Raw genomic sequence first — 57,671 nt, 5'->3', positions numbered from 1 at the left:
TTGATATCTGCGAAAACGATCTTATCGGGGTATTTTTCCTTTACAGTCTTTACCACTCTGGCACCCTCCGCGATCATAAGCGGTGTTCCCAGCTCGATGATATCCACATACTGTCCTACCTGATCCAGAACCTTCAGAGCCTCCTCTGTACTGAATAAATCTAATGCTACCTGTAATAATTTCATAATCCTTCTCCTTTCCGTGATTCCTTATTTCACAAGCTTATCGTGGTATACCAGCATGGACATAATCTCATCCACAAATCCATCTGGCTTTCCAAGGAATTCAAATGCCTCGGGATTCTTTTTATAGCTTTCGTAAACCGGCAGACCAAACTGGATTCCCAGATGAGGGTTCTCCTTCACCGTTGCGAACTTCGCCTTTGGAACATCCACATATCTGTCGTTTGCTTTCAGTTTTACTTCGCCGTTCTCCACCATCACATAAAAGCTCATTCCATGAAACTGTTTCACCGGACCGTAATGAACCGGACAAGGTACATAAGCCAAATTGGAGAATACCAGCGGGCCATCCCCGATATTCACGGAGCAGTGTCCATAGTTCGGAGGAATTAAAATGGTTTCACCTTCATGAACCGTCGCGAAGATCAGATCATCGACACGGACATCCGCAGGGTCCTCTGCGTCAAAGTTATCCGATTTCTGAAGAATATAAAGTGCGGTTCCTTTGATAACCTCATATACCTCTGCATAGGTGTTTGTTTTCTCCGGATTCCATCCGTGATAATGGCCGGAGGTTTTCTTGCATTCGCCATTTACCTGTCCCGGCATAATGATCGTAATATCATACCGATAATCGTTTTTCTTTAATAATTCTTCGTCCTCTGGATAAGCAATACCACGGTATACATCGTAAAACAGCTCATCCAGGGGCAGATCATGTTCATCTGCCAGAAGGCCCTGCATCTTTTCCACTGTTTTTCTTCCAAATCCATCATATTTCAGTAAAGCACTTAATGCCATTACATGATTTTTCTCGTCAATATAAAGCGGAAGTCCGCTGTTTTTCAGTTCTAACATAATCCTTCTCCTTTTGCCGTATCCAGAAATTTTCAAGAAGCTGGAGCCCGTGCCCAACGCACGGGCTCCCTGTTTTCATAATTTACTTCTTGTAGAATTCAGAAACGTTATCCTTTGTTACAAGAGTGAACGGAATCCAGGTTTCTCTTTCAACCTTCTTACCCTGAGCCAGTGCGATTGCCTTATTAACAGCCTCAGCACCCTGAGTTGTACCATCCTGGCGAACAGTTCCGTCTAACTCACCATCAGCTACCATAGCCAGAGCCGCTTCTGTTGCATCAACACCGATTACAACAATATCTTCACGTCCTGCCTCAATGCATGCCAGTCTTGCTGCAACTGCCATATCATCGTTATCACAAAGGATTGCATTAAGATCATCACCGTATAAGCTAATCCAGTCCTGAGCAAACTTGGAAGCTTTGTCTCCCTGCCACTCTGCGGACTGCTCATCTAACATTTCCCATCCAGATTCCTTATCCATAATATTGTGAATACCTTCGGTTCTCTGGATTGCTGCAGTGTTACCAATAAGTCCCTGAATATGAGCATACTTACCGGTGCTTCCCAGCTTGTCGAGCACGAACTGAGCAAGGATCTCACCTGCTTCTACGTCGTTGGAAGCGGAAATTCCTTCACAATCATCTGCATTGCTGGTCAGAGAGTTTACAAGTACTACAGGGATTCCTGCTTCATGAAGGATATCCACAACCGGTGCGCTGCCGTCCAGCTCTGCGGGCTGCATGATCACGGCATCAACGCCGAGGTTTACAAGATCGTTTGCCTGGGAAACCTGAGTAGAAGGATCAGTCTGTCCGTCAAGAAGATAGTACTCTTCTACGATGCCATCTGCCTTTGCCTGCTCCAGAACTGCTTCTCCGCCGCCGTTGATAACCAGCTCAAAGGCGTTGCTCTGGTTCTTCTGAAGCCAGCCGATCTTTACGGGCTTGTCGCTTCCGCCTTCGTCTGCCTTGCTTGTGTCGTCAGCCTTCTCCGTGTCTGTCGCCGTAGCTGCCTTGCTTGTCTCAGGAGCCTTTGTCTCCTCCTTCTTACTTCCGCATGCTGCCATACCGAGAGTCATTGCCACCGCCATAAAAATTGCTACTGCTTTTTTCATTCTTTGTCCTCCTATACATTTTGTTGTTTTTATTTTCTTAAACCGCTGTGCGGATTAAGTCCACGTTTGCTTTATACCAAAGTGTTTAATTTCTCTTCTTATTGATGAACATATCGAGCATAACTGCACCGATTACCAGAAGGCCCTTGGTCACGGTCTGCCAGTAGGAACTAATCCGCAGAAGGTTCATTCCGTTATAGATAACACCAATGATGGCAATACCAATCATGGTTCCGGGAATAGTTGCCACACCACCGGCAAATGAAGTTCCGCCGATTACACAGGCTGCAATCGCGTCTGTTTCATAACCGACACCAATATTCGGCTGTGCTGCATTGATTCGGCTGGTCAGGATCACGCCGCCGATTGCGGTACAGATACCCATCCATACAAAGGAAAGAGTTCTTGTCCAGAATACCTTAACGCCGGAAGCAATCGCTGCATTCATGTTTCCGCCAACTGCATAAATATGACGGCCGAACTTGGTCCAGTGGAGCAGGATATAAGCAACTACAGCCACCACCAAAAGAATCAGAATCGAGTAAGGAAGAAATCCTCCCAACTTACCCAAACCAATCTGGCGAAATGCCTTGTTGGCCAGCGTCTTTGTCTCACCGTCGCAGATGATGTAGCCGATTCCTCTGATTACCAGCTGGGTGGACAGTGTTACAACAAAAGGAAACATGTTGAACTTTGCGATCAGTGCACCGTTGATGAAACCGAAGGCCGCACAGATTACTACCGAAAGAATAATCGCAAGCCAGATGCTGTCGGAAAATTCAAAGGATTTTCCGATGATAACACTGGTCAGTGCCAGCATGGAGCCGATGGAAAGGTCAATGCCGCCGGCTGTGATTACGAATACCATACCAAGTGCAAGAACACCGTTAACCGATACCTGCTGTAAGATACTGACCACATTTCCCCACGTTCGGAAGGTTGGGGATGCCACACACATAAACGCGATCATAATCAGCAGAACAATAAAGATTCCATATTTCTTCATGAACACACTTCGGTTCATTCCAAAAATCATTTTCTGTTTTTTTGCTGCTTTCTCCATATCCGGAAGCCCTCCTTATTTCTCTCCAAATTCCTTTGCCAGAACAACCTCTTGGGTTGCCGCACCATTCAGGATCTCTTCCCGGCTGATTTCACCGTTAATCTTTCCTTCGTGATAAACTAAAAGCCTGTCACTCATTCCCATAACCTCCGGAAGCTCCGAGGAGATCATAATGATAGCCATTCCCTGTGCAGCAAACTTGCACATCAGCGTATGAATCTCCGATTTTGCACCGACATCAACACCTCTGGTTGGCTCATCCAGGATCAGAACTTTCGGATTGGCCATAATCCACTTGGACAGAACCACCTTCTGCTGATTGCCTCCAGAAAGGGAATATGCCTCATCCTCAATGCTTGCTGCTTTTACTGTCAACTGTTTGGAGACTTCCTCCACCTCCTGTTTTTCCCTTCTCTGATTCAACAGGAAGCCCTTCTGCTTTTTCGGCAAATTCGGAAGAGAAATGTTTTCTCTGATGGATCGATTCAGACAAAGACCATAATTCTTCCGATCCTCATTGACCATGGCGATTCCAAGTTTTACCGCTTCATATGGATCCTTAATATGGATTTCCTTTCCCTCCAGCCACATTCTTCCACTTTCCAGAGGATCCAGTCCAAAAATCGCTCTCATTGTTTCGCTTCGTCCTGATCCTACCAGACCTGAAAGTCCAAGAATTTCTCCCGCATGAACCTCAAAACTGATATCCGAAAAACCTTTTCCTGTAAGACCTTCTACTTTAAAAAGTACATCGCCGATCTTACAATCCACTTTCGGGAAAATACTGTCAACCTTTCTTCCCACCATCATGGAGATCAGTTCTTCTCTTGTTACGCCTTCCATGCTTCGACTTCCCACATATGTTCCGTCCCGGAATACAGAAACCGCATCGCAGATCTCGAAAATTTCTTCCATTCGATGAGATATATAGATGATTGCAACGCCCTTTTTCTTCAGATCTCGGATGGTTCGGAACAAATGCTCGGTTTCCTCACTGTCCAGGGAAGAAGTTGGCTCATCCATGATGATAACTCTTGCGTTACAGGACACAGCTCGGATAATTTCTACCATCTGAGCCTGTGCCAGAGTCAGATCCTCCATCAGGGTTGTAGGCGCCTCGCGAAAATCAAATTCTTTCAGGATTTCTTCCGTTTTCTGATTGGTCAGCTTCTTATTCAGAAACGGGCCTCTTGTATCCTCTCTGTTTAAGAAAATACTTTCTGCGATTGACAGATGAGGCTCCGGATTCAATTCCTGATGGATCATGGAAATTCCTTTGTTAATCGCATCCGCCGGTCCTCTTGCGGAATACGGCTTTCCATCAAAGGTGATGGAACCTTCATCCGGCTTATAAAGACCGATAATACATTTCATCAGTGTCGACTTTCCGGCTCCATTTTCGCCCAGCAGCGCATGAACCTCTCCAGCCTTCAGATGAAGTTCGACATTCTTCAGTGCCTGCGTACCGCCGAATGCCTTGGAAATACCCTTACATTCCAGAATGTAATGTTCTCCCGCCATTTTTTCACCTCTCCCACTTTCTCTTATTGCCTTGCTGCACCCTTCCTACTCCACATTTCTGTGTCTTGCTTCCAGATCGTCATAAGTAAGGCCAAGATCCTCCACCAGAAGCATAATGATCACATCACACAACATATATAAATGCTGTTCGTACTGATTTCCCATCATCTGAACAGTAGGAATCACATCGGTTCTTCCGGCCAGATATGCTGTTGCCCGCACGAACACAGAAATATCGGCATACTCTTTAATATGCTTTCCGTCCGGATTTCCGTTAAAGGTAAGGATTCTTCCTCCAGCTGCTTTCACTTTCTGAAGATAATAGGTAAACGATCCGACTTCTCCGAAGCCCTCAGAGGTAATGTATAAATCTCCCGGCCGGATCCCGACCGTTGTATCATCAAACACCCAGTGAACATTTTTTCCGAGATGTGCCAGTCTCATGGCAAATCCTCGAAGGGAAATTCCTTCCCGCCCGGCTGCAAAAACGAAAATGTTTTTTGCCTTTTCGATTGCTTCCATGGCCGCCCGAAGTTCGTTCATATCCAACAGTTCAAACACTCTTCTGTGTTCTTCTGCAATCGCCTCTGTCAGCTCCTTATACCGTTTTTCCAGTTCCATCCTTCTCCTCCTGTTTTCTAATTCCGTGCCCCCACACTTTTCTGATACTCCGCGACCACCTGGCGCACTGCCGCCTTCGCCAGCGCCTTCGCTTCTCTGGGCAGTGTGCCATCCCGTACCATGCGGTACTGCTCCGGCATATACTGGTGGAGCATAGAATCGGACGGTGTCTTAGTATCCAGATTTCGGAACAGATGCTCCATTGCCTGTTCGACCCGTTCATCTCCAATATAATATCTGCACCGATCGGAATAGCTGTACTTTCTCGCCAGATGCTTTTCTTCCTCGGTTCCGTTATAATGTTTTTTCCAGTTTCCGGGCTGCTCCAGCATAACCTGCTCCAGGATCATCGAAAAATGAGAACACCGATACTCCGGATACAGCTCCTTTTCCATTGCCTCAAGCTGGAATAATCCCTCCCTAAGCGCAAAGGTCAAGGCCGGTCCAACCTTCAGAATAGCAATTCCATCTTCCGTCATTTCCCGAAGAGATGTTTCTTTCTGATAATCAGTCGAATGACCTTCAAAGATGAATCCAGGATGGTTCTGAAGAGCTTTTGTCAGCTTTTCGGCTTTTCCCCGATCATACTCACAGACGCTACTGTCTCCAAACTCCACACCAGGCTGAACCACCACTGCAATAATATGTTCAAACGCATCTGTAAAACCGGCCTTATCAAATACCCGCTTATAAACCTCTACGGTTTCCTCAAAAGCTTCCGGTTTCGTTACCTGCACCGATTCCTCTGCTTCCTGGCTTCCGCCCGGAATCGGCACCTCACTTCCGATAATGAACACTGGCAGCTCTGCTTTCGGATCCTGCCGCTTCCGTTCCTCAAAACCATCCATAGCTGCCCTGTATAACCGGACACCCCGTTTTGCAATAGTCTCCGTAGAGAGCGGCTTGGACGAATCATCGTCTCCCAGTCTCATGCTTGTATCCAGATGAATTTTCTGAAAACCGGCCTGAACAAATTCCCGAACAAGCTGTTCTGCCTTTTCCATAGCCGTTTCCTCTGGTTCGCTGCTCCATACAAGCGGTCCCAGATGGTCACCCCCCAGAAGCAGCTTTCCCTTCGGAAGGTTACTCCGCTCCGCGATCCGCTCGGCATATTTTACAAAGTCAGCTGCATTCATTCCGGTATAGCCGCCGAACTGATTAACCTGATTGGCCGTTGCCTCCACCAGTACATATCCATCCTTTCCGGCTTCCTCCATACACGCTTCCAATACCAATTCATTGGAAGTACAGTAGGAAGCAATCCCTCTTTGTCTTTTCAGGACCTCTTTGATCGGATTCATAGCTCCACCTCTTCCTCTCTGCTTCAGACGCCTTCCTTCACTGCCTGCATTGCCAGTGCACATGCACCGTACATTCCTGCCTCCGATCCGAGACTTGTCCGGATCACTGGACAGTAAGACCGTTCCGAAAGAACCATCTCTCTGCATTTCTGGTTTAACGGTTCGATCAGAAGATCTCCCGCATTGGAAACACCTCCTCCGATCAACACGACCTCCGGATTAAACAACATCATCAGCGTTGATATTCCCGCCGCCAGATAAGAAATAAACCGATTCAGGATTTCCCTGCAGGTTGCATCTCCTTCCTTCACGCCTCTCGTTACCATACTGTTGTCATAAACTCCCTCATTCTCTTTTACATACTGATGAAGGATCGTCTTCCTCCGGTTCTTCATCATCTCCAGGGCATCTCTCATCATTGCTGTTCCGGAACAGTAGGCCTCCAGATGTCCCCTTCTTCCGCAGAGGCAGATATCTCCACCCTCGGTCTGGACCATCATATGTCCGAACTCTCCGGCCATGTTTGCCGCCCCGCCAAAGATCTTTCCGTTGATAATAATTCCGCCTCCGACTCCGGTTCCAAGCGTCAGAAGCAGCAGATTTTCTTTTCCGCTTTCTCCGAAGGCATATTCGCCGAGCGCATTGATATTCGCGTCATTTTCTATGAAATACGGTGCCCGGTAATATTCTCCCAGCTTTTTGGCCGGATTAAATCCATCCCAGCGGAGTTTTGCCAGATAGACGGTTTCACCGGCCTTACGGTCTACCGTTCCCGGCAGTCCCATGGCCAGTGCTTGAATTTTCGGCTCTCGGATCCCATTTTTTTCAAACATCCGGTCAAGGGTTTCGATCATATCATCGCTGACTGCTTCATATCCGCGTTCCGCCTTTGTCGGAATTTGTGTTTTCGCAACCACCTGTTTTTCTTCGTCCATGATCATCAGTTTCACATTGGTCCCTCCAACGTCAATTCCGATGAAATATCCCTCCATCAGCGGATTCTCCTTTCTCTCCGTTTCTTCTACTGTTTATATCTTGAGAGCAGGAACTCCGTCCTGTCTCCCTTGTCCTTCATTGTTTCCTTATCCTTCAGTAAATACAGCAGCGCATCGACTACCAGAAGTTCCATCACATGGGAAGCTCCTCCCAAATCCTGGAATGGATGATCTCGTGATTCTGTACAAAGGACATAGCCTGCTTCTCGTGCGGCATCTGATTGTCTGGTATCTGTAATCAGGATTGTCTCCATTCCAATCTCCCGTGCCAGTCTCAACGCCTGTATCACATGAATCGTTTCCCCAGAATGGCTGATTGCCACCATGACATCACGTTTTCCGGAAAGACCGACACTTCGGATTGCGTATTCCGGCACATCAGACACAAAACTCTTGATTCCCAGTCTTGTAAGTCGATGTGCAAAATCTGCGGCAATCTCTCCAGTATTCCCCCATGCAATCAGATATACGGTTTCTGCTTCCGCAAGAAGATTCACACATCGTTTCACAATGTCCTGATCCATCTTTTCCGCAGCTTCCCGAATGTCCCTGGAAACCTTATCAAAAAATTCTTTCAGGCTCCCCTGCTCGCTCTGTACATCCTTCTTCTGTTTTCCCAAAAGTTCCGAAGCCAAGCTGATCTTCATCTGGTAAAATCCGCTGTAGCCCACATGACGGCACATCCGAATTACGGTTGCATCGCTGGTCTCACTTCGTTTTGCCAGCTCCGCAATATTCAATTCAACAACCTCCTCCGGATGCTTCAGGATATAATCAGCAACCTTCTTCTCTGCCTGAAACATTTCACTGTAACAGCTTCTGATTGTATCCAGTGTCAAGTTTTCCTCCTTCCAAGAAGCTAAACTTCACGAAGTTTTTCTTCATTCATGAAGTCTCACTTCTTCAGCTTCACGTATTATTTTGTTTTTTTATTACTTTTTTGTGAGTTTTTATGTTTTTTGTCTTTTTTTGATGGTTTCATTGTACACTTTGCCACGGAGTTTGTCAAGCATTTATGAAGCAAAACTTTATTTTCAGCTTCATATGCGGAGTTTTTCTTTTTACAACCCCCGAGCGTGAAGTAATACTTTTATCACATTCCATTTATCCGCTGCAGCAGGATCTCCGCGGAGTGTTTTGGTTTCATAGGACTCGCTTTCCTACGAAGCAAAAAGACCGTCTGCAGGGAATCTGCCTCATTCCCTGCAAACGGTCTCCACCTCTTTGTTATTTATAATTTCTTTCCGTCTTCTTCCGGTCCTTCTCTTTTACAGCTTTGAATCCGACATCAACATCTCTGTTTTGTCTCCCTTTCCAGACTTTCCGCCTTCCCGTCCGACAAAATACAGAAGCGCATCTACTACGGCCAGCTCCAGCAGATGGGAGTCACCGCCAAAGTCATGGAATGGCTGTTCCTTTACGGAGGTACAAAGCAGATGATCTGCCAGCTTTTCAGCTTCCGACTGCGGCGTATTGGTGATCAGGATCGTCGGAATGCCAAGCTCTTTTGCCAGCTTCATAGCCTGGATCACATGGATTGAGCTTCCCGAATGGCTGATCGCCACAAGCACATCAGCACTGTCTCCAAGTCCCAGACTCCGCATTGCATACTCCGGCATATCCGACATAAAGCTTTTAATCCCGCTTCTCGCAAGACGGTGGGCAAAATCTGCTGCGATCTCTCCCGTATTGCCCCACGCCGACATATACACCGTATTGGCCTTCGTAATCAGCCTTGCACAAGTCAGCAAGCTTTCCGTATCGATGCTCCGCGATACATCTGCAATATTCTTGGACAGCATATTAAAAAAGCTCACCGAATCCTGCGGCCCACGTTCTCCATTTACCTCATCTCTGGCCGAAACCTTTCCCAGATCCGAAGCCAGGCTGATCTTCATCTGGTAAAATCCGCTGTAGCCGATATGACGACACATTCGGATGATCGTAGCATCGCTGGTCCCGCTGGCTTTCGCCAGCTCCGCAATGCTCATATTCACTGCCTGTCCCTGGTTCTCCAGCACATAATCAGCGACCTTTTTCTCTGCCTGAAACATTTCATTATAAAACTGCCTGATTTTATCAATTGCCATAGAGCCTCCCACTGCACATCACACTTAATACTTAAAATTATAATAGTCTTTGTCCTGTTATGCAATCTGATTCTTTCTCACTCATCATTTTTTCTGTTTTTCCCAGTCCGATTATCCCATATTTGTCTAAAAAGTCAAAAACTGCTGAGCTGTCAAGATCTCTCTCAACAACTCAGCAGCCTTTTTCATGTTTTATCTATTTTACTTCACTTCATCCAGGCTTTCTTCCAGCGCCTTAATCATCTCATCCACATGCTCTTTCTTGATCACCAGCGGAGGGACAAACCGGATCACATTGTTTTCAGCGGTGATCAGGATCACGCCCCTGCTGATCACTGCCTTGGCAATGGCGGCCGGATTTTCCGTAAACTCCAGGCCCTGGATCAGGCCCTTTCCGCGGTGTTCCTTCACCATGGGATAGTTTGCCTTTACTTCTTCCAGACGTTCCCAGAGATAAGTGCCCATCTCATTGACATTTTCCAGAATATGTTCCTCCTCAAAAAGATCAAACACCTTGCTGGCTGCCGCACATACCAGCGGATTTCCGCCGTAGGTGCTGCCATGATCGCCGGGAACCAGAACTGCGGCCTTCTCATTTGTCACAAAGGCTCCGATGGGAAGTCCGTTTCCGAGCGCCTTTGCCACAGTCATCACATCGGGCTTTACGCCTGCATATTCACTGGCGAACATCTTGCCGCTGCGGCCCATTCCGCACTGGATTTCATCGAAGATCAGGAGCATGTCATGCTCGTCGCAAAGGGCCCGTACACCCTTTAAGAACTCCGGATTGGCCGGATAAATCCCGCCCTCGCCCTGGATCGGCTCCAGAATAATAGCGCAGGTCTTCTCATTGATCAGTGCCTTCACACTGTCCAGATCGTTGTAATCAGCAAACTTGATTCCGCCGATCAATGGACGGAAATCCTCCTGATAATGGGGATTTCCCGTCACGGAAAGGGCGCCCATGCTCCGTCCGTGGAACGAATGGTTCATGGCAATGATCTCATGATCCGTTTTCCCGTCTTTTTTAATGGCATATTTTCTGGCAGTCTTGATGGCGCCCTCAATGGCCTCGGTACCGCTGTTGGTAAAGAATACCCGGTTCAGTCCGGTTGCCTTCACCAGCTTTTCTGCTGCCTCAATAGCAGGAACGTTATAATACAGGTTGGATGTGTGGACCAGCTTGTCCACCTGTGCCTTCACGGCATTGTCAAACTTCTCGTTATGATAGCCCAGGCCGAATACGGCGATTCCTGCCGCAAAATCCAGATATTTCCTTCCCTCCACATCATAGAGGTAAACACCCTCGCCATGATCAAACACGATCGGTGTCCGGTTGTAGGTATGTAAAAGCACCTGTTCGCCGCGGTCCATATATTCCTTAGACTTCATGATAATAACGCTCCTCTCCGCTCTTTAAAATCGCTGTTCCGATACCCTTGTTGGTAAAGATTTCCAGAAGCAGGCAGTGTGGAATCCGTCCGTCCAGGATATGGACTCTGGAAACTCCCTCCTGCAGCGCATCAATGCAGTTCTTCAGCTTGGGAAGCATACCGCCGCCGGCATTGCCTTCGGCAATAAACTTCTCCGCGTCCTCCAATGTCAGCTCCGAAATCAGGCTGGACTTGTCATTGAAGTCCCGGTAAACGCCCTCCACATCCGTTAAGAACGCCAGCTTCTCAGCCTTGACCGCCTTGGCAATGGCACAGGCCGCATCATCGGCATTGATATTATAGCTGTCAAAATTATCATCATATCCGATGGGACACACAATGGGAAGGAAATCCTTCTCCAGAAGATCAAATAAAAGCTCCGGATTCACCTTTTTAATGTTTCCCACATAGCCGATATCCTGCCCGTCGGAAAGCTTCTTCTCCACGTTCAGCAGGCCGCCATCCTTGCCGCTGATTCCGACCGCCTTCACACCAAGCTCCTGAACCAGCTGCACCAGACTCTTATTCACACGGTTTAAAACCATCTCCGCCAGCTCCATGGTCGGCTCATCTGTTACGCGGAGTCCGTTGACAAATCTCGGCTCCATGCCGATCTTTTTGACCCAGGAGCTGATCTCCTTGCCGCCGCCGTGAACGATGATGGGCTTAAAGCCGACCAGCTTTAACAGCACCACATCCTTGATGACATTCATCTTCAGTTTTTCATCCACCATAGCGCTTCCGCCGTACTTGACAACGATGATCTTGCGGTTAAACCGCTGGATATAAGGAAGTGCCTCGATAAGCACCTCCGCCTTGTGCATGATCAGTGAATCCATTTCCATTTCTTTTTATCCTTTCCGGTCGTTCCCGGCGTTTTCTTTTCGCTTTCCTGTAAAGCCGGCGGCTCCGTGCTTTACAGGACAAACTTTGCAAGATATCCCCACACAAAGATGAAGAGTACGATCAGCGGCAGGATATACTTACAGTACACCCGCAGCCAGCCGGGGAACTTGATTCCTATTCCTTCGTTTGCTTCTGCCTGGAACTTTTTCCAGCCCCAGCCGTATCTGGTCACGCAGAACAGCAGATACACCAGGCTGCCCAGAGGCAGAAGATTGTTGCTTACGATAAAATCCTCCAGATCCAGCACGTTGCTGCCGGCTCCCAGGGGCATAAAGCCGCTCCAGAGGTTGAAGCCCAGCACGCAGGGCACGGACAGCACGATGATGGCGATCATATTTACAAGAACTGCCTTCTTTCTCGTGCATCCCGTCAGATCCACCGCAAATGAAATAATATTTTCAAATACCGCAATGACCGTGGAGGCTGCGGCAAAAAACATGAAAACAAAGAAGAGTGTGCCCCAGAGCTGTCCCAGAGGCATGGCGTTAAATACATTAGGCAGGGTCACAAAGATCAGGCTGGGGCCTTCTCCCGGATCCACACCGTAGGCAAAGCAGGCCGGGAAGATAATCAGTCCGGCAACCAGTGCCACAAAGGTATCCAGTGCCATGATGCTCACTGCCTCACCGGTCAGTCTGCGCTCTTTTCCAATATAGCTTCCAAAGATCGCAAGGGCTCCGATTCCCAGGCTCAGCGTAAAGAATGACTGGCCCATGGCCGCATACAGCACATTCCAGATCCCGTTTTCCTGTACCTTGGAAAAATCAGGAAGCAGATAAAATTTCAGACCCTCGCCGGCTCCCTTTAAGGCAACCGAATTGACTGCCAGAATCAGCATCATAAACAGCAGGCAGATCATCATGACCTTTGTGATCCGCTCCACGCCCTTCTGAAGTCCCATGGCGCAGACACCGAAGCACAGTACCACCACGATCACCATAAACAGGGTCATCACGCCGGGATTCTGGGTCATGGCACCGAAAGCCGTTCCAATCTCTTCTGCATTAAGACCGTTGAACTTTCCTGCTGCCATTTTTACCATATAATACAGCATCCAGCCGGCGATGGTGGTGTAGAACATCATCAGCAGATAGTTTCCTGCGATTCCGAACCACTTATATACATGCCATTTGGAGCCCTTCGGCTCCAGTGTGTCAAAGGACCTCGCCAGACTTTTCTGGCTTGCCCGGCCGACCGCCAGCTCTGCCACCATGATGGGCATTCCCAGGATCAGCAGGAAGAAAATATAGAACAGAACAAAGGCCGCTCCGCCATATTTTCCGGTGATGTAGGGAAATCTCCATACATTTCCCAGGCCGATGGCACAGCCTGCGGAGATCAGGATAAATCCCAGTCTTGAAGAAAATTTTTCTCGGTTCATACTTACAAACCCCTTTCAAAATACTGTCCAACAGTATAACACAAAGGGCTTCGTTTTGTCTATCAGGAACGGTAATCCGCGTTGATCTTTACATAATCATAGGTCAGATCGCAGCCCCATGCCGTGGCTCCGGCACTGCCCATCTTCATATCGGCAATGGCTGTAACCGCTTCCTCGGAAAGGATCTTTGTGGCCTCCTCCTCACTGTATCCGGTAGAAACGCCGTTCTCCACGATCTTCAGCTTTCCGGCAGCGCTCTCGAACCAGATATCTACCTTCTCCGGGTCAAACTTCACACCGGAGTAGCCCAGTGCACAGAGGATCCGTCCCCAGTTTGCATCATGACCGTAAATAGCTGCCTTCGTCAGACTGGAGGTTACCACCGACTTGGCAAGGATCTTTGCATTTTCCTTTGTATCGGCGCCCAGTACCTTAACCTCAAAGAGGCAGGTCGCACCCTCACCGTCTCCGGCGATCTTCTTGGAAAGCTCCGTCATAACCTCATGGAGTACCGCACAGAACTCCCTGTAATCCTCGTCTGCTTCGGTGATCTCTTTATTTCCGGCCAGACCGTTTGCCATTAAGAGCACACTGTCATTGGTAGAAGTATCTCCGTCCACGGAAATCATGTTGAAGGTATCCTCCACATCGTCGCTCAGTGCCTTCTGGAGCATGTCATGGGAAATGGCTGCGTCTGTCATGACGAAGCAGAGCATGGTTGCCATATTGGGGTGAATCATGCCAGAGCCCTTGCACATGCCGGCCACAGTCACCGTTTTTCCGCCCAGCACCGTCTCAAAAGCCACTTCCTTTGGCTTCGTATCCGTGGTCATAATGGCCTCTGCCGCCAGATGGGCATCCTCTCTGCTGCTTCCGAGGAGCGGAGCCAGCTTTCCGATTCCGCTCCCTATGATATCCATGGGAAGCTGCGCACCGATAACTCCGGTGGAAGCCACCAGAACCGCATCGCCGGGCACACCGAGAACCTTTCCGGCCTCTGCCGCCATCTCCTTACAGCAGTTGTATCCCTCGATTCCCGTGCAGGCGTTTGCCACACCGCTGTTGACCACAACGGCCTGTGCAAACTCACTTTCATATACCACCTCATGATCCCATTTTACGGGAGCTGCCTTCACCACATTCGTGGTAAACACACCGGCCGCCCTGCAGGGAACCTCGCTGTATACCATGGCCATGTCCTTCTTACCGCCTTTTTTGATCCCGGCATAAAGACCGGCCGCTTTAAATCCCTTCGGCGCTGTCACGCCGCCGTCAATTTTCTTCATACTGTATGATCCTCCTTTTGATTCTGCGTTACGGGAACATGGGAACCTGTGTCAGTCCCATATTCTCTTTTAATCCAAACAGCAGGTTCATGTTCTGTACTGCCTGTCCTGCTGCCCCCTTTACCAGGTTATCCAGTGCACCGATGGCAATGATCCGCCCTGTCCGCTCATCGATCTTGAAGCCGATATCCACAAAGTTGCTGCCCTCAACCCATCTGGTCTCCGGATAAACACCCTCCGGCAGCACTCTCACAAAGAACTCATTCTCATAATACTTATCATAAACTGCCTTAACCTCTTCCCAGGTCACATGCGTTTTCAGATTTGCATAGGTGGTTGCCAGAATTCCGCGGTTCATGGGAACCAGGTGCGGAGTAAAGTTCAAAAGCACCGGCTGTCCGCAGGCATAGCCAAGCTGCTCTTCGATCTCCGGCGTATGTCTGTGGCTTGCCACGCCGTAAGCCTTCATGCTTTCATTGACCTCACAGAACAGGTTCGGAACCTTAGCTCCTCTTCCTGCGCCGGAGGTTCCGGACTTTGCATCAATTATAATAGAAGAAACATCCACCAGTCCCTCTTTTACCAGCGGGTAAAGAGTCAGGATCGAGCAGGTGGTGTAGCAGCCGGGATTGGCCACCAGTCTTGCTTTCTTCACGTCCTCCCGGTTGATCTCACAGAGCCCGTAAACTGCTTCCGGAATGTACTGGGGGCTCTTATGCTCCAGGCCGTACCACTTTTCATATACCTTTACATCTTTAATACGAAAGTCAGCGCTCAGATCCACGATTTTTGTCTTGGATAAGATCCCGTCATTGACCAGGGACGCACATAAGCCCTGAGGCGTTGCGGTGAAAATCACATCCGCCTGCTCTGCCAGCTCTTCCATATTATCATCGAGACATTTCTCATCTACCATCTGAAACATGTTTCTGTATATGGAAGCATAATCCTCACCCACATAGCTTCTGGAGCCGTACCACACGATCTCTGCTTCCGGGTGCCCCAGAAGAAGTCTTGCCAGCTCTGCACCCGCATATCCAGTGGAGCCGATAATTCCAGCTTTAATCATTTCCTCTTCCTCCGTTAATTTTATTCATTATCATACATCATGTAATTTCGCTTTTCTCATGGAATTAGAATATTCCCACTGCCCTTAATTGTCAAGTTTTCTTTTTTTCTTTCCATTTCTGTTTGTGAAGCAGTATATATCCTCCAAACAGTTTATAATTATACATATGCATTGCATAATATGCAACCTTTTTTTCATTTTTTTCAAAAAAGTGGTTGCATTTTCCAAGGAACTGTTGTATATTTATTCTCGCAACAAGCAAAGCAGTGAATAAACATAAGTTTTTATGAGGAGGATAAACATCATGGCAAAGGAAAAAGTTATTCTTGCATACTCAGGCGGTCTTGATACTTCTGTTCTGATCCCCTGGTTAAAGGAAAATTATGATTACGAAGTGATCTGTGTCTGCATCGATGTCGGACAGGGAAACGAATTAGACGGTCTGGAAGAAAGAGCTCTTTCCACCGGTGCTTCCAAGCTTTATATTGAGCATGTAGTTGACGAATTCTGTGATGACTACATCCTCCCCTGCATCAAGGCTGATGCCGTTTACGAGCACAGCTACCTGTTAGGTACCGCAATGGCACGTCCGCTGATCGCAAAGATCCTGGTTGACATCGCCAAGAAGGAGGGCGCAGTTGCCATCTGCCACGGCGCTACCGGAAAGGGCAACGATCAGGTTCGTTTCGAGCTTGGCATCAAGGCCCTGGCTCCCGACTTAAAGATCATCGCTCCCTGGCGGATCTGGGATATGCAGTCCCGTGAAGATGAATTAAAGTACTGTGAAGAGCATGGAATCAACCTTCCTTTCAAGGCTGATAACAGCTACAGCCGCGACCGCAACATCTGGCACATCAGCCACGAAGGTCTGGAGCTGGAGGATCCTGCCTGCGCTCCCAATTATGATCACATGCTGGTTCTCGGAACCACACCGGAAAAGGCTCCCGATAAAGCAGAGGAAATCTCCATCTCCTTCAAGGAAGGCAAACCTGTCGCATTAAACGGCAAGGAAATGAAGCTTTCCGAGATCATCACCGAGCTGAACAAGCTGGGCGGCAAGCACGGAATCGGCATCGCCGATATCGTAGAAAACCGTATGGTCGGCATGAAGTCCCGTGGTGTTTATGAGACTCCCGGAGGAACCATCCTGCTGGCAGCTCATGAGCAGCTGGAGGAGCTGATCCTCGACAAAGAGACCATGGCAATGAAAAAAGATGTCGGCAACAAGTTCGCTGATATCGTTTACTCCGCAAAGTGGTTCTCCCCTCTGCGCGAAGCATGCCAGGCTTTCGTGGAATCCACCCAGAAGTACGTGACCGGCGAGTGCAAGATGAAGCTCTACAAGGGCAACATCATCAAGCAGGGAACCACCTCTCCCTACTCCATCTACAATGAGAGCATCGCTTCCTTCACTACCGGTGACCTGTATGATCACCATGATGCAGAAGGCTTCATCAACCTGTACGGCCTTTCCACAAAGGTTCGCGCAATGAAAATGGCCGAGGTTGCTAAGAACGAAAAATAAAACAGATCTGGAAACAGAGATGTAAAATAATGAAGTGAGTAGAATCCCCGCCTGCCTGATCGGCAGACGGGGATTCTTGTTTAATGTTATAAGCCCAAAATCATTCCATTTGACATGATTCTGGGCCTTTTCTAATATATTCTTTTCAACATGTTCGGTGCGATTGTTATCTTCTTCTTTCATGTTTGAATATAGAAAAACAGGTGACATACAAATCTTGTACATCACCTGTTCACTATTGATTTATTCGATTGTTCTTATACAAACATCTGCTGTAACAGACCCTTTTTCAGTTCTTCCCACGCAGATAAAGTTGCTTTCTGCTTCTCAATGACTTCATCCAATGATGAAAGACAATCAGCAATCTTCTGCTGTTCTGCAAGACAAGGAAAATCATAAACCAGACTTTGAATAATCTGAGCTGATAAATTTCCCTGTCCGCCTTGAAGATATGTTCGCAAAATAGTTTCCTTGTTATGTCTCAAAATTTCAACAATAAATTTTCTATGAAAATCATTCAATGGTCTAATACATAAAATAGCCTGATTGATAGCACCTTTGATTTTAGAAATATCAACTTCACCACTTGTAGCACCATAAAGTGCATATAAAATGTCACCAATATCTACCATTTTCGCAGATGATTCATTCAATCCATCCTTCGTAATACGCAACTCTGTTTTATCATCATGAATTTCTCCTGAACGAATAAATGAAATTGTTCCATTTTCATAATAACGTGCTTCCCCTGATTTCGGTGTTCCACCTGAAAATGTTTTACAAATATCTCCCAACTTCTTTTCTTCCCACTCAGGAAAATCACTTCCATCATCCGCTTTGAACCTTACTTCCTGACTGAACAGCTTCTGCATCACACCTTTTTTACGTTCTTCCCATGCAGATACAGTTTCCTTTTGTTTCTCAATCACTGTATCAAAAGATACAAGACAATCAGCAATTTTCTGCTGTTCTTCGAGGCAAGGAACTGGAACCAATTCCTGCAAAAATTCTTTTGCCACAAGATTTCTCATCATTGTTGAAGATTTTGTACATCTAACCAAAACACGTCCCATAATCGGTTCATGCCTAATATATTCTTTCCAAAATCCAACACTATACAATGATAAATTCTTTGGATGAAATACATCAAAAATATGGGATACGATTCCATCCCCAATATCATTTAATACAAAACGACCATGCGAGTATTCTTTATTCACATGACCTTCAAACGCAATATCTCCATACAGCATTACATTATATGTTTTCAGATAATCTTCGTTTGATACACTTGCATCTTCTTTATAATACATATTAGCGACCGAAATAATTTTGTCTGTTCCATAACAAGTATTTTTATTAGTTGTCTTCTCAAAAATTTCACTGAATTTCTTTTCTTCCCAATCAGGAAATTCACTTCCATCATCTGCTTTAAACCTTAATTTAGGTTCTATCATTATATCACCTTGTTTTCATCAATTTAATATTCTTACCAATTTTTTAAGTAACCCACCAATTTGTGGTATAATAGCTGGCACAGTTCCAGCAATAGATGCTATATTGCTCAAATCCGAAATATATTCACTAAATCTTTTCGGCTCAGATTTGATATCCTGTAAAATGTTAATCAAACTACCATATCTTTCTATTGATTCATCTGTACTTCTCTTTAACTCGTCAATAATCTCCTGAATTTGTGCAGTCACATCTGGCTTTACATCTACATATTCTTCCAATTTTTCCATTCCAGAAAAAGTAAACTGCAAGCATCCATAACTACCAGTAATATAACCACGATGTTCAAAATCATCAAATCTATTTTTTGCACGTCTTAGAATCTGACTTTTATCCTGCTGATATTTGCCATCTTTCGTTTCTGTCCATTCTTCTGTCATAAATAATAAAGGCAACGTTTGTGCTGTCATTTCAATATCAGTGCCATCCAAACCATCACACAATTCTTTCATTTTACTCAAAATAAAAATCTCTTTTTGATGAAAATTTGTAGGATACCAATTTCTAACAATATCCATAGAAACTTTTTTATTATCAACCCTATTATTTACATGATAATTATAAATAGCACGTTTCCCAACATCTTCCTTACTTGGTTTACCCATACTATCACCTTACCTTTTACAGTCCAAGCTGTCTCATAAAACTTTCAGCCTTATCAATCGCAGCTTTTGTCTCAGAATCCAGTGTCTTAATCTGAGCTTTTACAGCATCCAAATCCACAGGTTCTTCTTCCTCGAATGTATCAACATATCTCGGAATGTTCAGATTATAGCCGTTCTCGATAATCTCACTCATATCTGCTACATGAGCAAATTTATCTACGTCTACACGCTTTGCATATGCATCTACAATCTTATCAATGTGTTCCTGTTCCAAGACATTCTGATTCTTTCCAGCCTTGAACTCTTTCGATGCATCAATGAACAGAATATTTCCTGAATTGCCGTTTCTCTTGCTTTTCAGCACCAGTACGCATACTGGGATTCCTGTTCCATGGAACAGATTTGCAGGCAATCCGATAACAGCATCCAGTCTATTCAGGTCTTTGATGATATATTTTCTGATTGCTTCTTCTGCTCCACCACGGAACAATACACCGTGAGGTAACAGTACAGCTACACGACCATCAGAATCATCCATGTGATAAATCATATGTTCTACAAAGGCAAGGTCTGCAGCAGACTTCGGTGCCAGCTTTCCAGCTCCGCTGTATCGTGGGTCATCTTCAAATTTCTTATCCGCAGACCACTTCAAGCTATACGGTGGATTGCAGACCTGTACAGTCAGCTTCAAATCATTACCGTATTTGTCATCTTTCAGTGTATCTCCTTTGTAAATATCAAAATTCTGCCAGTCTACACCATGCATAATCATGTTCATTCTTGATAGGTTGTATGTTGTGGCGTTCAACTCCTGTCCGTAGAAATGACCAACTTTATGTGTGGTCAAATGCTTCTGAACTTCTAACAGCATGGATGCAGAACCGCAGGTACAGTCACCGACGGTCTTTGCTTCGTCCAGTCCAAGGGATGCAAGTGTAGCACAAAGTCTACTCGGTCCGGCAGGTGTGAAGAACTCTCCACCTTTCTTTCCGGCATCTGAAGCAAACAGACCAATCAGAATCATATATGCTGTACCAAGTACATCAAACTGAGAATCCTGTAAATCAAAGTCAATGTCTGAGACCTTGACCATGACACGACCAATCATATCTGTACGGTCTGCCACTGTCTCTCCAAGACGTGCATCCTGTAAACGCATATCATTGAACAATCCATCAAATGCTTTGTTGGATTCATGACCCATTGTAGAACCTACAAGGTCATTGATTGCTTTTTCAAAATCTTCTACGCTGAACTTGTCAGCATCATTCTCAAATTTTGTAATCTTACGAATCAGGTTACGGAACAGGTTTTCCGGCTTGATGACATATCCCAGTTTGGATAAAGACCAGTCTTCTACAACAGGTCTGTAATCATCATCCGCAAATGCTTCTTCGTATGTTACACCGTCATTTTCAAGGATTTCTGCCATGTACATCTCTGTACGTTCTGACAGATAACGATAGAAAATAACTCCAAGAATATAATTCTTGAACTCGCTGGCATCCATCTGTCCTCGTAATTCGTTGGCAATCGCCCAGAGCTTTTGAGAAAGCTCATTTGCCTGTGCCTGATATGTATTTGTATCTGCCATAATTATTCTCCCTCTGCTTTGTATTTGTTATAGGTCTCTGTTACAAATGTCTTCACTGATTTCGTCAACTTCGTCATTTTCAGAAGACCCAGCTTGTATGCTGTCAATCTCTTACGAATATCATCATCTGAAATCGTACCGTGGAACACATATTCCGTAAACAGTTCTGATACAATCATGTAATCAATCTTGTTATCAAACGCAAATTCTTCCATGTCAGCCTTCATCTGCTCTTTCTCGAACTGAGTGAATGCTTCCATGATATCTGCATCCTCTGGCAAATCATAGAATCTTGTCAAAATGAACTGTTTCATGACCTCTTTTTTGAGTCTCAATGATTCATTATCGGAACGCTCAATCTCACGCAGAATCAGATCAACATCCTGCTGCTTTTCTTCCTCTGTCTTGTCGTGAGCATTCGCATTTTTCAGCAGATTCAGGATATACACGACATTGATACGGTCAGTACGGACAAGCTCTATATCGAAATCCACATCTACCGGTACAGGCACTTTCGGATTTGGATTGTGTGTCTGATCTTTGTAATACAGATACCAGCTCTTGAATCCTTCGTATTCATTCTCATCCATCACAACAGCAAGGTCATCCCAGTCAAACTTAGAAAATGTTTTCAAAGTAGCAAGGGTCTTTGCCATTGAACGGAACGCAATGATGAACATACGGATTTCATCTTCTGACTTGAGCTGACCAGCTGCATCCACATCCGCTGTAATTTTTCTCAGTACAGGTTCCTGATTTACCCACTGATTCAGATAATACTCATAATTTTCAAGCAGATATTCATTCGGGTCTCCGTCCCCGGAGAATAATGTCAGTGCATCATCCTGCCACTGCTTGATATTTCTGTATGATACAATCTGTCCAAACTGCTTTGTCACCTTATCTACACGGTTTGTACGACTATATGCCTGTACAAGTGAGTGCCAGATAAGATTCTTGTCCAGATACAGCGTATTCAATGGCTTTGCATCGAATCCGGTCAAGAACATATTGACTACCAAGAGAATATCAACCTGCGGTAAATCCTTCTGTTTCAATCTCTTTGCAATATCTTTTCTGTATGCATCGAATGTATCAATCGTAAATGCTGTATTGTATAAAGCATTGTAATCCTGCATACAACGGTCAAGAAGTTCCTGTGAATGTTCATCTGCACCATCATCCATATCTTCATTTGCCTGATAGGAAAAGATTGCAGCCACTTTCAGCTTCTTATCATCTGGTTCCGCATCATTCAGCTTCTTGAATTCATCATAATACTTTCCAAGGGTCTGAATCTTATCCACTGCGAACAGTGCTGTATAAATATCCTTGCCCTGTGGATGTACATGCTGTTCATGATGCTCAAAGATATGCTTTGCAATGCCAGCAATACGCTCATCATCATGGTACAGAGGTTCCATGTCGATTTTATGACGCTTGCAGTATTCCGGGTCATCCAGCTGTTCCGGGTCAATTCCTTTTACCGCAATCTCTTTTGCAAAAATCGTGCGCTGATATTCTACTGAAAAACGAAGCACATTACCATCTGCAATTGCATCTTTGATCATGTACCTGTGCAGGCACGAATCCAGCTTATCCCCTGCATGGAATATATCCGCTGTGGTACGACCATCCGCACCCTTGTTTTTCTCAAAAATCGGTGTTCCGGTGAATCCGATGTAATTTGCTCTTTCAAAATGCTTTTCAATCTTACCATGCATCTTTCCGAACTGAGAGCGATGACACTCATCAATGATAAATACAACCTTCTTATCTTTATATGCATCCATTACGACTGCATATTTCGGATTCTTAACAGCATTTGCCATCTTCTGAATCGTTGTGACAATCATCTTTTTCTCAGATGATTTCAGCATGCTGATAAGTACAGCCGTACTGTCCGTATTGTCTACACAGTCTTTTTCAAAACTGTTATATTCATCAACAGTCTGGTCATCCAGGTCTTTTCTGTCAATCAGAAATACGACCAAATCTACCATTGATTCATCACGCAAAAGCTGTGCAAGCTTGAATGATGTCAATGTCTTTCCTGACCCTGTACAGGCAAATACATAACCGTTCTGATTCACTTCCAATACACGCTTCTTTGCAGCCTTTACAGCGTAAATCTGGTATGGTCTCATGACCATCAATACAGGCTCCGTGGTCTTAATGACCATGTATTTATCCATCATCTCTGTAATAGCAGATTTACGGAAAAATTCACCTGTGAATGTGTTCAGGTCATTGATACGTGTATTCTTTTCATCGGTCCAGAAGAATACAAGAGATTTCAGGATTGGATTGTACTGACCATCCATCAGCTCATTTTCATTACAGAAATACTTCGTCTGTACAGAATTGCTGACTATGAACAACTGTAAGTATCTGAAAATACCTTTAAAAGAAAACTTCCTATACCGGTTAATCTGGTTGATTGCTTCGTTGATTTCCACGCCGGGGCGTTTCAATTCAATCTGTACAAGCGGTAAACCGTTGATAAGGACGGTCACATCATAACGATTCTTGTACACTACATCGTCTTTGTGTGCCTTGTCCATTGTGACCTGATGTGTTACCTGATAGATATTTCTATCTGTATCACCTGAGAAGAAATCAATATACACTGATTCTCCATTATCCAGCTGTAACACATATTTATCACGAAGAATCTTTGCTGATTCATACACAGAATGATTATCTACATGAATCATAATGCGGTTGAACTCAGCATCTGAAAATGATGCATCATGTCCTTTTTCTGCCAGCTTCTTTGCATTAAACTTTGCAAGCTGTTCACGGAAATTGGAAATCACATCTTCATACGTTTTCATTTGTGCAAACTGATAACCAATTTCCTCTAACCGTTTTATAAAAATTGTTTCCACTTCATACTCCGATGTATGCGCCATACCACTTTCTCCATGTTATCTTTTGTATTCTTCAGCACCTTATTTTCTCATTTCGCTGAATTCCAACCATTTTATTCCCTGTTCGTTTTTTGCTCCGATATTTTTATGGCATCCAAATAATCTTTTTCTAAACCAACTTTCCCAATGGCTTCCCTCAATGTCTTTTGCATAGATCTCCAGAACCTGGCGATAAAATACTTTCTCTGATACACGAATATCACGGATTCTCTCCAGAAGCTCCTTACAATATCCACCGCCACCGAGATTTTTCAACCGTACATCATCCAGTGCAAACCCTTTTCTCATATACTCTTTTAAAATTTCGGTTGCCCAGATTCTAAACTGCGTTCCACGTTTTGATCTCACACGATAGCCGACAGAAATGATAACATCAAGCTTGTAATAATCCACGCGGCATGTTTTTTCATTAGAAGCAGTTGTTGCAAAATTTGTCAGACCATCCTCTGTCGTATATAGAATCATATCTGGTTTTTCTTTGTTCATAAATTCATTTTTCCCCTTGAACTCAGATACAATATTTTCTACATATCTAATTTTTCAATACTAATGTCTACCGTTCCTTGACACCTCTCTGCGGAAGTTCTGCTCTCGCGCTTCGCGCTCGACAGAACGACTGTGGCTCTAAGACTCAGACTTCGCTTCGCTCGTCTTCGTCAAGAGCACACATGTCTCAACTCCATTGGTTCCGGGGAACATATCGACGCAGCAGACGCGTACAGCTCGATAACCGGCCTGTACGAATACCTCCAGGTCGCGGGCAAGGGAGGTGGGCTTGCAGCTGATGTATACGATCTTGTCAACGCCGTAGCTGATGATTTTCGGCAGTGCCTTGGGATGGATTCCGTCGCGGGGCGGATCGAGAACGATGAAGTCCGGCTTTTCTTCGATGTTGTCCAGTACCTTCAGGACATCACCGGCGAGGAAGCGGCAGTTTTCCAGTCCGTTTCCGGCGGCGTTCAGTCTGGCTGCTTCCACGGCCTCTTCTACAATCTCCACACCAATAACCTCGCGGCAGACCGGTGCCAGCACCTGAGCGATGGTTCCGGTTCCGCTGTAAAGATCATACACCAGGCGGCCATCCACATCTCCTACATATTCTCTTGCAGTCTGATAAAGCACTTCTGCACCGGCAGAATTCGTCTGGAAAAAGGAAAAGGGCGTGATCTTGAACCGCAGGCCCAGGATCTCTTCATAAAAATGATCCTGTCCGTACAGGACTGTGGTTTCATCACTCTGAACCACATCGGCCAGGCTGTCATTTCGCATGTGAAGAATTCCGGTGATGGTTCCTTTCAGGGAACGTGCTTCCAGTCTGGATGCGAACTCGGAAAGAAAGGCCGCTTCTCCCTCCTCCGGTGTCGCTCCGTCAAAGAAACATTCCTCCGTCTGTCCGCTTGTCACCAGTGCCACCAGGATCTCTCCTGTCTTCCATGCCTTTCTTACCAGCAGATGGCGCAGATAACCGGTATGACGCATTTTCCGGTAAAACGGGAGTTGTTTCTCCCGGCACAGTTCCAGCGTTTCCAGCAGGATTGCCCGGAAATCCTCATCGGCGATCCGGCAGTCATCTACTGTAATAATATCATGGAAGCTGCCTCGCTTATGAAGCCCCAGCTCCAGAGGCCCGTCCTTCACCAGGTCACCAAACGAATATTCCATCTTATTACGATAGCCGTACTGTCTGGGGCTGCCCTTAATCCCCTCAAAGACCTCATCGGGACAGTTTTCTCCGAGAAGCTCCCGAACCATGGAGGCCTTTAATTCCAGCTGATTTTCGTATGGCATGGACTGATAGCTGCATCCGCCACAGCTTCCGAAATGACGGCAGAACTCTGTTTCTGATTCCATGGGAGACCGCTCCAGAAGCTCCAGGAGCCGTCCTTCTGCCTTTCCTTTCCGTTTCTTTCCGATGATTCCGCGGATTTTCTGACCGGGAAGTACATTCTTTACCACGATCCGGTCCCCGTCCACCGTCAAAATTCCCTTATTTGGAAAATCCAGACGCTCTACAATTCCCTCAAATGTTTCTCCCTTTTTCATGATAACCTGATCCTTTCTGCTCTCTGCGAATTGATGTCGCAATGGTCTGTATTTTTATGGCTGCCAAAAGCCCTGAACGGCTTGCGTGCTCCACCATGATAAAAGGGAGCCGCCTTCCGGCAGTTCCCTTCTTCTTTCTTTTCGTTCGATTCTCTGTCCATGAAACAGATCCCGTTTTTCATTTCCGGGAGTTTATGCTTCAGAATCCTCCTCAAAAGCATCTTCCTCTGCATGTGCCATGGTATCAGTGCTCTCTTCTTCCTTCTCAGCCGTTTCGGACGCTTCCGCTTCTTCATCCTCGCTGTCCTCTTCGTCATCATCAAAGAAGTCATCATCAAAATCATCATCGAAGTCATCTTCAAAATCTTCGAGATAATCCGGCGTGAAGAACCGATATACCGCATAGGCAATCGCTGCCACAGCTGCCACAGCACCGACAATTGCCAGTACCCAGAGTACCTTACCCTTCTTTTCTTCCTTCTGTTCCTCTTTATGGATCAATTCACTCAGTTTGCTCATACTTAACATCTCCTCAAGCTTTTTATTCATGGCTGTCTGTCCTTTCTTTCCCGCTTCAAAACTTATTTTGTATATTATAACACTCTTTTCCGGATTTTACTATGGAAATCTCACGGATTTCACAGAAATGTAATAAACTGGCGGACAGATTCACGTTCCCGTTCCAGCCCTTCCGGCGCTTCGTTTCCGGTTCTTCAAGCATACTCTGGATCAGATCTTTTTCAGCTTTGCAAAGGTGGCATACAACCGTTTTATTCCGGCACGGTCAAAGTTCACTGTGACCGCATAATCACGCTTCTCTTCTGTGATACTGATTACCGTTCCGTCACCGAACTTCACATGTTTTACCCTGTCACCTTCCTGATAGGAAAGATGCTCCGCCTTTGTGACAGAAAACTGTTTTCCCATATAAACTGCCTTTGTATCATCGGAAGTACCGGCAGCATACTTTGCACCAGGAGCCGTCCATGGACGAAAGGACTTTTTCTCAGCAGAGCTGTTTCGGCTTCCGTATCCTTTGTCCTCCTGCAGGAAGGAACTGCCGGACGAACGGAACATAGACGGCACGTCATCGCGCACAAGCTCCATAGGCGGGATTTCCTCAATAAAGCGGGACGGTTTGGAGAACCTTGTCTCTCCCTTGACCGTCCGCTGTCTGGCACAGGTAAGGATCAGCTCCTTTTCTGCCCTGGTGATACCCACATAGCAGAGCCGCCGTTCCTCCTCCAGCTCTTCCGGATCATCCCCCATGATGGACATCATGCCCGGAAACAGTCCGTCCTCCATGCCGGCCAGATACACGTTGGGGAATTCCAGTCCCTTGGCGCTGTGAAGGGTCATAAGCACCACCCGGTTCTCGGAATCGTCCATGTTATCCACATCAGCAACCAGAGCCACTTCCTCCAGGAAGCCGGAAAGCGTTGCTTCCTCCTCACCGTCCTCCAGTTTTTCCTCATAGCTCACAGCCTTACTTTTCAATTCCTCGATATTCTCCAGCCGGGATTCCGCCTCCACAGGGTCGTCTCCCTCCAGATCCGTCCGGTAACCGGTATCATTCAAAATGTCTTCGATCAGGTCACTGATGGAATAATAGGAAAGCTTGCTGCGGAGCACCAGGATCTCATTGACAAACCCCTGGATTTTTCCGGCCGCCCGTCCAAGGCCCGGAACACGCTCGGCAAGCTGACATGCCTCAAAAAAGCTTAAACCGGCTGCCTCGGCGTAGTTCATGATTTTTCCCACCGATGTTGCCCCGATCCCACGCTTCGGCACATTGATGATCCGCTGTACCGCCAGATCATCCTTTCCATTGGACACGGTCTTCAAATAACTCAGAATATCCTTGATTTCTTTTCGCTGGTAGAAATTCACTCCGCCCACCAGGCGGTAGGGAACACTGCGGTTCACACATTTTTCCTCCAGAAGTCTGGACTGGGCATTTGTCCGGTAAAGGACCGCAAAATCCGAATACTCCGCGCCGTCCATCACCCGGCGCTGAATGTCCGCCACAATGGCATCAGCCTCCTCATAGGCCGTATCATACTGGCGGAACCGAACCGGCTTTCCATCCTCATTCTCCGTCCAGAGGGTCTTCTCCTTCCGCCCGGCATTGTGACGGATCACCTCATTGGCCGCCTTTAAGATATTTCCGGTGGAACGATAATTCTGCTCCAGGCGGATCACTGCCGCACCGGGAAACGACTCCTCAAATTCCAGAATATTCTCAATGTTGGCTCCCCGGAATTTATAGATCGACTGATCATCATCGCCAACCACACAGAGATTCCGGTATTTCGCCGACAGAAGCTCCACCAGCCGGAACTGCGCCGTATTGGTATCCTGATACTCATCGACCATGATATAACGGAACCGTTCCTGATAATAGTCCAGCACTGCCGGATCACAGCGGAACAGCTCCACCGTTTTCATGATCAGGTCGTCAAAATCCAGGGCATTGTTCTTCCGAAGCTGCGCCTGGTATTCCAGATATGCCTCCGCAATCCTGGTCTGCCGGAAATCCCCTGCAGACCGGGAGGAAAACTCCTCCGCCGTGATCAGCTCGTTTTTACAGTCCGAGATCTCCGACAAAATCGCCCGTTCCCTGTACTTCTTCGGATCCAGATCCAGCTTCTTAATAACCTGTCTCATTAACGTTTTCTGGTCATCCGCATCATAGATCGTAAAGTCGGAATCATAGCCCAGCCGGTCGATATAACGGTGCAGGATCCGCACACAGCTGGAATGAAAGGTAGACACCCAGACGGCATCCGCTCCATACTCCACCAGCTGATCCACACGCTCCCGCATTTCTCCCGCCGCCTTATTGGTAAAGGTCAGGGCCATAATATTCCACGGATTCACACCGCATTCACTGATCAGATAGGCGATCCGGTGGGTCAGCGCCCTGGTCTTTCCGGAACCGGCTCCCGCCAGGACAAGCAGCGGTCCCTCCGTCGTTTCCACAGCCTTCCGCTGCATGGGATTTAAGGTATCATATATACTCATCGTCGTTTTCCATTTCTAATTCCAAGTCTGTCTGCCACAGGCAGATTTCGGTTTTCAGTTTCCGTATCCGGTACAGTTTTCCATCCTCAGCTTATCGACAACGAAACCGCACCATGTTTTTTATTATAGCCGATAGTACTCCGTCTTGGCAAGAAGCAGAACATACTTTCTGGTTATTTTGGTACAACAGGCATAAAAAGGGCAGGGAAATTGCATATTTCCCGGTTGCCATCTGGTATTAAATACTATATAATGTTGCTTAGAGGTGAAAACATGAAAAGCAATGACGAGCTTGTTTCAGATCTTCTGGAACGTTTAAAGAAATTAAATTATATCCATACCAGCGAAATCCCGGCTATCGACCTTTACATGGATCAGGTGACAACCTTCATGGAGCAGCATCTTTCCAACGGAAAGCGTCACGATGAGGACAAGATCCTTACAAAAACCATGATCAACAACTATGTAAAAAATGATCTGCTGCCGCCGCCGGTAAAGAAAAAATATTCCAGGGATCATCTGATCCTTCTGGCCTTTATCTACTACTTTAAGGGCTTTCTGTCCATCGGCGATATCCAGGTGCTTCTGGAGCCTCTGGCAGAAAAATATTTCACCGAGGATCATAAAAAATTAGATAAGATTTACAGCGAGACCGTAAAGATCGAAAAGCTGCAGCTTATGGATTTGTTAAAAGAAGTGGAATCCCGTTCGGAGCTTTCCAGGCGTGCCTTTAAAACCTACCCGGAAGAAGACCGGGAATATTTACAGCTGTTTTCCCTCGTCTGCATGCTGAGTTTTGATGTCTACCTGAAAAAACAGATGATCGAGCAGATCATTGATCAGATGCGCGCCGACAAAGAAGAAAAGGGAAAAGACAAGCCTCAGAAATAAATCGTTTATTTTCAAACCGGACTCTGACGCGGAGCGTTTTGTTTCACAGGACACACTTTCCTGTCAAACAAAAACTGCCTCACGAACTTTTTCGTTGTGAGGCAGTTTTTATCTGTATGCATCCAAACCATGACCCGCTCCGGATCATTTTTGTATGTTTCCCGCTTCTGTTATTTTTCTTCCAGCTCTTCCTTTTCGGTTTCGTCCTCATCCTGGCTTCCCAGACGGGCAAATACCATATCATATCCATCATTCCCATAATTTAAAGAACGGTTCACACGGCTGATGGTTGCTGTGGAGGCTCCGGTCTTTTCCGCGATCTCCAGATAGGTTTTCTTCTGGCGGAGCATTCTCGCCACCTCATAGCGCTGAGAAAGAGAAAGCAGCTCGTTCACCGTACAAACATCTTCAAAAAAGCTGTAACATTCATTGATATCCTTTAGAGTAAGAATCGCCTGGAACAGATGATCCACGGCCTCCGTCTTTAATTTCTTATTCATGGTCAGTATCCCTCCAAAATGTTTTGGCTACTTTTCCATTTTATCATTTCACAGCTTTAAAGTCCAGACCTATTCAGATATTTTTTCAACTTTTCTTTATCGGTATTGACCACCAGCTCCTCCGGGAACCGGACAGACTCCATGATTGCCAGCGCCTCATCGAATTTTCCGACCGAAGTCGGGAAATGAGAATCGGTGTTGACCACCACCTCCTGCCCGTACTGTTCACATAAACGCAGGATCTTCGGAATATTTTCTTCGGCATTGATCCGTCCGCCTCCCGGAACAAGGGAACTGTTGTTGATCTCAATCAGTACGCCTGCCTCCCTGGCTCCCCGGATGACCGCTTCAAAATCCATGGGATAATGGCCGTCATCGATATGCCCCATGATATTGACATAGGGATTTTCCATGGCCCTTAGCAGCGCCCTGGTATTCTCCGCCTTTGTGCCGGGTGTTAAGCATACGGTGTGAAGGCTGGCAATGCACAGCTTCATCTTCTTTAGCAGAGCAAGATCCAGATCCACGGTTCCGCGGTAATCAATGATGTTCAGCTCCACTCCCATAAGGATCTCGACACCGTAAAGAACCGGATCGATGACCTTGAAATTACAGAAATACATGGAATCGGGACCACCAGGCATTTTCGGACCATGATCGGTAATGGCAAGAAGCTCAAGCCCTGCCTCCGATGCTGCCTTTGCCATTTCCAGAACAGTGCCATAGGCATGTCCGCTGGCGACTGTATGGCTGTGAGTATCTAAAATCAGTTTTTTCATGTCATATCTCCTCGTTCCGTTTTAACACGCTTTCGCAATTATGCCTTCCTGTAAATTTCCTTTATCTCCGGTACTCAATCCGCCGGCTTCTCTAACATAAACCTCTCAATAACCCGTGCAACTCCGTCTGCCTCATTGGACGCAGTGATATAATCGGCACACTCCCGGATCATGGGACAGCCGTTTTCCATGGAAACACCGAGACCTGCCGCCTTCACCATGGGCACATCGTTGTCATAATCTCCGCAGGCAATGGACTCCTGCGCCGGAATGTTCAAATACTCCAGCGTTTTTACAAGACCGCTGCCCTTATCAATCCCCGCCGGAAGGATTTCCAGATGATATGCCTCCGAACGGAACACAGAAAATTCTTCTCCAAGCGCCTCCCGCACAATAGGCTCCATTTCTGCGATCTTTTCTTCCGATCCCACCATCATCAGCTTCACCACAGGAAAATCCAGATACGCGATCAGATCATCAATCTGGCGGATATTCATGCGAACATTTCTGGCCTCCCCATGAACATAAGGGTCTTCACTGCTCTCGGTAATAATATCTGCTCCCTCATAGGTCAGAATTGCCGTCTCATACTGTCTGGACAGGCTGATGATCTGGGGGATACGCTCCTTTGGAAGCGAAACGGAAAATTTGATGCTTCCGTCCCTGCAGTCGATCAGTTCCCCACCGTTGTAGGCCAGGATGTAGCCGCCCTCTTCATCCAGGGAAAGCTCCTTTGCCACCGGCCAGATCCCGTGACTGGGACGCCCCGAAGCCAGCACCATGATTCCGCCCTTTTCGGTCATGGCCTTCACTGCCGCTTTCGTCCGCTCCGTCACCCGCTTGTCATCGGTCACAAGGGTTCCGTCCAAATCTGCTGCCAGTACTCTGTATTTCATAAATCCTCCTGTTCTCGGTTACTGCTTTCAATGCTCCTGATGCATGTGTCTTGTAAGCTGCGGAATCTCTTATTTTTCAAGGAGCGGCTTTGCGTAAGCCTGAAAGGCATTCGGAAGCGCACGTTCTGCCCGGATCTCCTCTCTGGTATAAAACTGTCCCTCACACCGGATTTCCACGTCTTTTTTTAATCGGATATAATACCCCTTCATATGCCACTCCACATGGCTGAAAATATGCTTTGCTGCCGGAAGCGGTTCTATGCAGACCGTAAGCTCCTCCGAACAGCCAAGGTACGAAAGAATCTCTTCCGGCTCCTTATAGCCCTCCAGGTTCGGCAGCTCATAAAGTCCGGCAAGAAGCCCCCTTCCCGGCCGTTTCCGGATCAGGATCTTTCCGTCCTGCTCCACGGCAAGAACCGTTTTTTCCTCAAGCGTCCGCGGCTTCTTCGGCGTCTTCACCGGGATCTCACCGGTCGAGCCGTGACGGAAGGCAAGACAAAGTCCTTTTAAGGGACATTCTTCACAATGAGGCGCTCCGTTGGGCACACAGACCAGTGCTCCGATCTCCATGAGCGCCTGATTGTACTGAGCTGCCCGATCCCTGGGCATGAGTCTGGTGAGCATCTGCTCCATGCTCCGCTTCACAGACTGCTTCAGAATATCTTCCCGGCTTTCCAGAAGACGGGAAATGACCCGAAGAACATTTCCGTCCACAGCAGGAACCGGGATTCCGAACGCAATCGATGCCACTGCTCCCGCTGTATAGGAGCCGATTCCCGGCAGGGCCAGAAGCTCCTCATAGGATGCCGGAAGCGTTCCTCCATAGCGCTCCACCGCTTCGACAGCCGCCTTTTTCAGATTTCTTGCCCGGTTATAATAGCCCAGGCCCTCCCAGAGCTTCAACAGCTCATCCTCAGGCACACGGGCCAGAGACGAAATATCCGGCAATGCCGCCAGAAACCGCGCATAATACCCCTTTACCGCCTCCACTCTGGTCTGCTGGAGCATGATCTCCGAGATCCAGACATGATACGGCGTCGGATCCTCTCTCCAGGGAAGCACTCGCGCATGCTCCCCATACCAGGAAAGCAAAGGCTCCGTGGCTGCCAGGAGACGCTCCTCCTCCGATAACGGTGTTTTTTCCAGGATCGCCAGATCATCATACAGCGTTTCCCACGGCTTTGCGGCTGACGTCTGTGGTGTCTTTTCTTTCTGTCCGTCCATGTCCCACCTCCTTGCGTACAAAAGCGCCTGCCTCCCTCTGGAATGCAGACGCCCTGTGTTGTTTCCGGGTTTTATTTTGCTGCGATTGCCTCTACCTCAACAAGAACATCCTTGGGCAGTCTTGCCACTTCCACGCATGCTCTTGCAGGGCAGTCTGTTTTGAAATATTCCGCATAAATCGCATTGACCTTTGCAAAATCGTTCATATCCTTGATAAATACCGTGGTCTTAACCACGTCCTCGGGCTTTGCTCCTGCTGCCGCCAGAAGATTTACCACATTCTCCATGGACTGCTTTGCCTGTGCTTCGATTCCCTCAGGGATCTCACCAGTTGCCGGATTTACAGGAATCTGTCCGGAAGCAAATACAAAACCATTTGCCTCGATTGCCTGGGAATAAGGTCCGATTGCTGCGGGTGCTTTGTCTGTGGAAATTACTTTCTTCATGTTACTTACCTCCTGTTAATTCTATGGTGTCTGTTTTTATCTGAATCTTCCCCTCTTTTAAGAGATGGCCCACGGCCCGCTTAAAGGCATTTTTCGTGAGCCCCGTCTCCAGCCTGATCAGCTCGGGGGCCGATTTATCGGTAAATGGAAGAATGCCGTTGTAGCTTTCGATAAGCTCATACACGCTTTCTGCATCGATACTCATCTGCTTGTAGGCCTTCTTTCTGGCGCTCAGCACCAGCTTTCCGTCTTCCCGGACACGGGACACTCTGGCCTCCAGCTCAGTTCCGGGAATCATGTCCCGCTCCAGCTCGCCCGCCGGTATAAGCCCGAAATATTTCCGATCCACGGCAACAAACCCACCGATGGAACGGTTGATCTCATATAAGATCCCCTTTACTTCATCGTCCTTTTTATAAGGCGAATCCGCACTCAGATATTTGTCGATCTTCATGGTTGCGCAAAGACGACGGCTCTTGTCTGTGTAAAGGCTCACAAGAACCTTTTCTCCCTTCCGCACCTTCCACTTCTGCTCTTTAAAGGGCAGGAACAGATCCCGCTCCAGTCCCCAGTCTAAAAACGCGCCGATGGAACCGGCCTGTACCACCGTCAGAAGTCCAAGCTCCCCTATGGCCAGAAGCGGCTCACGGACTGTAGCGATCAGCCGGTCCTCTGAATCCTTATACAGGAATACCTCCAGCTCATCGCCGACCTTGATTCCATCTGGCACCTGCTTTCTCGGAAGAAGAACGCCCTGCTCCATACTGCCGCCCTCGCCGAGATAGACACCGATTTCTTTTTTTCTTAATACCCTGAGGGTCTGCTTTTTTCCAAGTTCCATCATTCTGCTTTCCTCTGTGTTTCGGACACTGCCGCCTGTACCACGGCAAACGGTGTTCCCTCCGGAGAGCCAAGCTCCACCGTCCAGATTCCGTTTTCCACCCCCGCCGACGGGGCGATCACATCGCCCATGACAGCCGCCCGTTTATATTCCACCCGCAGCTTCTTGATCTCTTCCTCCGGCGGCAGCCACGGCTGCGCCATCTGAATATAAGCTCCGTTATTTACATGTCCGTTTGTATCAATCTGGTAACACCGCACCGGAAATTTTTCCTTCGGCTCCAGTCCCTCCGGAATCCGGATTTTCCGGCTCTGCGGCTCCATAGTAAGCGCCGGTTCCAGCGGATATACCGTCACACCGGCACCCTCCGCTTTTGCAGGACGCCCGTTCTCAAGATCCAGATAGATCCAGATCGTTGCTGCTTTGACCAGAGGATTCTGCTTATCGTCCTGAATCAAAAAGTTTCGATAGCCGTACATGGCCTTAAAACCGCTTGCCCAGGTTCCGATCGTGATATGCTCCCCAAGCTCCGGCCTTCTTAAAAATTCCACCTGCCAGGAGGAAATAAGCCAGGCCCGATTGTGCTTCTTTAACTCTCCCACACCGACGCCGAGGGCTTCCGACTGGAAGATACTGCAGTCCTGCATATAATGGACGGCGGAACAGATCCCGAGACGACCGTCCGAAGCGGTCTCACTGTACCGCACCCTGCTGTCAAAGGTATACATAGATTTTCCTTTCTTTTACAAAAAAACCGGATCAATCGCTCGATCCGGTTTCGCTGGGCTGCAAGGATTCGAACCTTGAAATGCTGGAGTCAGAGTCCAGTGCCTTACCATTTGGCGACAACCCAATGTGTTCGTTGCTTTGGCGTTTCCGCTGCAACGAAGATTATTATATACCATAGTTTTTATTTTTGCAAGTACTTTTTTCAATTTTTTTCATTCTTTTCCTCACCCACATAACTGCGGTCAATCGTAATGGCACACTCCACCCGGCTGTCGTACGCTTTCAGTGCCCGCTCCAGCGCAAGGATCGTGTCCTCCACCTGCTCCTCGCTCCGCTCGTATGGCACCACAATGTCAAAAAACACATGAATGACTTCCTTTCCGTTTACCATGCGGAAATCGTGCATGGTGATCTGGCTGTCGATATTCTGCAGAGTCTCCAGAATCACCCGGCGGAACTGCCTAACTACCGGATCGGAATACTCCAGCGGATCCATATGGATCACCAGAAGGATCCCCAGCTTTTCCTTTGCCTCCCGCTCGATCCGGTCAATGATGTCATGAACGGCTTCCATATCCGCCCTTCCGTCCACCTCGGCATGGATCGATGCCATACTGTTGGATGGACCGTAGCTGTGCACGATCAGATCATGGGTTCCTTCGATCCCGTCATAGCTTTCCACAAAATCCTTGATCTTTTTATACAGCTTTGGATCGATAGCCTCACCGATCAACGGCTTTAAGGTGTCCCTGGCAATCCCGATTCCACCGATGATCACCGCCGCCGAAACCACCAGGCCGATATATCCGTCGATGTTCCAGCCAAACGCACCGTAAAGGATCACCGACAGGATCGTTGCCGAGGTGACCAGTACATCGCCCAGAGAATCTGCCGCCGTCGCCGCCATGACACTGGAACCGATCCGTTTTCCCAGCTTCTTATTAAAATATGCCAGCCAGAGCTTGATCCCAATAGACAGGCACAGAATCACCAGTGACACAGCCTGAAAGCTCAGGTCCTCCGGCTTCCGGATTTTTCCCACCGAAGTCTTAAAAAAGGTCCAGCCGACCTCGATCACCAGAAATGACACAATCAGGGCCGCAATGTATTCGATCCGGCCATGACCGAAGGGGTGATCCTTATCGGCCGGCCGCCCTGCCATGCGGACTCCGATATAGCCGATCACAGATGAGGCCGCATCGGATAAGTTATTAAACGCATCGGACACAACAGAAATACTGTTAATGATCAGGCCGATGAGCAGCTTCATCATAAACAGCAGAAGGTTGCAGCCGATCCCCACCATACTGGACAGCACGCCATAGGCCGTCCGCACACTGGCCCTCCCCGTCTGCTCCGGATTTTTAATAAATTTACGTACAAGAAACTCTGTCATGCTTCTTCCTCCATTGTTGATACACTGCTACTGATAATCCACCCGAACCAGACTAAGCCCCTTCGCCGGTGCTGTCATGCCGGCCGCACTCCGGTCCTTTGCTTCAAGGATCTCCCGCATCTGCTCCGGCTCCCGCTTTCCCTGGCCGCATTCCACCAGCGTTCCCGTCAGGATCCGCACCATGTTCTGAAGAAAGCCGTTTCCGGTAAACCGAAGCACAGCCTCCTGCCGCTCCGGTATTTCCTCCACCTCGATCCGGTCGATCCGGCGTACCGTCGGCTTCTTCATCTTTTTATTCCCGCAGAAGCTTTTAAAATCATGCTCCCCGAGAACGTACGCTGCCGCCGTCCGCATCCGCTCCAAATCCGGTTTTTCTTCCGGCTGCCAGACATATTTCCGATCCATGACCGGCTTTGCATTTCCGATATAAAGGCGGTATTCGTAGGTCTTCGCGATGGCATTATAACGGCTGTGAAACCGTTCCGATGCCGTCTTTAAGGACAACACCGCAATGTCCTCCGGCAGATACCCGTTGATGGCGTCCATGAGCTCCTGCTCCGAGAGCTCCGTCTCCATCCGGAAGTTAGCCGTCTGTGCCAGAGCATGGACCCCCGCATCTGTCCGCCCGGATCCCTGGACCGTGACCTCCTTCCCCGCCATTCTGGACAGAAGCGTCTCCAGCTTGCCCTGAATGGTATCCTCTGTTGTTTTCTGTTTCTGCCAGCCGTTGTAGCGTGTCCCGTCATAGGACACCACGATCCTGTAATTCATACGCCGCCTGTCACTCCTTTTTGCGTCCGATCTGCACATTCCGCCATGTCCCCGTCCTGCCCTGTGCCGCCGACTGTTTTGCGGATCATATCCGGATATTCTTTTAAGTATAACATGTTTTCCTGATTTTTCAATGCAGAAGCTGTCTTATTATTACCTCTGTTCTCCGTTTCGCCCGTATTTTTTTCGTCCGTTTTTCCGGCCTGCAAATTGCTCTATTTTTCTATTGACAGCCGCTCATCACATTTTTATAATGTGATGGAATCCTTCAGACCGTATCCTTTTTTACGGATCTGTCTGATCCCGAGCCGAACATTTCAGTGCTATTTTTATCCTCAGGAGGCTTCTATGACGACCGATCTCACCAAAGGAAAGCCCTGGCGGGTGATCCTGCTTTATACGCTTCCCATCATCGCCGGAAATATGTTTCAGCAGCTTTACAGCATGGTCGATACGCTGATCGTAGGCCGCACCATGGGCTCCGATGCCCTGGCCGCTGTCGGCTCCACGACCACGATTGTTTATTTCGTTCTCTGTTTTATCCAGGGTCTGACCACCGGTTTTTCTGTGATCACCGGACAGCGCTTCGGTTCCGGTGATCCGGACGGAATCCGCCAGTCAGCCGGAATTTCCACGGTACTCTGTGTCTTATTCAGTGTCATTCTTACTGCCGTAACGGTTCTGCTCTGCGATCCGATTCTGCGCCTCATGAATACACCGTCCGATATTTTTCAGTATTCTCATGAATATCTGATCGTCATCTTTATCGGAACAGGCGCCACTGTCTTTTATAACATGATCTCCAACCTGCTCCGCTCTCTCGGTGACAGCCGGACACCCTTGCTCTTTCTGATCGTGTCCTCGGTTCTCAATGTCTTTCTGGATATTCTTTTCATTGTACCGTTTCACATGGGCGTGGCCGGAGCTGCCTGGGCTACAATCCTCTCCCAGCTTCTGTCGGCAGTGTTGTGCCTTGTCTATGCACTGAAAAAGTTCCCGCTTCTCCGGCTTTCCCGCCGGGAGCTTACCTTTCATGGGCATCTTGCCGCTGTCCATCTGAAAATAGGCTTCCCCATGGGACTCCAGATGTCGGTAATGTGCATCGGCCAGCTCGCCATGCAGTTTGCGGTCAACGGGCTCGGTACCACAGCCATTGCCGGATTTACTGCAGGCTCCAAGCTGGATCAGTTTGCGGTTCAGATCAACAATGCCTACTGTACCAGCAGTGCCGGCTATGTGGCGCAGAACTTCGGAGCCGGAGACCGGGAACGGATCCGAAACGGCTCCAGCTGTGCACTTTTGCAGGCCATTATCATCAGTCTCTCCGTTGGTCTTCTGATGATTGCATACCGTTCCCTCCTGATCCCTCTGTTTCTGGATCATTTTGAACCGGAGATCTACACTTATGCATCCCGGCTTCTGTTTCTCACCATGCCTTTTTATCCGGTGCTCAGCGTTCTCTGTGTATACCGCTCCGCCCTCCAGAGCATGAACCATGCTGCTTACCCCTTCATCGCCTGTCTGATCGAACTGGTTCTGCGGCTCATTTCCTCTCTGGGATTAAGCCGGATCTGGGGCTTTACAATGATCTGCCTTTCCTCTCCCTTTGCCTGGATCGGCGCCGCCATCTTTTTAGCCGCGGGATACTTCCATGTGATGCGTGCCAAAAATTAAAGGATTCCTGTCGCAAAGATCTCGATTCCAATGAGGATTAAAATGATTCCGCCAAGGATCGCTGCCTTATTGGAAAGCTTTGTCCCGAATTTTTTTCCGATCTCCAGTCCAGCCATACAGATTATAAAGGTCACTGCGGCCACGATCAGGGAACAGACAAGTGCCATCACAAAGCCATACTCCGCAATGGTAAAGCCAACCGAAAGGGCATCGATGGATGTTGCGATTCCCTGGATCATCAGCGCACCGAGTCCCAGGCGGAACTCCTCCTCCATATCGGTTTCATGCTTTAATCCCTCGATCAGCATCTTTCCTCCAATATACAACAGCAGGATCAGTGCGATCCAGGGAATACATTTTTCAAAAGCACGGAAATACTGAAGGATCGTGTGGACGCAGCCCCAGCCGATCATGGGCATGACCGCCTGAAACACTGCATATACACCGGCTACCCCGCACATTCTTCCGGTCTTCATGCCCGGCTCGTTAAGGCCGTTGGCAAGAGACACCGAAAAGGCGTCCATGGCAAGCCCTGCCCCCAGCAGCACGCTGTTGAAAAAAAACAATAAATTCCACTCCATCTTTCGTTTCTCCCTTTCTGATATTCGCTGTTCCCGCCTCGGAAGGACAGCTTTTCTGTTTCATCGGACGCGCTTTCCTCTGAAACAAAAAATCCATGGATAACGTTTCCGCTATACATGGATTTCTATGCAAAAATGATAGACCTCATGTATAGGTTCCTCTATACATGAGTCTCGCAATTTAAAACAAGCCAGACCGTTTGGCCAGTATGTTGACTTGCTACGTTTTACGCTTGCTACTCCCTCATGGACATATAATGAAAATAGTCTATCATTAAGGCAGGGCGTTGTCAAATAGTTTTGTGAGAAGCCTGCGCGGAAATTCTCCTCCCCCTCGGCTCATCCAGGCCAGCCGGACGACACATACATCAATCTTTCACAGCCTGCTTTCTCCTATCTCGATTTCATAGGTTTCTTCCGGTGTGTCGCGGTTATATCGGCTTACGGTATAAAACGGTGCATGGTATGTGACTGCGGTATCGCTGTATTCGGTCCATAAGGAGAACCGGGGCGGCTGACGGATATACCACACGCTGGCAAAATCCATTCCGATCATGCCGATGAGCAACGCGATAAAGATTCCCACGGAAACCAGAAGACGATGCCGTTCCAGAAGCAGAAAAACGGCCACAAAGGTCATAACTGCACCAAGAAGTGCAAATTTCACTGCCCAGCCGCTTTCGCTGGGAAATACCACAAAGGCCATCACCATGAAAAGACAGCCGAATCCGGCAAAGACCAGATTGATCCGTTTTTTCAGCCTTCCCACCTGCTTCTGTTTTTCCCCGTCTGCATACTCTGCTGCTCTCCGCAATGTGTCCTTCACTTCTTCCGCCTTCTTCTCCTCTGCCTGCTTCCGTTCGCCGTCAATAAGCTCCCGAATATCAATTTCATAAAAGTCTGCCAGTTCCACCAATACCGACAGATCCGGCAGTGTCACGCCGGTCTCCCATCTGGAAACCGACCGGTCCGACACCCCGAACTGCTCCGCCAGTTGAGCCTGCGTCAGCCCTTTTCCCTTCCGAAGTTCTTTCAGAAGCTGTCCGATCTTCTGCTGTTCCATCATTCTGCTCCTTTCCCGTTCGGCTCGTTTAAACACAGTCCTTATCATTTCTGCCTTTTCCTGCCTGAATGTTCTTTTACCCTAGCAAAATCTTCCGAAAAACGCCACGACACAGAATGAGAATCCGAGTTTTCCTTCCAATTATCTTTACTTATCCCCTCCGATGCAGCTGTATCTTTTAAACAATAAAAAATATGCCGCCCGGCTCCACTGCCCCTTCTTCACAGAGGCGACTTCCAGGTTGGAGCCGGGTGTGAAGAAGGGACAACGCCGGACGGCACGATTATTTCAGATCAGCATTTCCCATTTCCCGTATCGCTTGCCGTTTTCTCTGCGTATATAATTTTTCTCCCGCAGAGATTTCATAATCCGTTTTACAGTTGCAATCGACTTTCCCGTTGCATTTACAAGTTCCTGCTGCTTTACGGTCGGATTCTTGGCTATCAATTTCAGAATTGCCAATTCCTCCAGAGAACAATCCAAAGTATCAAATTGATACTTTGAAGCTTTAGCTTTGATACTTTGGGGCACATATTCATCTGCATAATCCACGTGTATATACCGATTCTTCAACTCATAATCCGCCCCCAAAAGAAGATTCGCAAAGAACATCTCTAAAAACTTTGTAGTAGAATGAATATCTTTTTGCAGATTCGTATAGTTTGCTCTTACCAGAGCATTGCGGAAATACCAGGAGTTTTTCTCAAACGCATCATTGTTTACCCGAAACCCAAAGGTTTTCATATATTTGATCATGAAAACAGCCGTAGCACGGGTATTTCCCTCGCCAAAGGGGTGAATCTGCCAGATATCCGAAACAAATTTTGCCAGATGCTTCACAGCCGCATCAACAGACAAGCCCTCATAGGAGAACTGTTTTTCGGTGGTAAAGTCATAATCCAGAATATCCTTGATGTTGCTGTAATCAGCATAGATCACGGTGTCTCCCCCCAAGACCCACTCTTTTTTTGTAATATTGTACTGCCTGATCTTACCGGCATGACTGAACACGCCCTCAAATAATCTGCGGTGAATCGAAATCCATTCGATTGGCGAGAATTGGAATGCTTTTTCCCCTAGCAGCTTTGCGATTCTTGCTGAGACAATGTCTGCCTCTTTCGTTTCGTTTTCAAATTCAGTCCGGGCAATGCGTTGCTCGTAATAGCTGTGAATACGCTTCTGCGCTTCATCAATGGTGATTTTTCCCTCGATATGATCCTTTGCAGTGTCCAGCAAATACGCCGACGTATTCAGCCCGTCAACCGCCTGCAGACCTATGGCCGTCTGCCACGCTCCGCTTTTTTCGGCTCTGTCCGGTTCACCCTGCCTGATATATTCCTCCAGTTCAAACTGCCAATTCTTATCCGGCATATCTGCACCTCATTCCTTACTTCAAATCCTCAGCCTTAAAGGTTGTATACCCCTCGTAATAGTAGCTGTGATCAATCCCCTTCATAAAAATCTCTCGGCTGTTAATCTCATCGGTCAGCGCCGCCCTCAGCAGCACCTTGATTTCCACATCCTTGATGGGACTGCGCTCCATCGCAAGGAGATAATCCTCTTTATCTACTTTACTCCAGTCAACGACATAGCCAATTTCGGTTTTCAGTATATGATCGAGCCAGATACGGGTGCTGCGTCCGTTGCCCTCACGAAATGGGTGAGCAATATTCATCTCCACATACTTTTCGACGATCTCATCAAAATTGGACTGCGGCATCTTGTCAATGTTTGACAGTGCCGCTTCCAGATACATTAACGGCGCAAAACGGAAATTTCCCTTCGCCAGATTCACCGTGCGCAGTTTGCCGGCAAAATCATAAATATCTTCAAAAAGATGTCTGTGAATCTCCTGCAAGGTTGAGAACCTGCCTGCCGGAAGAGAATCAAGTACACCATTTTCAAACAGCTCCACCGCCCTTTTCTTGCTGATACGCTCCTCTTCACGGGCAAGCTCTGCAGAGCTTGTCAGGCCTAATTTATTTTCCAATGCCATCATGTACTTCTCATCTGCTTATCCTTCTTTTTAAGCCAGATGATTCTCCTTTCTCCCAGACCTGGCCGGGCAATTTGAATCCGCCATTATAAGCATTTATAATCATTATTTACTGTGAATTCCTGCCTATACATATTTCTCCACTCGCTTATTTAAAGCTCTGTACAATTGAGATCACGCTATCGACAGACCTTGCATTTCTTAAACCCTGCTTTAATTATAACGATTTTTTTGTGCTGCGTCCAACACATTCTGTTATAAATGATGACAACGCTTTTCCGACACACGAACTATGCCGCCCTGCTCCGGCCATCTCCGATGAGAACGGCAGTTTTCCGACACACAAAATATGCCGCCCTGCTCCGGCCATCTCCTATGAGGACGGCAGTTTTCGAAACATACAAGGAAAGCCAGGAATCTGCCTCTCTCATTCAGCGACTTCCAATTGGAGCGTGATGAGAGAGGCTGTTCCTGGCTTATCTGGCGGTATCTGTCGAAAACTTACGCCTCATCAATGGCCTTTCCGATATCATGTCTCATATATTTATTCTCAAAGCTTACCCATTCGGTAGCTTTATATGCATTGGCTCTTGCGGTCTTTAAATCAGGGCCTTTGGCTGTCACGCCGAGGACACGGCCGCCGTTGGTCACAATGCCTTTTTCGGTGCGCTTTGTTCCGGCATGGAACACATAGTAGCCCTCGTCTTCATGGGCTTTCACCGTATCGAGACCGGAGATCACATAGCCTTTTTCATATTTTACCGGATATCCGTCGGACGCCAGAACGACACAGACTGCAGCGTTGTCCTCGAATTCCAGGGTGATGTCCGAAAGTGTTCCGTCGATGCAGGCTTCCATGACATCGATAATATCGTTTTTCATTCTGGGAATGACTACCTGTGCTTCCGGATCGCCGAAACGGGCATTGTATTCCAGAACGCGGGGACCTTTTTCTGTCAGCATGAGGCCGAAGAAGATGATTCCCTTAAAGGTACGGCCCTCCGCCTTCATGGCATCTACCGTTGCCTGGTATACATACTTCTGGCAGAACTCGTCTACCTCCTTCGTATAGAAGGGGCTGGGAGAAAACGTTCCCATGCCGCCGGTGTTGAGGCCGGTATCGCCGTCTCCTGCCCGTTTATGATCCTGGGCGGAGGTCATGATACGAACGGTATTTCCGTCTACGAAGGACAATACCGAAACCTCACGTCCGGTCAGGAATTCTTCAATGACCATCTGGTTTCCTGCAGTACCGAACTTTTTATCCAGCATGATCTCCTTCACGCCGTCCTTTGCTTCCTCCAGAGTATTGCAGATCAGAACACCTTTACCGAGTGCAAGACCGTCAGCCTTTAATACGATAGGGAACTGTGCGTTTTCCAAATAAGCCAGTGCCTTTTCCGGATCTTCAAAATTTTCATAAGCTGCCGTAGGAATCTGGTACTTTTTCATGAGATCCTTGGAAAATGCCTTGGAACCCTCCAGGATCGCCGCGGCCTTGCTGGGGCCGAATACACGCAGTCCCTCCGCTTCAAAGGCATCCACAATACCGGCTACCAGCGGATCATCCATGCCGATAACTGTCAGACCTATGTTTTTTTCCTTTGCAAACGCAGTCAATGCCGGAAAATCCAGAACGCCGATGGGCACACATTCGGCATATTCCTCAATTCCTGCGTTTCCGGGAGCGCAGTAGATTTTCTCCACGCGGCTGCTCTTGGAGATCTTCCATGCCAGCGCATGCTCTCTTCCGCCGCTTCCTACTATCAATACGTTCATGGCTTCCTCCTATTTCCGGCGGATTACCCGTCCGTCTTTCACTTCGATCTTATCATTTGCAATCAGGTTAATGGCTTCTGGAAGGATCTCCCATTCAGCCTGCTCCATAACGCGCAGCTGAAGGCTTTTCGGTGTATCATCATCCTCCACAGCAACCGCCTTCTGGAGAATAATGGGGCCTGTATCCGTTCCCTCATCCACAAAATGCGCCGTTGCCCCGGTTACCTTAACCCCTCTTGCCAGTACATGCTCATGGACTGTCAGCCCGTAATTCCCTGTTCCGCAGAAGGACGGGATCAGAGACGGGTGGATATTGATGATCCGATTCGCATAACGCTCCACCAGCTTCGGCGGGATCACCACCAGGAAACCGGCCAGCACGATCAGATCCAGATGATAACTGTCAACGGTATCCAGAAACGCCTCATTAAAGGCCTCCCGGCTCTCATAATTCTTCGGAGAAATACAGATCGCCGGAATTTTATGGGCTTTTGCCCGCTCCAGAGCGTACGCTCCGGCGTTGTTGCTGATGACCACACAAAGCTCGGTATTTGTAATCGTTCCATTCTCCACCTTGTCGATGATCGCCTGGAGGTTTGTTCCGCCTCCGGACACACAGACGCCAACTCTTAACATAAGGTTACTCCCTTGTCACCGGCTTCGATCCTTCCGATCACATACGGAGCCTCGCCTGCTGCCTTGATGGCCTCCATGGTCTTATCAACATCGGCCTCGGGAACTGCCAGCACCATGCCGATACCCATATTGAAGGTATTGTACATCATATGCTCTTCAATCTGTCCGTCCTTCGCCATCATGGAGAAAATCGGCGGAACAGGATAGCTCTTCTTTTCAATAACGGCTCTCGTTCCGTCGATCAGCATTCTGGGAACGTTCTCATAGAAACCGCCGCCTGTGATATGGCTGCATGCCTTTACGGTCACACCTGCTTCGCGGATGGATTTCAGAGCCTTCACATAAATCTTGGTGGGTACTAACAGTGTCTCTCCAAGAGTTGCACCAAGAGACTCACAGTATGTGTTTAAGCTGCTCTCAGACATGGAGAACACCTTACGCACCAGAGAATAGCCGTTGGAATGGATTCCTGAGGACGCCATGCCGATCAGTACATCACCGGCCTTTAAATCCTTTCCGGAGATCAGATCCTTCTGATCCACGATACCAACCGCGAATCCGGCCAGATCATATTCATCCACGGGATAGAATCCGGGCATTTCGGCTGTTTCACCGCCGATCAGAGCCGCACCGGACTGGCGGCAGCCCTCTGCCACGCCGCTTACGATGGTTGCGATCTTCTCCGGCTCGTTCTTTCCGCATGCGATATAATCCAGGAAAAATAACGGCTCGCCGCCTGCACAGGCCACATCGTTGACACACATGGCAACACAGTCGATTCCGATGGTATCATGCTTGTCCAGTGCGAACGCCAGCTTTAATTTAGTTCCGACACCATCGGTTCCGGAAAGCAGCGTCGGATGCTCCATATTCTTAAAGGAATCCAGGGAAAAGGCTCCGGAAAAGCCGCCGATTCCGCCCAGTACCTCGGGGCGCATGGTTCCCTGTACATGCTTCTTCATCAATTCCACAGCCTTATATCCGGCTTCAATGTCTACTCCAGCTTTCTTGTAATCCATACTAATCCTCCGTCCCTTATTTCTGTTTTAAATATTCCTGATATCCAAGCTTGTCCAGTTTCTCTGCTTTTGCAACTACCTGTTCCTTCAGATTCTCCGAGTATGCCTTTAACCGGCCAAGAAGCTCCGGATCTGACACTGCCAGGATCTTTGCCGCCAGGATTCCCGCGTTGGCTCCGCCGTTGATGGCAACGGTCGCCACAGGAATGCCGGAGGGCATCTGTACGATTGAATAAAGAGAATCCCGTCCTCCGAGTGATGTGGTATGCATCGGCACACCGATCACCGGCATAGGGAAAATAGCGGCGCACATTCCCGGCAGATGAGCTGCCATGCCGGCACCGGCAATAATTACCTTAAAGCCCTTGGCCTCCGCAGACTTCGCATATTCAAAAAACACATCCGGTTCTCTGTGAGCAGAGATGATCGTCATCTCATAATCCACACCAAGCTTATCCAGCACATCAGCTGCCTTGCTCATCACTACCAGATCGGAATCGCTTCCCATAATAATTCCTACTTTTGCCATTCGGTTTCTCCTCTTTCCTCTTTGGATAAACATCATATCTCTTAACCAGAACAATCCGATGCCCACTTGCAGCCGTAATTGTTCCTGTTACCCTGCTCATTTTAGCATAGATTGACAGACTAACACAACCCCGGCAGACAGGAAATTTTAGAATTCCAGTGCCCGGTTTAACTCCTCTGTCCCCGGAAGCACAAATCTTCCCTCCCGGATCAGTGAAATCCTCGTCCCATCCTTATGAATCACCGTGATATCTCCAAGCTCCGAATAGGGGATCGTAATGTCTGTATGGCAGTTAAAGTACGCCTCACCGGGCACCTCCTTCCGCCTGAGAGAACATTCGTTGTCTCTGGCGATGATCTCCTTTCCGTCCGGATTATAGACCTTTACCTCCTCGGCATGACTATAACAGGTATCACCGATTGCAAAGTGAGGTCCCATCTTCTCGATGATCAGGATCTTTAAGCGGTCCAGGATTCCAAACCGCTCTGCCATGGCATAAGCCGTTGTGTTGGTTCCGATGGCAAACTCTCCCAGGGGAAGTGCCTTATGATTATAAAGAAGATTCTCCTCGATCACAGACTTTCCTGCCTCACAGGAATACCCGGCAGTCATACCGTTTTTAAACTGAATTTCCAGATCCCGGTATTCTACATCGTTAATATAAATCTGGGAGACATGGAGCACGCCCTCCGTTCCCGCAAGCTTCGGGGAGGTAAATACCTCTCCCAGCGGAATATTCACATCGGCAAGACAGTTCTCAAAATTGGTCTCCTTTTCCGGATTCTTTAATTCATGGAGCGCCACATGCATGTGGGTACGGTTTCCGTTCCGCCCGGTGACCTCCACTGCCTCGCCCGAATCCAGTGCATCGATGAGCACCCCCTGGATCTTCTTATAGCTTTCATAATCCAGGGTATTGATCCGGATCGTTTCATGAAAGATTTCCGGAAACTCCGGTCCGATCTCCGGCACCGGCCAGGAGATGATCGTAAAGCTGCGCTCCTCGCCGCGGATATACTGGTTTACCAGTTCCGCCGCCTGTGCATTCATTTCAGTCAGGAGCTTCTTCTGCTTTTCATTTAACGTATACGCCTCCGGCTTTGTCTCATAAACAAAAGGTTTCTCGCCGAAGGTTTCCATGACTGCCGGCCCTGCATAGACAGACGCCGCACGCTCCAGCTCCTCATACGTTACCCGCATGACCGAAAGCTTCCGTTCACGGTAGGCTTTGTCTAAAAACAGTGCATTGTCAAACCGGTGGTCATATTCATACTGTCGGTTGGCATAACCGCCGAAATATCCGATTTTCAGGTGCTGGCGCCTGTTGGCTGCGCTTACCGCCGCACGGAACAGCACAGGCTTTAAGCCCATGGCAGCAAACTGCCGGATCGCCGCCCGGAGAATCCGCTCAAAACCGATCTCATAACGAAGCTCCACGATCTTCTTTTTTGACAGATCGATCCCTGCCAGTTCAAAGCCCCGGCGATAGCCTTCCGTATAAACAGAAGCCATCTGTTCAATTTCGGATTCGGAAAGGGTATTTAAATATTCTGCTGTTTTCCATTGATTATCGGAAATGTATTCACCGAACCGGTAAAGATAACGAAGATCAGAAAGATTGCTCTCCATGATGATCCGGACTGCAAAATCAAGGGAAGGATCCAGCTGTTCGCGGATCCGTCTTGCCACCGTCACATCACAGTAGTCGCTGATATAGTAATAAAGAGCCTCCTGCAGTTCCTGCAGGAATGTTTCGTTTGTAAACTCATTTATTTCTTTAGATTCAAAAATGTTATAAACTTCAATAAAAATTTCCAGACAGGGCACCCATTCCTCCATGCGGTCCTCATACACATAGGCAATTCCGCCCCGAAGCTCCGCTGCCAGAAAAGCCATCTTCCGGCCTGCCTCCGGCCCAAACAGCCTTGCCGTCACTGCCGGATTGGCTCCGCTTGTCTCATAGGCCTTTCCTGAAATCCCAGCATATAAACGCCTGTTCCGTTCCTGTAAAATCTCCAGGGACGGCAGCCCGGACTGTGCCTCCTGTAAAAGCGCACCTCTTACCTCATCCAGATACAGAAGCAGCTCTGCCTGCTCCTTAAAATATCCGGCCGCCTGCTCCCCGCAGGGAGGGTTCTGCCCGTCACACTCTTCCCGGATCTCACGGATCCGCTCCATGGAAAGTTCATAGCGTTCTTTTAAAATATCCACTGTTTAAGCTCCCTACATTTTACTGTATTTTCTCTGTACTATGGTAATCCAGATGATGCCGATCAGAATCCCTGCTCCCAGAAGCAGAAGCGACCAGGACTCTGCACCGTCCACCGTATACTGGAGGACCAGATCAGCAATCTCCACAGCTGCCATCAGAAAAATCGGAATACTGATCTCCTTGCAGTATGCCTGTTTTACCTCCGGTTTAATATCCCGCTCGGCATTTTTTCCGAGAAACTCGGTCTTTCCCATCCGCACCTGAACTCCCATGAAAATAAAGATCAGAGCCAGCAGACCACTCCACATGTTTGTTAAATTATCGATTCCCACGAATCCTGTCTCCTTTTTCTAAAGTACGATTCCTAAAACATAGACCGCCGTAAGCCCGGCCATTCCCACCGCATTACAGCCGATGGAAATCTTGGAAAGCAGAGGCATTTCCTCTTCCTTGGGGCGCTTTTTCTTATCCTGGATCGGCAGGATCAGCCCGAAGATCTGGAGAAAGAACGCCAGAAATCCAAGTCCGCCGATCACATTATCTCCGTGGCCGTAGCTGCGGAATGCGATGATCAATGCCGTAGCGATCATCAGAAGCGACGCAGCAAAGATCATCAGCGAAACCATGCCGGCCGCCGAGAAATTGATTTTAAACAGCTTTGTTTTCTTTTTGCTCAAACTATCCTCCTGCACCGTCCGGTACATTTACATTCTTTTCTGTCTGTGTCTCGCCATGACCGCCCGGAAGATCAGAAAGCACCAGTAGCCGGCCAGTCCGCCCAGAGTATTTAAGATCAGATCATCCACATCAAAGCTGCCCCGCCTCGTGAGAAGCTGGAGCGTCTCAATGGATAAACTGAACAGCAGGCTTAAGGCGGTTGTCCGATACCATTTCTGAAGGCTGTCCCGAAACATCGGAAGCAGAAAACCAAAGGGCATGAACACTGCCACGTTTCCGAAAAGATTCACACCTGCACTGATCGGGCCTAAAATTTCCCAATATCGAATACAGCGTTTCATTTCCCGGAACGGCACCAGGTTATACCTCAGGCACTCTGAAATTTCTGTCCGCCCCATGGCCTCGGAAAAGAACATCAAATGGATCACGCCGCCCAGATAACAGAAAAACAGCACCAGGCGGAGGACTTTGATCCGATTATTTTTCACGTTTCTGCACCCTCATTACCCTGAAGTTTTAAAATGTAAGCTCTGATTTCCGCTTTAACAACAGCGCGCCGCTTACGATACAGCCAATTCCTACGACCAGTCCGACCACCACGGAAACGATCCCCATGGCGATGGAAAAGCCGCCGGTCTTTGTCATTGTCTTATAAACCTTCTCATTCATGCTTTATTCCTCAGCTCCGTACTGCTCATAATATGCGTCAATTGCCTTCTTTAAGGTATCATCAATGATGATCTCTCCCTTATAAGGACGGTTGTAGAGATGCTCCACCACCTCAGCCATGGTAACAATGGCTGTCGTCTCCAGACCAAACTTTTCATGGATCTCTTTTAATGCCGACTTACTTCCCTGTCCGCGCTCCATGCGGTCTACCGATACCACCAGACCAAGCACATCCACATCACCCTGAGCCCTGATGATCGGAAGCGTCTCATTGATGGAGGTTCCTGCCGTGGTCACGTCCTCAATGATCACGACCTTGTCGCCGTCACCGATGGGGCTTCCAAGCAAAATCCCCTTATCTCCATGATCCTTGATTTCCTTCCGGTTGGAGCAGTAACGGATGTCGGCCCCGTACTGTTCACTGATGGCGATGGACGCTGCTACGCTCAGCGGAATCCCCTTATAAGCCGGTCCGAACAGCACATCAAACCCTGTTCCGAACTTATCGGCAATGGCCTTTGCATAATAGCCGCCCAGTCTGCGCAGTTGTTCACCGGTGCGGTAAAACCCGGTATTGATAAAAAACGGGGTCTTTCTTCCGCTCTTTGTGACAAAATCACCGAATTTCAGAACCTTACAGTCCACCATAAATTCAATAAATTCCTGCTTATACTGTTCCATATGATCAAATCCTCCTCTATTTTACTGCACCGATCAGTTCGTGAATGTCCTCCACGCCGTATTGTTCCATATACGCACGGATCCCCTCCACAACCTTCACCGTGGTACAGGGATCATGGAAGTTAGCAGTTCCCACCGATACTGCCGTTGCTCCCGCCAGAATAAACTCCAGGGCATCCTCAGCGTTCTGAATTCCACCCATGCCGATGATCGGGATCTTCACTGCCTGAGCCACCTGGTAAACCATGCGGACTGCCACCGGCTTTACCGCAGGGCCGGACATGCCGCCGGTCTTATTGGCAACGGCAAAGGTTCTCCGGTTGATATCGATCTTCATGCCCGTCAGTGTGTTGATAAGAGACACCACATCGGCGCCGCCTGCCTCCACGGCTCTTGCCATCTCGGCAATGTCGGTGACATTGGGGCTCAGCTTCATGATAACCGGCTGCTTTGCTTTTTCTTTTACAGCCCTTGTGATAGCCTCCGCTGCTTTTGGATTCTGGCCGAACGCGATCCCGCCTTCCTTAACATTGGGACAGGAAATATTGATCTCCAGAAGATCTACCGGCTCGTCTGCCAGCCGCTCCACCACTTCCACATAATCCTCGGTGGTCTTTCCGCAGACATTGACGATCACCCTTGTATCATAGTTTTTCAAAAACGGGAGATCCCGCTTTACAAACACATCGATTCCCGGATTCTGCAGACCGATGGCATTGATCATGCCGCCGTAGGTCTCTGCGATCCTGGGGGTGGGATTTCCGGGCCAGGGCACGTTGGCAACTCCTTTTGTTACCACCGCTCCCAGACGGCCAAGATCTACAAACTCACTGTATTCTTCTCCGGAGCCAAAGGTCCCGGAGGCTGTCATAACCGGATTTTTCAGTGTCACACCGGCCAGCTCTACCGAAAGATTCATCACAGCTCCACCTCCTCGGCACGAAATACCGGACCATCCTTGCAGATCCGCTTGTTATGGACATGGCTGTGTCCGTCCACCTCTTTTGACTGGCAGACACAGGCCAGACAGGCTCCGATCCCGCAGGCCATTTTTTCCTCCATGGAGATCCATGCCTGAATTCCATGCTCTGCCGCATAGGTTTTCAGTGCCCGCAGCATGGGCTTCGGTCCGCAGGCAAACAGGATATCTGCCTCCAGGCCATTTTCTTCGATGGCATTAAGGACATTTCCCTTTGTTCCAAAGCTTCCGTCCTCAGTGGCAATGAAAAGCTTCCCGTTTTTCTCAAATTCTTCCTTTAAAAACAGGTTCTGATCCCGGTAGCCCATAACCATGGTTACATCTGCTTTGCCGGAAAGCTGCTTTGCCGTTTCCAGCATGGGCGGCACACCGATCCCGCCGCCAATGAGGAAGATCCGTTTTCCTGCTGCCTCCTCCATCGGAAATCCATTTCCGAGAGGCCCTAAAATATCCACCGATTCTCCTGTCTCATAAGAAGAAAACTCTTCCGTTCCCTTTCCGGCCGTCCGGTAGACTACACGAACACGATCCGCTTCGATCTCACAAAGGCTGATGGGACGGGGCAGAAGCCTGGATCCATCCTTACTGTATATAGAAATAAACTGTCCCGGCTTTGCCTCCGCCGCCAGTCCGCACCGGAGCCACATACTGAAGATTCCCGGTGCAAGCTGCTCCTGGGAGATCACAGCCGCCGTTTCTTTTCGTTTTGCCATTGATTTCTCCTAACCTGCTTTTTTATGATAAACAATCTGCTTATTTTGCTGCCTGCAGCGCACCGTCGATGTCCGCGATCATGTCCACAACCGCCTGTCTGGACGCCTCCGCAAAATGCTCCGCACCAAACTTCGCATAGGGTTCCTTCTTATATGCTGCAATGATTCCGCGGGAGGAATTTACAATGGCGCCGAGACCGTCCTCATTGAAATACGGAACCAGGTCTGCTGCCTTTCCGCCCTGTGCGCCATAGCCGGGCACCAGAATAAAGGACTTGGGCATCACCTTTCTGAGCACCTTTCCCATCTCCGGATAGGTCGCGCCAACAACAGCTCCGATATAGCTGTAGGAATCGCCCATGCAGTCTTCGCCCCACTCTGCCACCTTCTCACCGACCCATTCATATAAGGGTCTGCCGTCGATCATACGGTCCTGGAACTCGCCGCTGGAGGGATTGGAGGTCTTTACCAGAATGAACAATCCCTTTTTCTCTTCCCTGCATACATCCACAAAGGGCTTGATTCCATCGGTTCCCAGATAAGGATTTACAGTTGCAAAATCTTCATTAAAGGCAGACAGCATCCTGCTTCCCACCTGAACCTTTCCCAGATGACCCACTGCGTAAGCCGCAGATGTAGAACCGATATCTCCACGCTTTACATCGCCGATCACCACCAGATCCTTTTCATGACAGTAATCCACCGTCTTTTTGTATGCTGCCATACCGGCCACGCCAAACTGTTCATACATGGCGACCTGAGGCTTCACCGCCGGGATCAGATCATAAACTGCGTCCACGATCTCCTTGTTGAACTGCCAGATGGCATCTGCCGCACCCTCCAGGGTTTCGCCGTGCTCCGCCAGAGATTTCTTCACGATGTGCTCCGGTACATAAGACAGCATGGGATCCAGTCCCACCACGATCGGCGCGTTTAATTTTTTGATTTTTTCACACAGCTTATTGATCACTCTCGTTTCCTCCTTCGTATACAACCGTTCCGTCAACAATGGTCATAACGACCTTTCCTTTTACCTGCTTCCCATCAAAGGGTGTATTTTTTCCCTTGGATACAAACGCTTCCTTCCGGATCACATAAGATGCCTCCGGATCGATAAGGGTCAGATCTGCACATTTTCCTTCCGCCAGGCTTCCTTTATCCACACCAAGGATTTTTGCCGGTGTATAACTCATGCGTTCCGCCATCTCCATAGGGGATAAGATTCCTTTATCCACCAGTTCTGTGATGGTCAGCGATACACTGGTTTCCAGTCCGACGATTCCGAAGGGCGATTTTTCAAACCCTCTGCCCTTTTCTTCCTCGCCGTGAGGCGCATGGTCGGTGGAGATCACATCGATAATCCCCTTTTTCAGCCCGTCAATGAGGGCATCCACATCGACTCTGGAGCGTAAGGGGGGATTCATCTTATAGTTTCCGTCATCAGACGGGATATCGGCATCTGTCAGGGTGAAATGGTGAGGGCATACCTCTGCCGTCACCGGAAGTCCGGCTTCCTTTGCCAGACGCACCATCTCCACACTGTCCTTTGTCGAACAGTGGCACAGATGGAGCTTTGCGCCGGTCTCCTTGGCGATCAGAATATCTCGGGCCGCGATCACATCCTCAACGCCGTTGGTGATTCCCGGAAGTCCCATTTCCTCCGACTTCTTTCCGGCATTCATGACGCCTCCGCATACCATTGTTTTATCTTCACAGTGAGCCATGACCACGATATTCTCTTGTGCTGCGATCTTCATGGCTTCCCGGTAAAGTCCGGCGTTCATTACGGATTTTCCGTCCTCGCTGATGGCAAGCATGCCCTCGCGCTTCATTCCGGCAATATCGGTCAGTTCCTCACCCTTCTGTCCTTTTGTCACTGCTCCGATAAAGGAAACATGGACCGGACATTCCGTTTTCGCCCGCTCATTCTGACTCCGGATCATCTCCGGGGAATCGGTGGACGGCACCGTGTTTGGCATGGCGCAGATCGTGGTCACTCCGCCTCTTGCAGCCGCCATGGCGCCTGTATGAAGAGTCTCCTTATATTCCAGTCCGGGGTCTCTCAGGTGCACATGGAGATCGATCAGTCCCGGCATGACCCAGAGACCCTCTGCCTCGATCACCCGGTCTGCCTCCGTCGTGATATGCTCCGCCACGGTCCTGATCACGCCGTCCTCCGTAAGAATATCATAAATTCCGTTCCGTCCCGTATCCGGATCCAGAACATGTCCCTGTCTGATCAGCAGCTTCATCGGCTCCGCCTCTCTTTCTCCGAACTCCGGCCTCTGCACCGGGTTCTCACATTCGCTTGACTTTTCTCAGTTTCTGATATCTGGTTCTAGCTGATAACGCTTTTTGTCTGTTCTCTGTGATTCACGCATCCTCCCACAGAAGTCCGCGTACTTATTCTAGCATAAGGCGGTGGCTTCGTCCAGTGGTTGTGCCCGGAAAGCGTCTGAATGAGCGCATCGGAAGGCTGGATATCACACCAGTCAGACGCCGGAGTTCGAGATGTCCACCCGCTTCAAAAGCAGGAATCCCAGTACGGTCACACCCATCAGTACCGGATAAAAGGTATAAGGTATGATCGCCAGGGGAGACAGGCCGGTCTGGCCGGAGGCAAGAAGGATCTGGGCCCCGTAGGGGATCAGTCCCTGTGTCACGGATGCAAAAATGTCCAGCAGAGAGGCCGTCCGTCTTGGCGAGATCCCGTAGTCCGTACTGATCTCTTTTGCAATAGGACCGGCAATGACGATGGCAACGGTGTTATTGGCAGTTGCCATGTCGATCAAAACTGCCAGAAACGCGATTCCAAGCTCCGCTCCCCTTTTTCCGCGGATCCGCTTATGGATTACATTCAGGATACAGGTGATTCCTCCGTTCTTCCGCACCAGCGATACAATACAGGCCACCAGGATCGAGATCACGGTGATATCATACATGGAGGTGACTCCGTTTCCCATAACCTTGAAGATCTCCAGCGGTGCCAGAACACCGGTGGCTACACCGACAATCGCCGACAGAACCGTGCCGCCGATCAGCACCAGAAAGACATTGAGTCCTGCCAGGGCGCCCACTAAAACCACCAGATACGGCAGTACCTGAAGCAGACTGTAGCTTCCGGATTCTGCTAAAGAAAAGCTGGTATTTCGGCTGATGACCACATAGATTACCAGTGAAATAACCGCCGCCGGAAGTACCATCAGGAAATTTTCTTTGAATTTATCCCGCATTTCGCACCCCTGGGTACGGACTGCCGCAATGGTCGTGTCGGATATCATAGAAAGATTATCACCGAACATAGCGCCGCTTACCACCGCGCCGATACAGATTGCCATAGAAAATCCGGTCTTTTCGCTGATCCCGATGGCAATGGGCGCCAGCGCCCCGATGGTTCCCATACTGGTTCCCATGGAAACCGACATGAAGCAGCCAATCAGCATAAGCCCTGCCACGGCAATTCCGGGCGGAAGAATGGATAATCCCAGAGCCACGGTACTGTCCGCGCCGCCTGCTGCCGTCACTGTTCCGGAAAAGGCACCGGCCGCGAGAAAGATCAGGCACATGGTCACAATATTTTCATCTCCGACCCCCGCCGCTATGATCTTCAGTTTTTCTTCAAAGGACAGGCTTCGGTTCTGGAGAAACGCCACAATCAGGGCGATCAGAAATGCCACCACCGCCGGCATTCCGTAAAAATCCCCGCTTATGATCCCCATTCCCAGGAACAACACAAGAAATACACCAATGGGCAGAAGCCCCCACACATTTCCCCGTTCTCTTTCTTTGTTCTGTACTCTTTTCTCTTCCATAATACCCTCCCATTTCTTTTGTATCATAAATCTCCTGATAGCGCAAAACCGCCGCAGGTATTCCCTGCAGCGGTTTTCTTTCGTACTGCACTTGCACTTTAATTTAGTCTTCTCCGTCCTCTTCATCGGAAATCGCCGCCGATACAGAGCTGATAGTGCTGACCACAGCGATCACTGCACTGATGATCACGATGAAAACAATCAGCCCGATCAGAAAATATACGATAAACTGGTTATCGCTGCTGCCTGTTTCCGCTTCGGTGGTCTTTACGGCATCGGTCTTCGCCTCTTCCACAACAGCCGTTTTCGCTTCCGTCTGTCTCGGCGCATGGAGGATTCCTCCGCCAATGACACAGGCTGCCAGGATCAGTAACGTTCCCAGAAGCCGCCGGATGACCTTCTTTTTTGCCTGTTCCTTATTCATGTTATCATCTCCCGCCTGATTTAAAACCTGTTACCAGCATACCATATTTTCTCGAAAAATGGAACCTCTCATTTTCGCTTTCTGATCGATTCCGAAGCTGGCACAGCATTTCCGGGTCAGGCATTTTATTTATTGAAGAAGCCCTTCTTTTTATGTTTTTCTTCATGGGAAGATTCACCGTTCGTCTCTCCCATGGCCTCCTGGAATTTCTGGAGAGCTTCCTTCTGCTCTTTACTGAGTTTTTCCGGTACCTTGACTACCAGAGTTACATAATGGTCGCCTCTGGTATTCTTGCTCCGCAGGAACGGAACGCCCTTTCCCTTCAGCCGGATCCTGGTATCGGTCTGCGTTCCAGGCGCTACATTGTAGGCCACTTCTCCATCCACAGTCTTAATTCGGATCTCGCCGCCAAGGGCTGCCGTTGCAAAGGAGATAGGAACCGTAGAATAAATATTGGTATCCTGACGACGGAAGGTGGGATGCTGAGAAACAACAACCTCAACCAGCAGATCGCCCCGTTCTCCTCCATTTACACCAAGCTCTCCTTTTCCGCGGAGTCTTACGCTCTGGCCGTCATCAATTCCGGCAGGAATGGAAACAGCGATCCGCTTTCTCGAGCTGGTATATCCCGTTCCGCGGCAGGCAGAACATTTCTCCTTGATGATCTTTCCGGTTCCGCCGCAGTCCGGAC

Annotated in this window: 54 protein-coding genes, 1 tRNA gene and 2 pseudogenes (2 of these 57 cut by a window edge); 3 read left to right on the top strand and 54 right to left on the bottom strand. The window is 48.4% G+C overall.

Annotated features, from left to right (window positions below):
* From hxlA to argC, 15 genes are all read right to left on the bottom strand, one after another.
* Window positions 1–185, bottom strand: the beginning of a protein-coding gene (hxlA, locus tag ACTQ3K_RS05250) for a 3-hexulose-6-phosphate synthase (protein WP_441566188.1). It extends 454 nt beyond the left edge of the window; only the first 185 of its 639 coding nucleotides appear in the window; it begins with the start codon at window positions 183–185; its stop codon lies off the left edge, out of view.
* 24 nt (window positions 186–209) lie between these two features.
* Complete coding sequence (locus tag ACTQ3K_RS05245) at window positions 210–1,040, bottom strand: glucose-6-phosphate isomerase family protein (RefSeq protein ID WP_441566187.1); 831 nt, start codon at window positions 1,038–1,040, stop codon at window positions 210–212.
* 82 nt (window positions 1,041–1,122) lie between these two features.
* Entirely contained in the window at window positions 1,123–2,157 is a 1,035-nt protein-coding gene (locus ACTQ3K_RS05240) for a substrate-binding domain-containing protein (RefSeq protein WP_441566186.1), read from the bottom strand.
* 85 nt (window positions 2,158–2,242) lie between these two features.
* Window positions 2,243–3,220 carry an ABC transporter permease gene (locus ACTQ3K_RS05235; protein WP_441566185.1) on the bottom strand — a complete coding sequence of 326 codons (978 nt, stop codon included), beginning with the start codon at window positions 3,218–3,220 and terminating at the stop codon, window positions 2,243–2,245.
* 15 nt (window positions 3,221–3,235) lie between these two features.
* The gene (locus ACTQ3K_RS05230) at window positions 3,236–4,741 is read right to left on the bottom strand and encodes a sugar ABC transporter ATP-binding protein (protein ID WP_441566184.1); all 1,506 of its coding nucleotides are present in this window, start codon (window positions 4,739–4,741) and stop codon (window positions 3,236–3,238) included.
* Between the two features lie 45 nt (window positions 4,742–4,786).
* A complete protein-coding gene (locus tag ACTQ3K_RS05225; protein ID WP_283229502.1) occupies window positions 4,787–5,362 on the bottom strand; it encodes a 6-phospho-3-hexuloisomerase in 576 nt (191 codons plus the stop codon).
* Between the two features lie 17 nt (window positions 5,363–5,379).
* Window positions 5,380–6,663 (bottom strand): class II D-tagatose-bisphosphate aldolase non-catalytic subunit, encoded by a 1,284-nt coding sequence (locus tag ACTQ3K_RS05220; RefSeq protein ID WP_441566183.1) that lies wholly within the window; start codon window positions 6,661–6,663, stop codon window positions 5,380–5,382.
* Between the two features lie 23 nt (window positions 6,664–6,686).
* On the bottom strand, window positions 6,687–7,655 hold the full coding sequence (locus ACTQ3K_RS05215; protein ID WP_441566182.1) for an ROK family protein: 969 nt from the start codon (window positions 7,653–7,655) through the stop codon (window positions 6,687–6,689).
* A gap of 29 nt (window positions 7,656–7,684) precedes the next feature.
* On the bottom strand, window positions 7,685–8,497 hold the full coding sequence (locus ACTQ3K_RS05210) for a MurR/RpiR family transcriptional regulator (RefSeq protein ID WP_441566181.1): 813 nt from the start codon (window positions 8,495–8,497) through the stop codon (window positions 7,685–7,687).
* Between the two features lie 429 nt (window positions 8,498–8,926).
* On the bottom strand, window positions 8,927–9,748 hold the full coding sequence (locus ACTQ3K_RS05205; RefSeq protein ID WP_441566180.1) for a MurR/RpiR family transcriptional regulator: 822 nt from the start codon (window positions 9,746–9,748) through the stop codon (window positions 8,927–8,929).
* A gap of 201 nt (window positions 9,749–9,949) precedes the next feature.
* Complete coding sequence (locus tag ACTQ3K_RS05200) at window positions 9,950–11,140, bottom strand: aspartate aminotransferase family protein (protein WP_441566179.1); 1,191 nt, start codon at window positions 11,138–11,140, stop codon at window positions 9,950–9,952.
* Complete coding sequence (gene argB / locus ACTQ3K_RS05195; RefSeq protein WP_283229508.1) at window positions 11,130–12,026, bottom strand: acetylglutamate kinase; 897 nt, start codon at window positions 12,024–12,026, stop codon at window positions 11,130–11,132. The genes ACTQ3K_RS05200 and argB overlap by 11 nt, the downstream gene beginning before the upstream one ends.
* Before the next feature lie 71 nt (window positions 12,027–12,097).
* The gene (locus ACTQ3K_RS05190) at window positions 12,098–13,468 is read right to left on the bottom strand and encodes a sodium-dependent transporter (RefSeq protein WP_283229509.1); all 1,371 of its coding nucleotides are present in this window, start codon (window positions 13,466–13,468) and stop codon (window positions 12,098–12,100) included.
* A 62-nt stretch (window positions 13,469–13,530) separates the two neighbouring features.
* Window positions 13,531–14,754, bottom strand: coding sequence for a bifunctional glutamate N-acetyltransferase/amino-acid acetyltransferase ArgJ (gene argJ / locus ACTQ3K_RS05185; protein ID WP_283229510.1), 1,224 nt, complete (start codon window positions 14,752–14,754; stop codon window positions 13,531–13,533).
* Window positions 14,755–14,782: 28 nt separating this feature from the next.
* A complete protein-coding gene (gene argC, locus ACTQ3K_RS05180; RefSeq protein ID WP_441566178.1) occupies window positions 14,783–15,823 on the bottom strand; it encodes an N-acetyl-gamma-glutamyl-phosphate reductase in 1,041 nt (346 codons plus the stop codon).
* Window positions 15,824–16,127: 304 nt separating this feature from the next.
* On the opposite strand from argC, the gene ACTQ3K_RS05175 reads away from it, so the two are divergent.
* Window positions 16,128–17,348, top strand: a complete 1,221-nt coding sequence (locus tag ACTQ3K_RS05175; protein ID WP_441566177.1) for an argininosuccinate synthase — start codon at window positions 16,128–16,130, stop codon at window positions 17,346–17,348.
* Window positions 17,349–17,605: 257 nt separating this feature from the next.
* On the opposite strand, the gene ACTQ3K_RS05170 is transcribed toward ACTQ3K_RS05175, so the two are convergent.
* The 8 genes and pseudogenes from ACTQ3K_RS05170 to pcrA form a co-directional block, all read right to left on the bottom strand.
* Window positions 17,606–18,805, bottom strand: coding sequence for a restriction endonuclease subunit S (locus ACTQ3K_RS05170; RefSeq protein WP_441566176.1), 1,200 nt, complete (start codon window positions 18,803–18,805; stop codon window positions 17,606–17,608).
* 18 nt (window positions 18,806–18,823) lie between these two features.
* Entirely contained in the window at window positions 18,824–19,468 is a 645-nt protein-coding gene (locus ACTQ3K_RS05165; RefSeq protein ID WP_441566175.1) for a hypothetical protein, read from the bottom strand.
* A 16-nt stretch (window positions 19,469–19,484) separates the two neighbouring features.
* The gene (locus ACTQ3K_RS05160; RefSeq protein WP_441566174.1) at window positions 19,485–21,062 is read right to left on the bottom strand and encodes a type I restriction-modification system subunit M; all 1,578 of its coding nucleotides are present in this window, start codon (window positions 21,060–21,062) and stop codon (window positions 19,485–19,487) included.
* Window positions 21,063–21,064: 2 nt separating this feature from the next.
* Entirely contained in the window at window positions 21,065–23,977 is a 2,913-nt protein-coding gene (locus ACTQ3K_RS05155) for a type I restriction endonuclease subunit R (protein WP_441566173.1), read from the bottom strand.
* Between the two features lie 153 nt (window positions 23,978–24,130).
* Window positions 24,131–24,481, bottom strand: a pseudogene (gene rhuM / locus ACTQ3K_RS05150) (RhuM family protein); the annotation flags it as partial.
* A 138-nt stretch (window positions 24,482–24,619) separates the two neighbouring features.
* Complete coding sequence (gene rlmD, locus ACTQ3K_RS05145) at window positions 24,620–26,038, bottom strand: 23S rRNA (uracil(1939)-C(5))-methyltransferase RlmD (RefSeq protein WP_441566172.1); 1,419 nt, start codon at window positions 26,036–26,038, stop codon at window positions 24,620–24,622.
* A 282-nt stretch (window positions 26,039–26,320) separates the two neighbouring features.
* Window positions 26,321–26,587: pseudogene (locus ACTQ3K_RS05140) on the bottom strand (DUF4366 domain-containing protein); the annotation flags it as partial.
* Window positions 26,588–26,767: 180 nt separating this feature from the next.
* Window positions 26,768–29,062 carry a DNA helicase PcrA gene (gene pcrA, locus ACTQ3K_RS05135; RefSeq protein WP_441566171.1) on the bottom strand — a complete coding sequence of 765 codons (2,295 nt, stop codon included), beginning with the start codon at window positions 29,060–29,062 and terminating at the stop codon, window positions 26,768–26,770.
* A 273-nt stretch (window positions 29,063–29,335) separates the two neighbouring features.
* On the opposite strand from pcrA, the gene ACTQ3K_RS05130 reads away from it, so the two are divergent.
* Window positions 29,336–29,953 carry a DUF1836 domain-containing protein gene (locus tag ACTQ3K_RS05130; RefSeq protein ID WP_441566170.1) on the top strand — a complete coding sequence of 206 codons (618 nt, stop codon included), beginning with the start codon at window positions 29,336–29,338 and terminating at the stop codon, window positions 29,951–29,953.
* Between the two features lie 170 nt (window positions 29,954–30,123).
* Here the strand turns inward: ACTQ3K_RS05130 and ACTQ3K_RS05125 are convergent, their stop codons facing one another.
* The 10 genes from ACTQ3K_RS05125 to truA form a co-directional block, all read right to left on the bottom strand.
* Window positions 30,124–30,453 carry a YerC/YecD family TrpR-related protein gene (locus ACTQ3K_RS05125; RefSeq protein ID WP_441566169.1) on the bottom strand — a complete coding sequence of 110 codons (330 nt, stop codon included), beginning with the start codon at window positions 30,451–30,453 and terminating at the stop codon, window positions 30,124–30,126.
* Between the two features lie 56 nt (window positions 30,454–30,509).
* Window positions 30,510–31,232, bottom strand: coding sequence for a phosphatase (locus ACTQ3K_RS05120; RefSeq protein WP_441566168.1), 723 nt, complete (start codon window positions 31,230–31,232; stop codon window positions 30,510–30,512).
* 74 nt (window positions 31,233–31,306) lie between these two features.
* A complete protein-coding gene (locus ACTQ3K_RS05115) occupies window positions 31,307–32,128 on the bottom strand; it encodes a Cof-type HAD-IIB family hydrolase (RefSeq protein WP_441566167.1) in 822 nt (273 codons plus the stop codon).
* A 69-nt stretch (window positions 32,129–32,197) separates the two neighbouring features.
* Entirely contained in the window at window positions 32,198–33,352 is a 1,155-nt protein-coding gene (gene mutY / locus ACTQ3K_RS05110; RefSeq protein WP_441566166.1) for an A/G-specific adenine glycosylase, read from the bottom strand.
* 71 nt (window positions 33,353–33,423) lie between these two features.
* The gene (locus ACTQ3K_RS05105) at window positions 33,424–33,798 is read right to left on the bottom strand and encodes a RidA family protein (RefSeq protein WP_441566165.1); all 375 of its coding nucleotides are present in this window, start codon (window positions 33,796–33,798) and stop codon (window positions 33,424–33,426) included.
* A gap of 1 nt (window position 33,799) precedes the next feature.
* Complete coding sequence (locus tag ACTQ3K_RS05100) at window positions 33,800–34,642, bottom strand: CvfB family protein (RefSeq protein WP_441566164.1); 843 nt, start codon at window positions 34,640–34,642, stop codon at window positions 33,800–33,802.
* Window positions 34,639–35,367 (bottom strand): acyl-[acyl-carrier-protein] thioesterase, encoded by a 729-nt coding sequence (locus tag ACTQ3K_RS05095; RefSeq protein WP_441566163.1) that lies wholly within the window; start codon window positions 35,365–35,367, stop codon window positions 34,639–34,641. Before ACTQ3K_RS05095 ends, ACTQ3K_RS05100 begins: the two co-directional genes overlap by 4 nt.
* 53 nt (window positions 35,368–35,420) lie before the next feature.
* Window positions 35,421–35,492: transfer RNA gene (locus tag ACTQ3K_RS05090), tRNA-Gln, on the bottom strand.
* A 78-nt stretch (window positions 35,493–35,570) separates the two neighbouring features.
* Window positions 35,571–36,764: a cation diffusion facilitator family transporter gene (locus ACTQ3K_RS05085; RefSeq protein WP_441566162.1), complete on the bottom strand. Its 1,194-nt coding sequence runs from the start codon at window positions 36,762–36,764 to the stop codon at window positions 35,571–35,573.
* A gap of 27 nt (window positions 36,765–36,791) precedes the next feature.
* A complete protein-coding gene (truA, locus tag ACTQ3K_RS05080; RefSeq protein ID WP_441566161.1) occupies window positions 36,792–37,535 on the bottom strand; it encodes a tRNA pseudouridine(38-40) synthase TruA in 744 nt (247 codons plus the stop codon).
* 348 nt (window positions 37,536–37,883) lie between these two features.
* Here truA and ACTQ3K_RS05075 point away from each other — a divergent pair, with 348 nt between their 5' ends.
* On the top strand, window positions 37,884–39,209 hold the full coding sequence (locus ACTQ3K_RS05075; RefSeq protein WP_441566160.1) for an MATE family efflux transporter: 1,326 nt from the start codon (window positions 37,884–37,886) through the stop codon (window positions 39,207–39,209).
* Here ACTQ3K_RS05075 and ACTQ3K_RS05070 read toward each other — a convergent pair.
* The 21 genes from ACTQ3K_RS05070 to dnaJ form a co-directional block, all read right to left on the bottom strand.
* Window positions 39,206–39,790, bottom strand: coding sequence for a manganese efflux pump MntP (locus tag ACTQ3K_RS05070; RefSeq protein ID WP_441566159.1), 585 nt, complete (start codon window positions 39,788–39,790; stop codon window positions 39,206–39,208). The genes ACTQ3K_RS05075 and ACTQ3K_RS05070 overlap by 4 nt on opposite strands.
* 376 nt (window positions 39,791–40,166) lie before the next feature.
* The gene (locus tag ACTQ3K_RS05065) at window positions 40,167–40,856 is read right to left on the bottom strand and encodes a helix-turn-helix domain-containing protein (RefSeq protein ID WP_441566158.1); all 690 of its coding nucleotides are present in this window, start codon (window positions 40,854–40,856) and stop codon (window positions 40,167–40,169) included.
* Between the two features lie 285 nt (window positions 40,857–41,141).
* Complete coding sequence (locus ACTQ3K_RS05060; RefSeq protein WP_441566157.1) at window positions 41,142–42,224, bottom strand: Fic family protein; 1,083 nt, start codon at window positions 42,222–42,224, stop codon at window positions 41,142–41,144.
* Window positions 42,225–42,240: 16 nt separating this feature from the next.
* A complete protein-coding gene (gene fic / locus ACTQ3K_RS05055) occupies window positions 42,241–42,849 on the bottom strand; it encodes a protein adenylyltransferase Fic (protein ID WP_441566274.1) in 609 nt (202 codons plus the stop codon).
* Window positions 42,850–43,350: 501 nt separating this feature from the next.
* Window positions 43,351–44,628: a phosphoribosylamine--glycine ligase gene (gene purD / locus ACTQ3K_RS05050; RefSeq protein WP_441566156.1), complete on the bottom strand. Its 1,278-nt coding sequence runs from the start codon at window positions 44,626–44,628 to the stop codon at window positions 43,351–43,353.
* 9 nt (window positions 44,629–44,637) lie between these two features.
* Entirely contained in the window at window positions 44,638–45,264 is a 627-nt protein-coding gene (purN, locus tag ACTQ3K_RS05045; protein WP_441566155.1) for a phosphoribosylglycinamide formyltransferase, read from the bottom strand.
* Window positions 45,258–46,283: a phosphoribosylformylglycinamidine cyclo-ligase gene (gene purM, locus ACTQ3K_RS05040; RefSeq protein WP_441566154.1), complete on the bottom strand. Its 1,026-nt coding sequence runs from the start codon at window positions 46,281–46,283 to the stop codon at window positions 45,258–45,260. Before purM ends, purN begins: the two co-directional genes overlap by 7 nt.
* Before the next feature lie 16 nt (window positions 46,284–46,299).
* Complete coding sequence (purE, locus tag ACTQ3K_RS05035; protein WP_441566153.1) at window positions 46,300–46,812, bottom strand: 5-(carboxyamino)imidazole ribonucleotide mutase; 513 nt, start codon at window positions 46,810–46,812, stop codon at window positions 46,300–46,302.
* 147 nt (window positions 46,813–46,959) lie between these two features.
* On the bottom strand, window positions 46,960–49,023 hold the full coding sequence (locus ACTQ3K_RS05030; protein WP_441566152.1) for an aminopeptidase: 2,064 nt from the start codon (window positions 49,021–49,023) through the stop codon (window positions 46,960–46,962).
* A 12-nt stretch (window positions 49,024–49,035) separates the two neighbouring features.
* Window positions 49,036–49,356 (bottom strand): hypothetical protein, encoded by a 321-nt coding sequence (locus ACTQ3K_RS05025; protein ID WP_441566151.1) that lies wholly within the window; start codon window positions 49,354–49,356, stop codon window positions 49,036–49,038.
* A gap of 18 nt (window positions 49,357–49,374) precedes the next feature.
* Complete coding sequence (locus tag ACTQ3K_RS05020; protein WP_441566150.1) at window positions 49,375–49,701, bottom strand: DUF6142 family protein; 327 nt, start codon at window positions 49,699–49,701, stop codon at window positions 49,375–49,377.
* Window positions 49,702–49,728: 27 nt separating this feature from the next.
* Window positions 49,729–50,190 (bottom strand): VanZ family protein, encoded by a 462-nt coding sequence (locus tag ACTQ3K_RS05015; RefSeq protein WP_441566149.1) that lies wholly within the window; start codon window positions 50,188–50,190, stop codon window positions 49,729–49,731.
* Window positions 50,191–50,218: 28 nt separating this feature from the next.
* Entirely contained in the window at window positions 50,219–50,371 is a 153-nt protein-coding gene (locus ACTQ3K_RS05010; protein ID WP_441566148.1) for a hypothetical protein, read from the bottom strand.
* A 3-nt stretch (window positions 50,372–50,374) separates the two neighbouring features.
* Entirely contained in the window at window positions 50,375–51,052 is a 678-nt protein-coding gene (gene pyrE, locus ACTQ3K_RS05005; protein ID WP_441566147.1) for an orotate phosphoribosyltransferase, read from the bottom strand.
* A gap of 16 nt (window positions 51,053–51,068) precedes the next feature.
* On the bottom strand, window positions 51,069–51,971 hold the full coding sequence (locus ACTQ3K_RS05000) for a dihydroorotate dehydrogenase (protein ID WP_441566146.1): 903 nt from the start codon (window positions 51,969–51,971) through the stop codon (window positions 51,069–51,071).
* Entirely contained in the window at window positions 51,971–52,744 is a 774-nt protein-coding gene (locus tag ACTQ3K_RS04995; protein WP_441566145.1) for a dihydroorotate dehydrogenase electron transfer subunit, read from the bottom strand. Before ACTQ3K_RS04995 ends, ACTQ3K_RS05000 begins: the two co-directional genes overlap by 1 nt.
* A 40-nt stretch (window positions 52,745–52,784) precedes the next feature.
* On the bottom strand, window positions 52,785–53,714 hold the full coding sequence (gene pyrF, locus ACTQ3K_RS04990) for an orotidine-5'-phosphate decarboxylase (protein ID WP_441566144.1): 930 nt from the start codon (window positions 53,712–53,714) through the stop codon (window positions 52,785–52,787).
* Window positions 53,704–54,996: a dihydroorotase gene (locus ACTQ3K_RS04985; RefSeq protein ID WP_441566143.1), complete on the bottom strand. Its 1,293-nt coding sequence runs from the start codon at window positions 54,994–54,996 to the stop codon at window positions 53,704–53,706. Before ACTQ3K_RS04985 ends, pyrF begins: the two co-directional genes overlap by 11 nt.
* A gap of 240 nt (window positions 54,997–55,236) precedes the next feature.
* Window positions 55,237–56,556: a Na+/H+ antiporter NhaC family protein gene (locus tag ACTQ3K_RS04980; protein ID WP_441566142.1), complete on the bottom strand. Its 1,320-nt coding sequence runs from the start codon at window positions 56,554–56,556 to the stop codon at window positions 55,237–55,239.
* A gap of 103 nt (window positions 56,557–56,659) precedes the next feature.
* Window positions 56,660–56,980: a hypothetical protein gene (locus tag ACTQ3K_RS04975; RefSeq protein ID WP_441566141.1), complete on the bottom strand. Its 321-nt coding sequence runs from the start codon at window positions 56,978–56,980 to the stop codon at window positions 56,660–56,662.
* A 125-nt stretch (window positions 56,981–57,105) separates the two neighbouring features.
* On the bottom strand, window positions 57,106–57,671 hold the 3' end of the coding sequence (gene dnaJ, locus ACTQ3K_RS04970) for a molecular chaperone DnaJ (RefSeq protein WP_441566140.1). 589 nt of this gene lie beyond the right edge of the window; only the last 566 of its 1,155 coding nucleotides appear in the window; its start codon lies off the right edge, out of view; its stop codon occupies window positions 57,106–57,108.

Source organism: Candidatus Paralachnospira sp. LCP21S3_A2 (assembly GCF_052118925.1).
Taxonomy (GTDB): domain Bacteria; phylum Bacillota; class Clostridia; order Lachnospirales; family Lachnospiraceae; genus Lientehia.
The sequence above is the reverse complement of the archived record's forward strand: the minus strand, read 5'-3'. Positions and strand labels throughout refer to the sequence as shown.

What these genes read in the sequence shown, in the direction of transcription:
- ACTQ3K_RS04975 (WP_441566141.1), bottom strand. Translation starts at nt 56,980, where the DNA reads ATGAATAAGGAACAGGCAAAAAAGAAGGTCATCCGGCGGCTTCTGGGA.
- ACTQ3K_RS05230 (WP_441566184.1), bottom strand. Translation starts at nt 4,741, where the DNA reads ATGGCGGGAGAACATTACATTCTGGAATGTAAGGGTATTTCCAAGGCA.
- argC (WP_441566178.1), bottom strand. Translation starts at nt 15,823, where the DNA reads ATGATTAAAGCTGGAATTATCGGCTCCACTGGATATGCGGGTGCAGAG.
- ACTQ3K_RS05115 (WP_441566167.1), bottom strand. Translation starts at nt 32,128, where the DNA reads ATGAAATACAGAGTACTGGCAGCAGATTTGGACGGAACCCTTGTGACC.
- argJ (WP_283229510.1), bottom strand. Translation starts at nt 14,754, where the DNA reads ATGAAGAAAATTGACGGCGGCGTGACAGCGCCGAAGGGATTTAAAGCG.
- pyrE (WP_441566147.1), bottom strand. Translation starts at nt 51,052, where the DNA reads ATGGAACAGTATAAGCAGGAATTTATTGAATTTATGGTGGACTGTAAG.
- truA (WP_441566161.1), bottom strand. Translation starts at nt 37,535, where the DNA reads ATGAATTACAGGATCGTGGTGTCCTATGACGGGACACGCTACAACGGC.
- ACTQ3K_RS05160 (WP_441566174.1), bottom strand. Translation starts at nt 21,062, where the DNA reads ATGGCAGATACAAATACATATCAGGCACAGGCAAATGAGCTTTCTCAA.
- purN (WP_441566155.1), bottom strand. Translation starts at nt 45,264, where the DNA reads ATGTTAAGAGTTGGCGTCTGTGTGTCCGGAGGCGGAACAAACCTCCAG.
- ACTQ3K_RS05215 (WP_441566182.1), bottom strand. Translation starts at nt 7,655, where the DNA reads ATGGAGGGATATTTCATCGGAATTGACGTTGGAGGGACCAATGTGAAA.
- ACTQ3K_RS05240 (WP_441566186.1), bottom strand. Translation starts at nt 2,157, where the DNA reads ATGAAAAAAGCAGTAGCAATTTTTATGGCGGTGGCAATGACTCTCGGT.
- mutY (WP_441566166.1), bottom strand. Translation starts at nt 33,352, where the DNA reads ATGGACGGACAGAAAGAAAAGACACCACAGACGTCAGCCGCAAAGCCG.
- ACTQ3K_RS05065 (WP_441566158.1), bottom strand. Translation starts at nt 40,856, where the DNA reads ATGATGGAACAGCAGAAGATCGGACAGCTTCTGAAAGAACTTCGGAAG.
- ACTQ3K_RS05205 (WP_441566180.1), bottom strand. Translation starts at nt 9,748, where the DNA reads ATGGCAATTGATAAAATCAGGCAGTTTTATAATGAAATGTTTCAGGCA.
- ACTQ3K_RS05155 (WP_441566173.1), bottom strand. Translation starts at nt 23,977, where the DNA reads ATGGCGCATACATCGGAGTATGAAGTGGAAACAATTTTTATAAAACGG.
- argB (WP_283229508.1), bottom strand. Translation starts at nt 12,026, where the DNA reads ATGGAAATGGATTCACTGATCATGCACAAGGCGGAGGTGCTTATCGAG.
- ACTQ3K_RS05095 (WP_441566163.1), bottom strand. Translation starts at nt 35,367, where the DNA reads ATGTATACCTTTGACAGCAGGGTGCGGTACAGTGAGACCGCTTCGGAC.
- ACTQ3K_RS05170 (WP_441566176.1), bottom strand. Translation starts at nt 18,805, where the DNA reads ATGATAGAACCTAAATTAAGGTTTAAAGCAGATGATGGAAGTGAATTT.
- ACTQ3K_RS05175 (WP_441566177.1), top strand. Translation starts at nt 16,128, where the DNA reads ATGGCAAAGGAAAAAGTTATTCTTGCATACTCAGGCGGTCTTGATACT.
- ACTQ3K_RS05200 (WP_441566179.1), bottom strand. Translation starts at nt 11,140, where the DNA reads ATGAAGTCTAAGGAATATATGGACCGCGGCGAACAGGTGCTTTTACAT.
- ACTQ3K_RS05165 (WP_441566175.1), bottom strand. Translation starts at nt 19,468, where the DNA reads ATGGGTAAACCAAGTAAGGAAGATGTTGGGAAACGTGCTATTTATAAT.
- ACTQ3K_RS05100 (WP_441566164.1), bottom strand. Translation starts at nt 34,642, where the DNA reads ATGATGGAACTTGGAAAAAAGCAGACCCTCAGGGTATTAAGAAAAAAA.
- ACTQ3K_RS05105 (WP_441566165.1), bottom strand. Translation starts at nt 33,798, where the DNA reads ATGAAGAAAGTAATTTCCACAGACAAAGCACCCGCAGCAATCGGACCT.
- fic (WP_441566274.1), bottom strand. Translation starts at nt 42,849, where the DNA reads ATGGCATTGGAAAATAAATTAGGCCTGACAAGCTCTGCAGAGCTTGCC.
- ACTQ3K_RS05010 (WP_441566148.1), bottom strand. Translation starts at nt 50,371, where the DNA reads ATGAATGAGAAGGTTTATAAGACAATGACAAAGACCGGCGGCTTTTCC.
- ACTQ3K_RS05085 (WP_441566162.1), bottom strand. Translation starts at nt 36,764, where the DNA reads ATGACAGAGTTTCTTGTACGTAAATTTATTAAAAATCCGGAGCAGACG.
- ACTQ3K_RS05190 (WP_283229509.1), bottom strand. Translation starts at nt 13,468, where the DNA reads ATGAACCGAGAAAAATTTTCTTCAAGACTGGGATTTATCCTGATCTCC.
- pcrA (WP_441566171.1), bottom strand. Translation starts at nt 29,062, where the DNA reads ATGAGTATATATGATACCTTAAATCCCATGCAGCGGAAGGCTGTGGAA.
- ACTQ3K_RS04980 (WP_441566142.1), bottom strand. Translation starts at nt 56,556, where the DNA reads ATGGAAGAGAAAAGAGTACAGAACAAAGAAAGAGAACGGGGAAATGTG.
- purM (WP_441566154.1), bottom strand. Translation starts at nt 46,283, where the DNA reads ATGGATTACAAGAAAGCTGGAGTAGACATTGAAGCCGGATATAAGGCT.
- ACTQ3K_RS05000 (WP_441566146.1), bottom strand. Translation starts at nt 51,971, where the DNA reads ATGAATCTTTCGGTAGAGCTGGCCGGTGTGACACTGAAAAATCCGGTT.
- ACTQ3K_RS05075 (WP_441566160.1), top strand. Translation starts at nt 37,884, where the DNA reads ATGACGACCGATCTCACCAAAGGAAAGCCCTGGCGGGTGATCCTGCTT.
- ACTQ3K_RS05125 (WP_441566169.1), bottom strand. Translation starts at nt 30,453, where the DNA reads ATGAATAAGAAATTAAAGACGGAGGCCGTGGATCATCTGTTCCAGGCG.
- ACTQ3K_RS05245 (WP_441566187.1), bottom strand. Translation starts at nt 1,040, where the DNA reads ATGTTAGAACTGAAAAACAGCGGACTTCCGCTTTATATTGACGAGAAA.
- ACTQ3K_RS05235 (WP_441566185.1), bottom strand. Translation starts at nt 3,220, where the DNA reads ATGGAGAAAGCAGCAAAAAAACAGAAAATGATTTTTGGAATGAACCGA.
- ACTQ3K_RS05120 (WP_441566168.1), bottom strand. Translation starts at nt 31,232, where the DNA reads ATGAAAAAACTGATTTTAGATACTCACAGCCATACAGTCGCCAGCGGA.
- ACTQ3K_RS05225 (WP_283229502.1), bottom strand. Translation starts at nt 5,362, where the DNA reads ATGGAACTGGAAAAACGGTATAAGGAGCTGACAGAGGCGATTGCAGAA.
- ACTQ3K_RS05130 (WP_441566170.1), top strand. Translation starts at nt 29,336, where the DNA reads ATGAAAAGCAATGACGAGCTTGTTTCAGATCTTCTGGAACGTTTAAAG.
- ACTQ3K_RS04995 (WP_441566145.1), bottom strand. Translation starts at nt 52,744, where the DNA reads ATGGCAAAACGAAAAGAAACGGCGGCTGTGATCTCCCAGGAGCAGCTT.
- purD (WP_441566156.1), bottom strand. Translation starts at nt 44,628, where the DNA reads ATGAACGTATTGATAGTAGGAAGCGGCGGAAGAGAGCATGCGCTGGCA.
- ACTQ3K_RS04985 (WP_441566143.1), bottom strand. Translation starts at nt 54,996, where the DNA reads ATGAAGCTGCTGATCAGACAGGGACATGTTCTGGATCCGGATACGGGA.
- purE (WP_441566153.1), bottom strand. Translation starts at nt 46,812, where the DNA reads ATGGCAAAAGTAGGAATTATTATGGGAAGCGATTCCGATCTGGTAGTG.
- ACTQ3K_RS05220 (WP_441566183.1), bottom strand. Translation starts at nt 6,663, where the DNA reads ATGAATCCGATCAAAGAGGTCCTGAAAAGACAAAGAGGGATTGCTTCC.
- ACTQ3K_RS05070 (WP_441566159.1), bottom strand. Translation starts at nt 39,790, where the DNA reads ATGGAGTGGAATTTATTGTTTTTTTTCAACAGCGTGCTGCTGGGGGCA.
- ACTQ3K_RS05060 (WP_441566157.1), bottom strand. Translation starts at nt 42,224, where the DNA reads ATGCCGGATAAGAATTGGCAGTTTGAACTGGAGGAATATATCAGGCAG.
- rlmD (WP_441566172.1), bottom strand. Translation starts at nt 26,038, where the DNA reads ATGAAAAAGGGAGAAACATTTGAGGGAATTGTAGAGCGTCTGGATTTT.